The following is a 46860-nucleotide window of genomic DNA, read 5'->3' as shown; positions in this document are numbered from 1 at the left end:
AGCATTGACCACCCACCAAGGCACCCCCGCCCCAACAACTCACAGTGGAAAAGCTGGGCAGACCAGCGGCTCCCGCACGCCCACGACAGAAACCACCGGCCCACCAACACAACCACCCACGACCAAGATCACCAACAAAACCCATCGGTGGATCTGGGTTCTAACACCGATAAACACTCACGAGGGGGTTGGGGTCACCATCGCAGTGGCCAGCCACACCAACGACGCACCTGCCACGACGTGCACGGCGCTGGTCAGTGGGGTGTCCGGTAACCGCGCGGCAAGGGCGAGCAGCGGAAACGCCACCATGTAGGCCACAGTGGGGATGCGGGGGTGGATTCGAGCACGCAGCATCGTCACTCCGAAGAGAACCGTGCCGAGGGCGAACACCGCCGCGCTGCCGAGCAAGGCGATCCTGGCCGGAGCGGGCAGGACCGGTTCGTCGAGGTGGAAGAGCACCATGTTCAGGGTGAACGCGGCGCCCCCGAACAGGCCGAGCCCGATCAGGTTCAGCGTGAACGCGACCTCGCCGGTGTTGTCGCGCTGACGCAGGTGCAGCGCCACCAGCAGCGGGAGCGCGAGCGCCGGGGACAGCCCGAGGACGAAGCTGGTCGGCCCGGTCTCCCCGGCGACGGCCTCGACCAGTCCGGTCAGCACGATGCACAGCCCGGCGGCCATGCCAGACCACACAGCAAGCATGGGAACTCCTTGGCAGAGAAGCGGTTCTTGCCGTGAACGGTAGGAGCGCGGCGAGCTGCGGCAGAAGTGCCCGCGGTCATGGCCGGGACACATGACCTTTGGCCAAACGTTGCTCATCCCGTGGCCCAGCGGCCGTACGCTCGGGGAATGAGAATGCAGTGGGTGTCCGGCGCGGTCTACGGCGTCGTCCTGCTGGCTGGGCTCTACTACGTCTTCGCGGGTCTCGGCGAGTCCGATCCGCCGCGTGTCGCCGGTTTCGTCGCGAGCATCGCGGCACTGTTCGCGCTGGACGCGATCGAGCGCCGCCATCCCGGCCTCTGGCTGCTGATCACCAAGTCGGCGCTGTTCTTCGTGGTGGTGGCGCTGGACGAGTCCGGTCTGTCGCGGGTGCTGTTCGTGCTGGTGCCGTTCGCCGCCTACCTGGCGTTCGGGCGGACGGCCGGGCTCGTGCTCGGCGGACTGTGCCTCGCGTTGCTGGTCACGGGTTTCATGGTGTGGGTGCCGGGCTGGTACCAGGACGCCGACTACGTGTCCGACGTCCTGATGTTCGCGATGGGCCTGATCCTGGCGCTCGCCATGGCGGAAGTCGCGACCCGGGAACGCCGCGCGTCCGCGAGGATCGCCGAGTTGTCCGTAGCGGCGGAACGCACCAGGCTCGCCCGGGACATCCACGACAGCCTCGGCCACCACCTGACAGCGGTCTCGATCCAGCTGGAGAAGGCGTCCGCGTTCGCCGGACGGGACCCCGCGGTGGCCGAGCAAGCGCTTGCGGACGCTCGGGAGTCGGTGGCGAACGCCCTGGATGACGTCCGGACGTCGGTGCGGACCTTGCGCCCGCGAACCCTCGTGGACGCCCTGACCGGGCTCGATGTCGCGCTGTCCGTGGACGGCGAGGAGCCGGACCTCGACAGTGCGACCGTCACGACGTTGTTCCGGGCCGCGCAGGAGGCGATCACCAACGCCCGCCGTCACGGTGACGCCGACCAGGTCGCGGTGGCAGTCACGTTCGGCAAGGCCGACACGCGCCTGGTCGTCACGGACGACGGCCGTGGTTTCCGGACCGAATCAGCTCGCGGTGGTTTCGGCCTGCTGGGGTTGAAGGAACGTGCCGCGCTGGTCGGCGGAATGGTCACTGTGGACAGTGCGCCCGGGGCGGGCACGCGGGTCGCGGTGACGGTGCCGAGATGACCGTCCGGGTGCTCGTCGTCGACGACCAAAGGCTTGTGCGCGAAGGAATCGCTTCGCTGCTCGACATCCAGCCGGGCATCGCGGTCGTCGGCATGGCCGCCGACGGCAAGCAAGCCATCGACCAGGTCCTCTCGCTGTGCCCCGACGTGGTGCTGATGGACGTGCGGATGCCCGAGATGGACGGCGTCGATGCTGTTGCCGTGCTGCGGAAACGTGCGCCGGACTGCCGTGTCGTGATGCTCACGACGTTCGACGACGAGGAGTACGTGGTGCAGGCGTTGCGCGCGGGCGCGGCCGGTTACCTGCTCAAAGACCTGCCTGCGGCCAAGCTCGCGGAGGCTGTGCGGCTGGCGCACGCGGGCGTCACGCAGCTTGATGATGCGGCGGCCCACCACGTCGCCGCGGCGTTGTCCTCACATCCGGCGCCGAATCGGGTCGATGCGTTGACTGAGCGGGAAACCGATGTGCTGAGGTTGATCGCGTCCGGTGCGACCAACCGTGAGATCGCGACCCGCCTCTACCTCAGCGAGGGAACGGTCAAGAACCACATCTCCCGGATCCTCGGCCGGCTGGGGCTCCGCGACCGCACCCAGGCGGCCCTCTACGCCAAGGACCACGGCCTCCTCTGAAAACCCCCTCGTGAGTGTTTATCAGGGTTCTAACACCGATAAACACTCACGAGGGGGAGCTGGGGGTTCAGGCGGTGGCGGCGGTGGCGGGGTGCAGCCGCAGGCCGACGCCCGCCCAGAGTGCGCGCCGGACCGCCTCGTAGCAGGGGCGGCAGGCCGGCACCCGGATGGGCCTGGTCACCGACTGGCTCAAGGCCACGCTCAGCCCGGGTTCGGCAGTGGACTGGCACGTGCTGTGGTGGTGACCGGCTGGGGCGCAAACGCACAGGCAAGCGGTGCTGGGGTTCATCGCGACCTCCGTTGGTGAGCGTGACTCAACACACTAATGGCACTCAGTGCCATCGCGCAACACCCCGTGCTACTTTTTCGGTCATGACGAGCGGGGTGCCCGACCGCAGGAGACGGGTCCGCGAGGCGCTGACCGCGGCCGCGATCGACCTTTTCCTGACCAAGGGGTATGAGGAGACCACCGTCGACGAGATCGCCGCGGCGGCTGGGGTGGGCAGGCGGACGTTCTTCCGGTACTTCCCGTCGAAGGAAGACGTGATCTTCCCGGACCACGAGGCCCGGCTGCTGCGCGTCGCCGAGGTCTTCGCCACGGCCCCGCACGACGAGCCGCCGCTGTCGGTCGCCTGCCGGGCGGTGCACGGCGTGCTGGAGGCGTATCTCGACGAAGGCGTCATCGCAGTACAGCGGTACCGGTTGACGCGCGACTTCCCCCAGTTGAGGGCCCGCGAGATCGCGAGCGCGCACAGCTACCACATCGCCGTCACGCGCTATCTCGTCGACCGCGTCGGTGACGAACCCGACGGCGCCCTATGGGCCGAGGTGGCCGGATCGGCCGTCGTCGCCGCGCACAACCACGTGCTGCGGCAGTACCTGAAAGCCGGCGGGAAGGGCGACGTCCTCGGCAAAGCCGACCGCGCTTTCCGGTACATCCGGGAGACGCTGGGTGTTACGGCGGCCCGCTCGGAAGAGGTCGACGACGTCGTGGTCGCGGTGATGCGCCGGGGGATGCCGCTCGCCAACGTGATGAGCCGGATCGAGGACGCCCTGGAGCGCTGACACTCAGTGCCAAATCCGCAGGGTGAACGCCGGTTGACGCGCCGAGCCCCGGGGCAGGTGGACACGAGCGCCGTGTGTCGTCGGCTCCCACCGCAACTGGTCCTTGCTGCCGGCCAACGTCACCCGTGCGTTCGCGGCCGGGTGCATGTCGATCTCGACCACCGGCCCGGGCGTGTCGAACACGATCGCGTTGATCGACGTCTCCGAAGCCGTGTAACGGATCTGCTGGCCCATCGTGGTGATTCCCTTGGCACGTTCCCAAGGCCGTGTCCGGTAGATCGCGTCACCGTTGGTTCGTAACCACTTCCCCAAAGCCAGCAGGCGCTGCCGCTGCTCCGGCGGGATCTGCCCCGAGCCGGTGGGGCCGACGTTGATCAGCAGGTTCCCGCCGTGCGCCACGATGTCGGCGAACATCCGCACGAGCCCTGTCTCGCTGAGACAACTCGCGTCGGACTCCAACCGGTTGTAGCCGAACGACGTCCCGATGCCCCGGCACGCCTCCCACTTGCGGTCCGCCGGGCCGGTCGTCTCGGCGTACTCCAACGTGACGAAGTCCGCGGGCAGTGGGCGGCCCATGTCGAACCGGTCGTTGACGACTCCGTCCGGCACGGCGGCGTAGTACGTCTCGAACAGCGCTTCGGCGTCGAGGTTCGGCAGGAAGCCGTAGTCGTTCCACAGCACGCTCGGCCGGTAACGTGCCACCAGTTCGCGCCAGTGCGCGTCGGTGTACTTCGCGTACCGTTCGCCTCGCGGGAGCGCTTCGACCAGCTTGGTGTTGTCCGTGATCGGCAGCCCACCGAAGGTCCAGTCCATTCCCTCCGAGTAGTACGTGCCGAACCGCATGCCGCGGGCACGCACCGCGTTCGCCAGTTCGCCGACCACGTCCCGGGCCGACTGCCAGCCGCGCTTGCCCGGGTTGGTGTGCGCGCTCGGCCAGAGCAGGAACCCGTCCTCGGTCTTCGTGGTCAGCACCACATAACCGGCACCCGCCTGCTCGAACAACTCCGCCCACGGGCGCGGGTCCCACGCCGGGATCATCCTGTCGCGGAACTGCTCCACGAAGCCGTCGTAGGGCACGTCGCCGTACCGTTCGGCGTGGTAGCGGCTTGTTTCGCTGCCTGGGACGGCCATCGTGTTCTGGTACATCTCCGCGTAAGGCAGGGTGCGCCAGATCTGTTGCTGTTGCCACAGCGGCAGGTCCGGGTCACTGGGCGGAGCGAGATCGCGCAGCAGGTGCACGGGTGCGAACGCCGGGATGGCCGCCGCGTTCCAGTGGACGAAAACGCCCAGCTTGACCTCGTCGAACCAGGGCGGCAGGGGCCTTCGCCGTGGGTCCGCCGCGGCGGCGCGGCCGGCGGCGAGGGTGAACGCTCCGGCTGAGGCTGCCCCGAGCAGTGTGCGACGGCTGATCATGCCTCGATCGTCACCGGATCGGCGGTACCGCCGCATCCACCGACCGGTCGGCTGATCGGTGGATATCCGCTGATCCACGTGGAACCGGCATGATCATCCGGGCGTCCGGCGTGCCGTGCGGCCGCCCCTCCGTGGGTTTTTGCCGCGCTCATGGCAGTATCCGGCGGTGCGTTATTACGCTGATCTCCACGTGCACTCGAAGTACAGCCGGGCGTGCAGCCGGGACTGCGATGTGCGCAACCTGGCGTGGTGGGCGCGGCGCAAGGGGATCACCGTCCTGGGGACCGGGGACTTCACCCATCCGGCGTGGGCCGGGGAACTGCGCGAGACCCTGGTGCCTGCCGAGCCCGGTCTGTTCCGGCTGCGTGACGACGTGGACGCCGAGATCCTGCGCACGCTGCCGCCGAGCTGTCACGGCGAAGTGCGGTTCGTGCTTGAGGTGGAGATCTCCACGATCTACAAGCGTGACGACCGCACCCGCAAGGTGCACCACCTGTGCTACGTGCCGTCGTTCGAGGCCGCCGACAAGTTCACCGCGGCACTGGCCAGGATCGGCAACCTCGGGTCGGACGGACGACCGATCCTCGGCCTGGATTCCCGTGACCTGCTGGAGATCACGCTGGAGTCCGGCGAGGGCTCCTACCTGGTGCCCGCGCACGTGTGGACGCCGTGGTTCGCCGTGCTGGGCTCGAAATCGGGTTTCGACGCGGTCGCGGACTGTTACGCCGACCTCGCCGACCACATCTTCGCCATCGAGACCGGGCTGTCGAGCGACCCGTCGATGAACTGGCAGGTGTCCGGGCTCGACCGCTACCGCCTGGTCAGCAACTCCGACGCGCACTCGCCGCCGATCCTGGGCCGCAACGCCACCGTGCTGGACACCGAGCTCGACTACTTCGCGTTGCGCGACGCGTTGCGCGACGGCACCGGCTACGTCGGCACCGTGGACATGTTCCCCGAAGAAGGCAAGTACTTCCTCGACGGGCACCGCAAGTGCGACGTGCGGATGGAGCCGAGCGAGACCAAGAAGCTCGGCGGCGTCTGCCCTTCGTGCGGCAAGCCGCTCACAGTCGGTGTGCTGCACCGGATCGCCGAACTGGCCGACCGGGAAGCCGGTGTCCGCCCGGCGAACGCGGGCGAGTACTGGAGCATCGTCCCGCTGCCGGAGCTGATGGGCGAGATCCTCAAGGTCGGCCCGAAGAGCAAGGCCGTCGGCAACGCGGTGACCGATCTGGTGCACACGCACGGCCCGGAACTGCCGCTGCTGCTGGAGGCTCCGCTCGAGGAGATCCGCAATCCCCTTGTGCACGAGGCGATCGACCGGTTGCGGCGCGGCCAGGTCCGGTGTGATCCGGGATTCGACGGCGAGTACGGCACCATCAAGGTGTTCGCGCCGGGCGAGCTGGACGCGCCGACCGACACCTCACCGGGACTCTTCGACGTGCCGACGGTCGAGGAGATCGTGGTCTCCCGGCGTGCCTTCAAGCCCATTGTGGACATCCCGGCGGCCAAGCCGGCGCCGGTGCTGCTCACCCCGCCGACGTCCCTGCTGGACGGACTGGACCCGGACCAGCGCGCCGCCGCGTCCGTTGTGGACGGACAGGTGCTGATCGTCGCCGGGCCGGGCACGGGCAAGACGAGGACGTTGACACACCGGATCGCGCATCTTGTGCTCTCGCATGACGTCGCACCCGATTCGGTGCTGGCGATCACGTTCACCCGGCGAGCCGCGGAGGAGATGCGGGAACGGCTGGCCGCGCTGATCCCGTCGGCAGCCGAGCTGACCGTGGCCACGTTCCACCAGTTCGGCCTGATGATCCTGCGGGAACAGCACGAGTTGCTGGGGCTCGCGGCCGACTTCGGCGTGGCCGACGAGCCGACCAGGATCGCGGTGCTGCGGGAGATCGTCGGCGAGGAGCCGCGCCGGGCCCTGCAGGACGTCTCACGTGCCAAACGAGCGCTTGCCGCGGAGCTGGCCGCCGCCGCGGCCGGGGAACTGCCGATCGGCGCGGAGATCGACGGCGACCTGATCGGACTGGTCGAACGGTACGACAAAGCGTTGCACAGCAAGGACCTGGTCGACTTCGACGACCTGCTCGCGATGCCGGTGACGTTACTGTCCCGGCAGATCGAGCTGGTCGAGCAGTACCGGTCGCGGTTCAGGTACATCTGCGTCGACGAGTACCAGGACGTCGACGAGCTGCAGTACCGGCTGCTGCAGGAACTCACCCCGTCGAACGGCAACCTGTGCGCGATCGGCGACCCGGACCAGGCCATCTATTCGTTCCGGGGCGCGGACGTCGGATTCTTCCTGCGTTTCCAGCGTGATTTCCCGGCCGCGCGGACCGTGCACCTGACGCGTAACTACCGGTCGAGTCCGGTGATCGTGGCCGGTGCGCTCGCGGCCATCAAACCGGCCACGCTCGTGCCTGACCGGGAACTGCAGGCGATGCGTACGGCGGCGGGTGATCGCGCGCGAATCGGTGTCTACCCGGCGTCCTCCGACGAGGGCGAAGCGGACTTCGTGGTACAGACCATCGAGGAACTGCTGGGCGGGTCGTCGTTCCACGCGCACGACTCCGGCCGGGTCGCCGGTGACGGTGTCGAAGGTGGACTGTCCTTCAACGACATAGCGGTGCTCTACCGGACGGACGCCCAGGCCAAGCCGGTGATGGAGGCGCTGGCCCGGGAAGGGCTGCCGTTCCAGAAACGGTCGCATTCCCCGTTGTCCGGGCATCCCGGTGTCAGGGAACTGGTCGACCATCTCGTTGTGGACAGTCCTAACACGCCACTTCTGCTCAAGCGCGCGGCTCAGCGGGTACCCGAGTCGGTCGACGTGCAGGACGCGCTCGAACTGCTGAACCCGTTGGCCGCGAGGCTCGACCCGGCCGCGTTCCTCGCCGAGCTCGCCCTCGGTGCCGAAGTGGACACCTGGGACCCCCGGGCCGACCGGATCTCCCTGCTGACGTTGCACGCCGCCAAAGGGCTGGAGTTCCCGGTGGTCTTCGTCATCGGCTGCGCGGACGGGCTGCTGCCGATCCGCTGGGCCGAGCAGACCGACGAGGAACGGCGGCTGTTCTTCGTCGGCGTGAGCCGTGCGCAGAAGCACCTGTACCTCAGCCATCGTGGCGAACCTTCGCCGTTTCTGGGCAGCCTGGGACCGCAGGTGGCGGAAAAGCTGGCCGGCCGCACGGTTAGACGGAGCCGGCAGCTCCGACTCCTATAGGTTCTTCAGGCATGAGCGAACCGGCACTGCACGAGGTGGCTCCCGGCGTCCACGCGTGGGTTCAACCCGACGGCTCGTGGTGGCTGAACAACGCGGGCGTGATCCACGACGGCTCGTCGGTCATCGTCGTCGACACATGCGCGACGCGCCGCCGCACCACCTTGTTCCTGGACGCCGTCGCCGCCGCGACCAACGGTGCGTCGATCGATCTGGCCGTGAACACGCACCTGCACGGCGACCACACGTACGGCAACGCCCTGCTGCCCGCGTCGACGACGATCGTCTCGCAGACCAAGACCCGTGAGGGCCTGCTCGCCGACTTCATCCTGAAGCACACGCCCCCGGTGTGGGACCCGGCGCCGAACTGGGAGATCGCCGACATCCGCGCGGCCACCGTGACCTTCGACTCGTCACTCACGCTGTACGCGGGCGGCACCGCCGTCATGCTCGAACACCCCGGCTACAGCGCGCACACCCCAGGCGACGCGGTCGCGTGGGTGCCGTCAGCCCAGGTGCTCTTCACCGGCGACCTGATCTTCAACCAGGTGACGCCACTGATCTTCATGGGCTCGTTGACCGGAGCGCAGCGGTCCATCGAATGGCTGCGCACGTTCGAGGCGTCCCACATCGTGCCCGGCCACGGCCCGCTGCTCGCAGGCGCGGACTTCACCCAAGTCCTCGACGCCCACGCCCGGTACTACAAACTGGTGCAGGCCACCGCGGCCGCGGGCCTCGACCGTGGCTGGACGCCACTGGACGCCGCCAGGGACTGCGACCTCGGCGAGTTCGCCAGCCTGCCTGACGCCGAACGCATCGTGCTCAACCTGCACCGCGCGTACGCCGAGGCCACCAACACCGAGATGAACCTGCTGGCCGCGATGACCGACGCCATGACGTACAACGGCGGCCCACTGCACTGCGCACTCTGAGTGGGCGATCTCGCCGGTCCGCCCTGTCGAGTGTCACCCCATTGAGCGATATCGTGTCTCTCCGTGGTGAGGTGGAGTACTGCGGTTGGCGCCGAGGTGACACGGGCCGAGATCTCGGACCTCTACGGCGGATCCAAGTTCGGCGGCATCGAGCCATCGAAGAGCACACCGAACGTGTTGGTCTACTCGGATCCCATTGAGGCTGAGAAGCACGGCTATACGTTCGACGGCTGGTCAGAAGATGGGGATGTGTACCTCTACACCGGAGAAGGCGCCGGTCGCCAGGAGTTCACTGGGGGCAACAGGTCCATCCGTGACCACGTTGAGGCCGGTCGTACCTTGCGCTTGTTCCGGACAACTGGCCGCAAACTCAAGCCTGGCGGCAAGGTCCACTACTACGTCGGCGCGTTCGAGCTCGACAAAGATCGTCCTTACGTCCGCGCGGATTGCCCAGACAAGACCAAGAAGATGCGTAGTGCCATCGTGTTCCGGCTGAAGCCCTTGGGGAGGGTGGAACGCCGAGATGGCGACAAGGCGGCGACGGACGACATCTCCCCGACCGCTGAGTGCAGTGTCGTGCCTGTTGAACGGGCGAATGTCAAGAAATTTGACGTTTCGCCACGTGAACGCGGCAGTGCGCAACGGCGCGAAGCTGACTTGACCAGTCGCTATCAGGCTTGGCTAGAAGCGCAACAGCACGCCGTTGGGCGGTTGTGCCTGCGGCCTCCAGGCGATCTTCGCCCGCTGTACACGGACATCTACGACATTACTGATGGGGAGCTTTACGAAGCGAAGGGGGCGGCTGAGCGCGACGACATTCGGATGGCCGTCGGGCAACTTCTGGACTACCGCCGACACATCGATGTGAGGTTGCAGCAGATGACGATCCTGCTACCAGAGCGGCCGTCGGACGACCTTGTCGACTTCATCACTTCGTGCGGGATGGGTTGCGTCTATGCCACAGCAAGTGGCGCCTTCGACAGGGTTGACGTTGTACCCAACCTGATCCTTTGTAGACCTTTGGATCAGGTGGCAAATAAGGGAAAGTTGCCCGATTCGTCCGCATCGAGGTGATCGGAAACGCCGGCACGGGCTTGATCATCCGGATAAGGTCGGCCCGTGAGCCGAGGGTGGTTACTGGGGATCGTGCTCGCAGTGGTGCTGGCTGGGTGCTCGGCGCCGGTGCGCGATCCGGACAAGACACAGAAGTGCCAGGGGGCCAAGGACGTCATGGCGACGGGCCTGCCGGTGGAGGAGTTCAAGCCCGATCCGGTGCCGCCGTTGCCGGACGACAGCGTGCAGGACCCGAGAGGCAAGCAGACCGGGGACACCGTGGAGGTCGCCGCGGTCCTGGACGACGAGCCCGAGGTGGTCAAGCAGGGCATCGCCCGGGCGGTCAGCGCCCGTGGCTGGTCGGCGAAGGGCGACAACGGTTCGACGCTGACCTACGAGAGCCCGAGCGGGCTGCGAGGCGACGTCCGGCTGGTGCTGTGCGACGACGAGGACAGCTTCGTGGTGTTCACACAGCAAGGGAAGTGAGCAACCGGACGGCCGACTCGATGTCCAGGTCCGGTCCTCGGTGGTTCCAGGCCGCCGCGCACAGCACACGCGCGCCGGCGGCGAGCGTCGAGAGCGGGCCTGGATACAGCCGTAGCCTGCCGTTGGTCACGGTGGCCGTCCAGCCTTCGCACTCCCAGTAGCGCGCGTCGCCGTCCACGATCGGCTGGAGACGGAACAGGTCCCGCAGGTCGGTCGCCACGAACGTCGGCCGCCGGTCCGGTGACGTGCGCAGCAGCGAGCGCAGGTCGGTCGACGCGTTCAGCACCAGCACGCTGGGGATCCGGATCAGCCGCGCGGCCGCGACGAAGTCGAGCGACTGGCTGATCGCGAGCGGATACCGCGCGCCCGTGCGCCGGATCGCCTCGCGCAGCAGCACCGGGTGGGACGGCTCGTCCCCGGCAACCGCCGCGGTGCCGAGGACGAACTCGTCCCGCTGGGCGGGAACCAGGCCGGGCAGCAGTCGCGCCGCCGCTTGCGACCGCGTCACGACCTGGGCCTGGCGGGTGTCGACGCCCAGCCCGCTCAGCAACGACGCCACCGCGGCGGCGGACCGGGTGGCGCTGACGAAAGCCGTCGGAGACAGATGATCGACCGTTTCGGACGTGAAAGGGATTGCCTGTGTGTGCGGATCCAGTATCCCTTCCAGTTCGAACAGAAATCCGTCGTACATGTCGGCGAGCGTGGGCATTTGACTATTCGGCTTCTTCGCTGAACCGGGACACTGGAGGAGACGTTACTCTCAGTAGAGGAGCATACAAGGAACCGGCCGGGTGAATACCCTACTTTCGCATACTGTGTGCGGGCGTCCGAAGTGGAGGATCGCGGAGCTGCGGTCGACCGGGGTCGCGGCACGCCGGCCGGAGATCGTCGACGAGGCTTGTGAGCTGCCGCAACGCTCGGCGTGCCGGTGGTCGCACCCGGCGTCACCAGATGACGCGGCTGTGGCCGAGCCGCTCGGATCCACCCTCTATAGCTGCGCTGCATGAATTCCCGTGCGCTGGATCACCTCGGCCTCGGTGGACGTACTCGAAGTCATGCGGACGCATGCGGCATACGCCGGTTGGTCGCATACCCGTACGATCCACCGGCGCATGAAGACGGATTTATACCCATGTGTGGGGTACGTCTCGACCGGTTCACTGTTATTGTTTTCGATTCGCCGGCGAGGGACGGCGAGCTCCTTTCCCGCGAAACGGCGCGGGCCTGGACGATTCGTCGTACGGCACCCGGCCGGGGGACACTGACCCGGTGGAGATCCGTCAAGGCCTTGGCTACGCGATCGCCGCGTACGCGCTGTGGGGGCTGTTCCCGCTCTACTTCGCCGCACTCGAACCCGCGGGCGCCATCGAGGTACTGGTGCACCGCTGCGTGTGGACGGCGGTCTTCGGCGTGCTCCTGCTCGCCGCGTTGCGGCGCCTGCGCGGGCTGCGTGCCGCGTTCCAGCCGAAACTCGTCCTCGCCGCGGTCGTCATCGCGGTGAACTGGCTGGTCTACGTCTACGGCGTGCAGACCAACCAGGTGGTTGAAACCTCACTCGGTTACTTCCTGAACCCGTTGCTCACCGTAGTGCTCGGCGTGACTGTGCTGCGGGAGCGGTTACGGGGCCCGCAGTGGGCGGCGGTCGGCATCGGCGCGGCCGCGGGCGTGGTCCTCACTGTCGAGTATGGACGGTTCCCGTGGATCGCGATCACCCTGGCAGTGGCGTTCGGAACGTACGGCTTGCTCAAGAAGTCCGTCACGGTGCCGGCGACCGAGGGCGTCACCGTGGAAACTCTGCTGCTCACGCCCATCGCGTTGGTATACACGTGGTTCTTCGCCGGTCCGGACGGCAGCACGTTCACGTCCGGCTCCGTCTGGCACACCGTCCTGCTGGTGCTGGCGGGCCCGGTCACCGGAATCCCGTTGCTGTTGTACGCGGGCGCGGCGCGGCGGCTGCCGCTGACGATGATGGGCCTGCTCCAGTACATCACCCCGGTCCTGCAGTTCGCCCTCGGCATCACGGTCTTCGGCGAGGCCATGCCACCGGCCCGGTTGCTCGGCTTTGGACTGGTGTGGCTGGCGCTCGCGCTGCTGACGTTCGACGGCCTGAGACAACGCCGTGCTGCGGCGGCGCTCGCCGTCAAGGCCCGATAGGGGTTTTCCTACACCGCAGGTCAGCGATGCTTTTTCGATCAGTTGGCCCGGTCCGCTATGCCAGCCAGGCCAACTGATGGCAGTATGGATGCTGGCCGCGGGTCATCGCTGTGAGGACCCGGGTCGTATTTCAGGGAGATAGTGGTATGGCGCAAGGCACCGTTAAGTGGTTCAACGGCGAGAAGGGCTTCGGGTTCATCGAGCAGGACGGCGGGGGCGCCGACGTGTTCGTGCACTACTCGGAGATCCAGGGCTCCGGCTTCAGGTCGTTGGACGAGGGCCAGCGTGTTGAGTTCGAGATCGGCCAGGGCCAGAAGGGCCCGCAGGCCCAGAGCGTGCGTGCGATCTGATCAGCACTTAGTCGCGTGGAGGGCTCGCACCGGATCGGTGCGGGCCCTCCGCCGCTGTGTCAGGCAAGTTTGACGGCCACTTCGGCCGCTTTCGGGTGACGCAGGTAGTCCAAAATGGCCTTGGCGGCGGTCCACGACTCCGCCGCGCCGGCCAGATCCTGTTCGGCCTGTTGGACGTCACCCAGACTGTTGAGGGACAACGCTTCGTAGTACGAACTTCCCAGCTCACGGAACGCGGCGATGGCCTGCCGGTAGTGCTCGGCCGCCTGGCCGAGTGATCCGACCTGGTGGTGGATGAAGCCGAGGCTGTCTCGTACCGAGGCCTGCATGTGCTTGTCCCGCAACTGATCGGCGATCCGCAACGCCTGTTCGCACAAGCCGAGCGCGGCGCGGTGGTCGCCGAGGTGCGCGGTCGTCCACCCGAGACCGTTGAGGCTGCTGGCCTCACCCAGCCGGTGGTTGCTCCACCGGAACAACGCGAGTGCCTGGCGGTGGTGCGCCATTGCCCTCTCGTAGTCGGTCTTCTCGTGGTACGTCCACGCCAAATGGCGGTGTGCCAACGCTTCGCCGCTGCGATCACCGAGCTGCCCGTACAGGTCGATCGCCTGCTCGGCGTGGTGCACGGTTTCGGAGTACTCGCACAGGTTGTGATACGCCTGGGACAGCAGCCGATGCGCGTCCGCCTCCGCGGCCTTGGCGCCGATCCGTTGGGCGGTGCGCAAAGCGACCCGCTGCGTGTTGGCCCAGTCCTGCCAGTACCCGCGTAGCCGGAGAAAAGCCGCCAGCGCGCGGGGAAGCTGCCAGGCGTGCCTGTCCCAGCCGTCGTCCGCGGCGAGCTGCACGCACGCCATCAACACGTGGTGTTCCTCGTCGAACCACCGGAGCGTGTTGGGGTAGTCGGCCAGTTCGCGTGGCTGCGAACCTTCCGCGGGCGGGTCGGCTTCGATGCCCGTCTGGTTGCTGTACAGCTGTTTGTCGCCGCTGATCGCGGTGTGCAGGTAGTGGTCGAGCACCCGGCCGACGGCGTCCCGTGTGGACTCCTGGGCGGCCTGCTCGGCGGCGTAGGCCTTGAGCAGGTCATGGAAACCGAACCGGCCGGGACGTTGCTCGCGCAACAAGTGTGCCCGCACCAGTTCGGTGAGATCACGCCTGGCGTGGCCGATGTCCTGCCCGGCGAGGGCTGCGGCACCGTGCACGCTGATGTCCGGGCCGGGGAACACGCCCAGTAGCCGGAACATCCGGGCGGCGGAGGGGGAGAGCCGTTCGGACGACCACGAGAAAACCGTGCGCAGGTCCAGGGTGTCGCCGAGATCGAGCCCGTCGAGCCGGGCTTCGGTCAGCTCGTCGACCAGGTCGCGCAGCGGTGTCGCGAAGTCCGTGTTGACCCGGGACGCCACGATGCTCAACGCGAGCGGGAGCCCGGCGGACAACCGGGCCAGTTCGGTCGCGGCCCCGGGCTCGGAGTCGACGGCCCGCTTGCCGAGCCGCATGGCCAGCAGCTCCTGGCTTCTGCCCACATCGAACAGCTCGAGCGTGCGGCGTTGTGCGCCCTCAAGGGCGACCAACCGGTCAAGACGGTCCCGGCTCGTGATGATCACGCAACAAGTCGGGCTGCCGGGCAGCAGTGACTGCACGTGCTCGCTGTCCCTGGCGTTGTCAAGCACGACAAGAAGATGTTTGTCCGCCACCAGACTGCGGAACATCGCGGCGCGCTCGTCCTCCTCGGCCGGGATGGCCTGCGGCGCCACCCCCAGGTCCTGGAGGAAGCCGCGCAGGATCCGGCTCGCGTCCTGCGGTGGTTGCGAACCGAAACCACGCATGGCCGCGTACAGCTGACCGTCCGGGAAGCGGTGCTGGATGCGATGTGCCCAGTGCAGGGCCAATGTGGTCTTGCCCACGCCCGCTGTGCCGGAGAGCACGGCGATCGTCATCCGGTCGCCGTCCAGCATGGCGTCCAACGCCTTGATGTCCTCGGCCCGGTCGACGATCCGCGGGTCGTGCGCGGGCAGTTGCCGTGGCGAAGGCCGTTGCGTCGACCGGGGAACCGACGGCGGGATCAGCCGGGCGAGCGTCGTGCCCAGCTCGGCGTCGCAGCGTTTCGCCAGCTCGATCGACGCGGGCCGCAGCCCGTTCTCGATCTTGCTGAGATAGCCGGTGTTGTAGTGCACCCGGGCGGAAAGTTCGCGCAACGACCAGCCGGCGGCCTGCCTGGCCTCCCGCAGTCGCTTGCCGAACGCGGACACTCGCCCCTCCTGGTCGACTCTCGTTGCCTGCTGACAAGGCAACAGTCAACTACTCCCGCCGTGGATGTCCCTCAGTGATAGTTGTGAGCACAAGCGTGCCAATCGGCTGGGGCCTATGGCAACGGCAGTACTACCCACGCCGGTAGTGCTCGCCTGGCATGACGACCCCTCGCCCCGGCCTGACGGCTGCGAGGTGGCCGGCGGCATTCCGGTGTCCCCAGCACCAGCCGCCACCTGAGGGAGGGGCCTGGTCAGTTTCACCCCCAAGCTGACCATGTCCCTCCCCCCTTTCGTTCGCGGTTTCCGCCAGTGTGCCCCGGGTCGCCGGGAGCCCTCCCAGGGTAGGCGTGCCTGTGGATAGAGCACGGCCCGATCTCTACGAATCCTTTGTTGGCAGTCGGTCAACAGGTTGGCGGTGCGGACAACGCGGGCCACGGTGCCGGTTCGGTCACCGCTGTGTCCTTTGCGGGGAAAGCGGCCTCGGAGAGGTGGGGCGCCATGCCCGGCAAGTAGTTCGCTTGTCCTGCTTGGGTTCTGATAACCGTTGCCGGCGGTATGCGCTCTGGGATTAGCGGCTGGACCCTTGTGCCGCAACAAAAGACGATGTGGGCATGGGTCACGTGCTGTATCAGGAGATGGGCGTCTCGCTCATGCCGTACGCGTTGCGGTTGACCGGTTACGACCGGCATTGGGCCGAGGACGTGGTGCAGGAGACCCTGATCAGGGCGTGGCGCAACGCGAGCAGGCTCGACCCGCGGCCACAACTCCTACGCGCCTGGATGTGCACGGTCGCGCGACGCGTTGTCATCGACGACCGGCGGAGCAGACAGGCGCGGCCGTTCGAGGTCGAAGAGGCGCATGAGGACTACGTCAGCGTGCCGGACCCCGCTGACCAGACTGTTTCCGCCATGGTCGTGCACCGGGCGTTGGACAGGTTGCCGCAGGCGCAGCGAGAAGTCATCCAGGAGACGTACCTGCGCGGCCGGACGGTCAACGAGGTCGCGGACATGCTGGGAGTGCCGCCCGGGACCGTGAAGTCCCGGATGTACCACGGGGTTCGGGCGCTGCGGCGGGCGCTCAGCGACCGGACGACGTGAACAGGAAGCCGCGGACGCGATGCACCCTGGCCTCCGTCAGCGCGGCTGTCACCACGCTCGAGTTCCGGAACGCGTGCGCCACAGCGACCCACCAGGCGTACTCACTGTCCAAACCGGAGCCGTCATGTGTCGCTTCCGGATACACCGTTCCGGACACCTTGCGGGAGTGGTTGATCGCTGCTCTCAGTTGGGCCGCTTCCACCGTCGCGTCGAGGTCCGCTCCCGTCAGCCCGCGGATGCTCCCGATCCGCTCGGCCGCCGCGCGGACGTCCGGGTCGAAGCGGGGCGCGAGTGTCCAGCGCCATTCGCTCAGTTCCAGCAGTTGCCGACGCACTCTGTGGTGCGGGCAGAAGCGCTTCCCCCGTGCCACGAACACGACTTCCGGGTTGACGAACCGCAGCGAGCGGTGCAACGGCCGCAGCAGCACGAACACCTGCCAGCGTTCCCACGCCAGGTGCAGCCGTGGCTTGAGACGCTCGATGCCGGGCAACGCCGCCGCCAACGCGCCCGGGATGAAGCCGAACGCGGACGCGGCCGACGCCACGGGTGAGACCCAGTCCAGGGAATGCCAGCCGAACCAGGCCGCGGCCAACGCGACGTACTCGCCGACCAGGTGCACCATCGCGAAGCCGACCGCGATCTGCAGGCACCGCAACACCCGGCGCAGCCACGGGAACTCCGCGATCGCCGGGTCCTTGGCCGCCCGGCCGCAGCCGCGGGTGGACGCCGCCGTGGCGATCGTGGTGGGGATCAGGTAGACGAGCACGAACGCCGAAACCGTTGGCTGGTGGGCGTACTTGCTGATGAAGTCCACCTCGTGGCTGCCGGGGAACGACGAGACGGCGAACAGCACGACCATCACGGCGACGAGGCCGAAGAACATCTTGCTGAACCGCCACACCAGTTCACACGCGCGGCCCAGCGGGTAACGCCAGTACGTCACCAACGACAGCGCGCCGCAGGCGAAACCCGCTTCCATACAGGCTTCCAGCAGCGTCGAGAAGCTGTCGATGCCGACGAACTCGTCGAACCAGACGGCGAACGTCGGCGCCGACATGACCGCGGTGCCCACGGCGTAGGCGATGGTGATGGTCAACGCCCACGACCGGGCGTGCCCGCCGTGCCGGTAGAGCCGGATCGCCTTGTACGTCAGGGCGAGCCCGCCGACCAGGGCGCCGGTCAGGAAGATGACGTCAAAGGTGGACGTCATGGGCGGCCTCGTGGTCGGTGGAGAACGACGAGACGATCCGCCGCACGTGCCCGGGCATGCCCGGCTCGTCGAACGAGCGCTGGTCGGTGATCGCGTCGAGCAGTTCGTCCGCCAGTTCCTCGGCGGCCCGTTCCTCGTGGTCGTTGAAGGAAGTGCGGCCGGCCACGTACCGCGCCATGTCCGGCAGCAGGTTCGGAGCCAGCCGGCGCAGGCTTTCCGACTTGGTCAGGGTGACCGGCTGATGACCGAGCATCAGGTGCGCGAACTCGTGCAGCAGGATCTGCAGCCGGTGGTACCAGCGGGGTGAGTCCGCGCAGATCACCAGGTAGTTGCCGTTCTCCAGCAACGCGGAGACGCCGGTGAGCCGTGCGTCCGGCAGCGGCGCGAAGCGCACTTCCACGTGTTTGCCGAGGTGCCGGCCCATCAGCTCGCACACTCGCCGGGCAGCCTCCTGGTAGGTGGCGTCCGGGGCGAGTCCCAGCTCACCGATGACGCGGTTGACCAGTGCACGGCGGGTGCGTCTGTTCATCTTGACTCCTGGTCCCGCCGAATGAACCAGCCCTCGTACTTCCCGGGCTCGAGCGCGTCGGCGATCGCCTGGATCGTAGCCCGCCGCGTCTGCTGGGACAGCTCCGGAACCTTGCCCGCGAGTCGTGTCACGAACTCGACCACACCAAGCTCCCGGAGTTGCACCAGGTCAGCGCGTTCGCTGTCGACCCAGCGAGCCAGCCTGTCATCAAAGAAGTACGCGGGAGGCACGTCGAAGTGTTCAGCCAGACCCAAAATGTGTTTCAACCGGGGGTTGTCGCTGACACCGTTGAGCAGTTCCCGGATGTAGCTCGCGGAGATCGAACCGAACCGGCCGTTGGCGCTGATGGCGGCCGCGACGTCCTCCGGTGACACCGTTCCGTGCGCGGTGTCGAACAGTGTTTTCAACGCCTCGTGCCGCCAGCGCGGCGTCTCGCCTTCGGCCAGCTCCCGCCGTCCGCCGACGAAGTAGGCCGGATGCACCCCCAGTGCGCCCGCCAGGTCCTCGATCGCCTGACGGGTCGGATTGTCCTTCTGTCCCTTGCGCAGCTGCGCGATGTACGCGTGCCCGATGTCCCCGCCGCGATCGCGGATCGCCGCTGCGAGCTCGACGTTGCTCAGCCGCCTGCGCCTTGCCGGCGGATGGCGGCAGAGGTCGTCGAGGACCGCGGCGAACAGACCCTCCCCGACACGGGTCATATCCCCCTCCTCACTCAATCGCGTCGAAAATGTACCCATTCGAAACACTCAGGTAAGGGTTGAACACTGTGCGTCGCACCCCTATGCTCCGGTCGGCGTATTTCTACTCCTGTTGGGGGTGATCCACCAGATCTCCTACGCCAGTTGAAGTCGTGGTGTAAGCGCCGCCAGCCAGACCAGGGTGCAGGTTCGAGCTGATAGAGAGGTTCCGTGTATGCGCGCACGGCATAGGGCGACCGGTGGCCGGTCCCGCGCGACGAGTGAGCGCCTCGATACCCGGATCATCGTGTTGACCGCGACGGGCATCGCCACGGCGACCGTCGCCGCGACGCTGCTGAACGGTCTCGCCGGCGCGGCCGAGACAAAAAACGAGACAAATTCAGGTACCACGACGATCATGGGGCGTGACCAGGCCCCCGCCCCTGCCAGCGCCGGAACCCCGCAGTCGGCGATCAGGCCAGCGACAACCTGGTACTCGGACTGGTCCTCGTTTGGGTCAGGATCCTCGAGCGGGACGAAATGCGATCCGATGGCGCTCCGGGTGGACTGCTGAGCAAACCCCAGATCCTCGGCCGCGATGAAGGAGCGGAGTTCTGAAGATGAAGCAGCAACCAGGTGGGCGGACCAGCGCTCACGGCGGGGTGGACACCACCCCTCGCCGGTCTGGCAGGGCCGGCGCGCCGGCCCGGCCGGACGAGTTCTGGGATGCCGCCCCCATGCGTGCGGCGGCCGCGGAACGTCACTTCGGCCAGCTGCTGCGCGAGTACCGGCGGGCCGGCAACGTCGGTCAGGCGGAAGTCGCCAACTGGCTTGGGGTGAGCCAGGGGCAGATCAGCAGGATCGAGCGTGACCGAAGTCAGGTGCACGACCTGGACAAGCTTGAGCGCTGGGCGAAGGCGCTGAAGATCCCGCAGCGGCTGTTGTGGTTCCAGCTCTCCGGGTCCCGCCAGGCCGAGTTCGCGGGCGGCGAGGGCGGTTTCACCGCGCTGCGCACCGTGAGCAGGCCGGACGACCAGGTCGGGCTCGGGATGCGGCAGCTGTTCCGGTGGCTGGGCAACGAGGCGACCGAGGAAACCGAGGCGCCGACCGAGAACGTTTTCCGGGCGGCGGCGGAGTCGTACCTGCGCGGCGGCTGGTACGCCTACGACGAAGGTGAGGTCACGCTGGGCAGCCAGCGGATGCGGATCGCGCTCAACCTGAGCAGGCGGTCCGGCGAACTGGCGTTGTCCGCGGAGATCCTTGCGGCACTGAGCTTCCAGTCCCTGTTCCACGGCACGCTCGAATCAGCGGTGCCGGTGATCCGCATGGCCGAACAGGCCGCGGAGAAGACAGGGCTCACGTTGTTGCGTGTGGAGGTCGCCTCGATGGCGGCGTCCTGCTACGCGATGATGGGCGACCGCGACACGTGCCTGCAGGTGCTGCGCAAGGCGGAGAAGTCGCTGGAGAGCATGGCCTCGGCGGACCCGACCGACCGGCTCTACCTCGCGTCGGGGTGCGCGTTGTCGTTCCGGTTCCTCGGCTGGCCGCGCGAGGCCGAGGGATTCGCCCGTACGGCGGTCAAACTGAGCGAGCGCTGGCCCGGAGTACGCGTCTGCACAAGGACTTTGCTCGCCTCCGCGCTGGCCGACCAGCGCAAAATCGAGGAGGCCTGCGCGACCACCTCCCAGGTGGTGCCGCGAGTCGCGCCGATCCGCCCGGTCCGTGACCAGGTGTGCCTGACCTCGGTGGTGCGTCGGCTGTCGAAGTACGGCGACGACCTCTCGGTGCGCACGCTGTACGGCCAGCTCGCCGGTGTCGGCGTGGCCGTCCCCAGGATCTGAGCGCGGTCCCACCTGTCGATGCGACTGCCAGAAGGGCCCTCTGGCAGCACATTGGCGGCCAACGCGGGGCGCCGGGGCGTCAGCCCGCGGCGATCATCCGCGCGATCTCGGCGTCGAAGTCGAACCACTCGTCCTCGGCGCCGGGCAGCACGACCTCGTAGGTGGTGTCCAGGAAGTCGGCGATGTCCTGGGCGTGCGCCTCGAACCGGGCCTGGCCCTTCGGCGTGACGAACTCGATCACGACCAGTTCGTTGTCCTTCTTGTCCGGCCACATCCGCACGTCGCCGTCGCCGGTGCGCACGATCAGCCCGTCGGCCAGCAGGTCACGCGACAGGATCCACTGCACGGCCCGGGCGCCTTCCGGCTCGAACAGCGCGTACACCGCGAACGGGTCACGGGTGTCGTAGCGCAGTTCGACGTCGACCGGCACCGGATGGTCCGACGCCAGGTCGAACGTGACCGTCGTGGTGATCTCGGTGTGGTCCTCGCGCGTCATCGCTGCCTCCTCCAGCTTCTGGGCCTTGCGGCGATGAGACGCCTCCCCAGGGCCTGTCTGATGCCGATATCCACGATGATCACTCGAACGTGTCGGGCAGTGGCCGCCGTCACCCGGATCTCTGCCCTTTCGGGCTCGCGGCGAACGTCCGCCGGTAGTCCTTCGGGCCGACCCCGACGACCTTGTGGAAATGGTGCCTGAGCAGCGCGGCGCTGCCGAAACCGCACTGCTGGGCGATCTCCTCGACGCTCAGTGCCGTCTCCTCCAGCAGCCGCTGGGCGTGCATGACCCGCTGCGTGGACAACCAGCGCAACGGTGTCGTCCCGGTCTCCGCCACGAACCGGCGCGCGAACGTCCGCTCGGACATCTGCGCGCGTCTGGCCAGGTCAGCGACGGTGTGCTCGACCGTGAGGTGCTCCAGCATCCACGTCAGCACGGGCTCGAGGCTGTCGCCGGTCTGCGGCATCGGCAGCTCGACGTACTGCCGTTGCCCGCCGTCGCGCTGCGGCGGGACGACCATCCGGCGGGCGATCGCGGCGGCGGGGCCGGAGCCGAGTTCGCGGCGGACCAGGTGCAGGCAGGCGTCGATTCCGGCCGCCGTGCCGGCGCTGGTGATGATGTCGCCGTCGTCGACGAACAGCACGTCCGGATCGAGCTTGGCCGCCGGGAAACGGCTCGCGAACTGGTCCGCGTGCCGCCAGTGCGTCGTGCACAACCTGCCGTCCAGCAAGCCGGTGGCGCCGAGCAGGAACGCACCGCTGCAAACCGTCAGCAGGGTCGCGCCGCGCGCCGAGGCGGTACGGATGGCGTCCAGAACGGCTTCGGGGTACTCGTCGCGGATGTTGGCGGCGGGGATCGCGACGAGATCGGCGTCAGCGAGCGCGCCCAGGTCGTGGTCCGGGGTCAGTGAGACGCCGACGGTCGTCCGCAGCGGCTCGTTCGCCCGCTCGCCGCACACCCGGAACTCGAACGGCGGCACGCCGTCGTCAGTGCGGTCGATGCCGAAGACCTCGCAGATGACGCCGAACTCGAAGGGTGCGAACTCGTCCACGAGCACCGCGGCCACGGTTTTGAGCATGCCGCCATGGTAGGTGGCAGGATTTTGTCGGACAAGGTCGGTACTGCCACTGTTGGCGGAAAATTGATCAGAGCAAAATTACTGCCATGGCTGAGACACTCTTCCTCGTGATCCTGTTGGCGGCTCTGGTCTACGGACTGCAGCGCAACCACATCCGCCAGCCGGGCAAGCAGCTGGCGGGCAACACGGACTTCGACGTCCGTGACACGACCAGGACGCACCCGATCCTGTCGCCTTAACACGTACGTCACAACTGGGTAAGGGCTGCCGAAACGTCCCGTTCATAGTTTTCCTGGATGGCACTCGACCAGGCAGTACCTACCCAGCACGGCGGTGTCGCCCGCGAAACGCTGGAGGACTACACGCTCCGGTTCGCGCCGCGTTCCTACCGGCGCTGGTCTCCCGCGGTCGTCGGCGCGTCCGCGCTCGGCGGGATGGCCTACATGGCCGATTTCTCCATCGGTGCGGGCATCGGCCTGACGCACGGCACATCCAACGCGCTGCTGGCGATCCTGTTCGCCGCGGTCATCATCCTGATCACCGGCTTCCCGTTGGCGTACTACGGGGCCCGGTACAACATCGACCTCGACCTGATCACGCGCGGCTCCGGCTTCGGGTACTACGGCTCGGTGCTGACCAGTGTGATCTTCGCCAGCTTCACGTTCATCTTCTTCGCGCTCGAAGGCTCGATCATGGCGCAGGGCCTGCGTTACGGGCTGGGAATGCCGCTGTGGCTGGGCTATCTGGTCTCCACCCTGGTGATCATCCCGTTGGTGATCTACGGGATGAAGGCACTGGCCAAGCTGCAGACGTGGACCAACCCGCTGTGGCTGGTGCTGATCGTCGCGCCGATCGGCTACCTGGTGGTGGCCGATCCCGGTTCGGTGGACCGGTTCCTGTCCCACAAGTCCGGTGTGGACCTCGCGGCGGTGATGCTCGGCGCGGGCGTCTGCCTGTCGCTGATGGCACAGATCGGTGAGCAGATCGACTACCTGCGGTTCATGCCGCCCAAGACCGCGGCGAACAGGCGCTCGTGGTGGATCTCGGTGATCGCGGCCGGGCCGGGCTGGGTGTTCTTCGGCGCGGCCAAGCAGATCATCGGCGTCTTCCTCGCCGTGTACATTTTGGACGCCGTCGGCGCGGCCGCCGCGGTCGAACCGATCGAGCAGTTCACCGGCGCGTTCAAGCAGATGATGCCGGTGTGGCTGGTGGTCCCGCTGGCGCTGCTGCTGGTCGTGCTCAGCCAGGTCAAGATCAACGTCACCAACGCGTACTCCGGATCGCTGGCGTGGACCAACTCCGTCACCCGGGTGTCCCGCCGGTATCCGGGACGGCTGGTGTTCGTGCTGGTGAACCTGGCGTTCGCGTTGATCCTGATGGAAGCCGACATGTTCAGCTTCCTGAACTCGTTGCTGAGCTTCTACTCCAACTGCGCGATCGCGTGGGTGGTCACCGTGGCCACCGACATCATGGTGAACAAGTTCCTGCTCGGCCTGTCGCCGAAACAGCCGGAGTTCCGGCGCGGCATGCTGTACGCGGCCAATCCGGTTGGCCTGACCGCGTTCCTGCTGTCCTCGGGGATCTCCATCGCGATCTACTTCGGTGCCTTCGGCGCGGGAATCCAGCCGTTCTCGCCGGTCGCCGCGGTGGTGATCGCGCTCGTGCTCACGCCGTTGATGGCGGTCGTGACGCGTGGCCGCTATTACCTGCGCCGCACCGACGACGGGATCGACGAGCCGATGCTGGACTCCGACGGCAACCCGAGCGCGACGCGGTACACCTGCCAGGTCTGCGAGCAGAGCTACGAACGGCCGGACGTCCTGGCGAGCGCGCGGGGCGGCGTGATCTGCTCGCTCTGCCTGAGCACCGACCGGACCGGAGAGCACGTGTTGCCTGCGCAAGCAGGTTGACTGCCGTTCAGTCTTCCTCGCCGTCGCATGTACGGTGGTGAGGACGACTGGGGGTTGTTATGGCCACGTTGAGCGCGGACGTGCTCATCTGCGGCGCCGGGCCCGCGGGCCTGGTACTGGGGAACATGTTGCGGGCGGAGGGGATCCGCTGCCTGATCGTGGAACGGCAGAGCCGTGCCCACGTCGAACAGCGCGCCCGTGCCGGCTTCCTCGCCGCGAACAGCGTACGTATCCTGACCGAGAACGGACTCGCCGATGGCTTGCACGCCAACGGACTGACGCACGACACGTGTGCGTTCCGGGGCGACCACGGCGAGTTCGAACTCAAGTACAGCGGGTTGGGGCGGGGCGAGATGCACACCGTGTACCCGCAGCAGGACCTGGTCCGTGACCTGGTCAAGGAATTCCTCGACCGGGGCGGAGAAATCCTGTTCTCCACGGAAGTCTCGGAGATCGATGCCGAGGGCGCGTCGCTCCTGCTCGGCGATGGTTCGAGGTTGACAGGTCAGTTCGTGGCGGGGTGCGACGGCCAGCACGGTGTCTCGCGCCGCGCCGTTCCCGCTCGGGTGTACCAACGGGACCACGGTATCTCGTGGTTCGCGCTGCTGGCCGAGGCCGGACCGAGCGTGTCAGCCGTGCTGTACGCCATGCACCCCAACGGTTTCGCCGGGCACATGGCGCGTAACGCCACGATCACCCGGTATTACCTCCAGGTGCCCAAGGACTTCGACCCGCGTTCATGGCCGGACGAAAGGATCTGGGACGAGTTGCGGCTGCGGATGCGGACCGACCAGTACGGGCCGTTGCGTACCGGCCGGTTCGTGGAACGCCGGATCGTGCACATGACGTCCCATGTGATGGATCCGATCCAGCACGCGTCACTGTTCCTCGCCGGGGACGCCGCCAGTCTGATCAGCCCGTCGGCGGCCAAGGGCGCCAACCTCGCGCTGATGGCGGCGGAAACGCTCGCCAAGGCACTGGCGGGGCAGATCAACCTGGGTGACTCGGTGCCGTTGAAGAGCTATTCGGCCGAGGTGCTGCCGCGGATCTGGCGTGCGCAGGAGTTCTCCCACTGGATGATCAACCTCCTGCACAGCCCGTCCGGGAACGACGACGATGCGGTGTTCCTCCGCTCGTTGCAGCGGGCACGGCTGGAAAGCCTGCGTGACTCGCGGGCGCACCAGGACCACTTCGCCGAGAACTACGTCGGAATCTGACCGTCCCGCTGGGGAACCGATTCGCCGGTGTGACACTCAAAGCAACGGTGGGGCGCGAATGTCGTGGGGCCTTTCGCGCCCCGCCGTCGCTTCGGCGGCTCAACGGCCGGTGCGGCGCCGGTACAGCAAAGTCGCCAGGACGAACGAGAAAGCCAGCAGACCGACGGCCCACACCAGGGCGATCCAGCCGCTGTCGCCGATCGGCGTGCCGGTCAGCAGGCCACGGGTGGTCTCGATGATCGGCGTGATCGGCTGGTTCTCGCTCACCGCCCGCAGGAACGACGGCATCGTGTGGGTCGGGACAAAAGCGCTGCTGAGGTACGGCAGGAAAAGCATGAAGAAGCTCAACGCGCTGGCCGACTCGACGCTGCTCGCGACCGCGCCGAGGCCGGCGGCGAGCCACGACAGGGCGAGGACGTACAACGCCAGCAGGCCGACGGTGAGCAGCCAGTCGACGACGGAACCGTTGGGACGGAAGCCCATCGCGATCGCGGCGGCGATCACGACCGTCGTCGACAGGCCGTTGCGGACGATGCTCGCGATCACGTGCCCGGTCAGCAGGGCGAAGCCGCTGATCGGCATGGACCGCAGCCGGTCGATCATCCCGTTGTGCATGTCGTCGGCGACGGACATCGCGGTGGCCGCGGCGCCGTAGCCGACACACAACAGGATTGTGCCCGGAACGACGTAGTTGATGTACTCGACGCCGGTGTTGATCGCGCCGCCGAAGACGTACACGAACAACGCCATCATCATCAGTGGCAACAGGATCGCCATGATCAGCGTGTCCAGGTTGCGCCGGTTGAGGCGGATGCTGCGGCCGATCATCGTCGACACGTCGCTCACGGCGTTGCCGAATCCGCCGTGCCGGATCGTTATGGTCGTCATGCCGACACTCCTTCACGGGTGCGGTTCTCGGTCACGGCCATGAACACGTCGTCGAGCGTCGGCCGGTGCGCCGACACCCGGGCGACCGGGACGTGGGCGGAGGACAAGCTGCCCAGTACATAGTGGACGTGCGCGGCGGTGCCGTCGGACGGCATGGTGAGCGTCCGGCGTTCGCGATCCACGATGCCGCCCAGCAGGTCCGCGGCGCGCAGGACGCCGCCCTCGTCGTCGAAGACCAGCTCCAGGCGTTCGCCGCCGACCTGTGCCTTGAGCGTGTCCGCCGTGCCGGACATGGACACGTGCCCGTTGTCGATCAGCACGATCCAGTCGGCCAGCCGGTCGGCCTCCTCCAGGTACTGCGTGGTCAGCACGATCGTCGTGCCCGCGCGGACCAGTTCCTTGATCGCGTCCCACATGGTCGTCCGGCTGGCCGGGTCCAGGCCGGTGGTCGGCTCGTCGAGGAAGATCACCCGCGGCTCGGCGACCAGGCTCATCGCCAGGTCCAGCCGCCTGCGCATGCCGCCGGAGTAGGTCTTGACCCGGCGGTGCATCGCGTCGACGAGGTCGAACCGCTCCAGCAACTGGTCGGCGCGCCGCCGTGCGGCCGGCCGGCCCAGGTGCATCAGCTGGCCGATCATGACCAGGTTCTCCCGGCCGGTCTGCTCGTTGTCGACCGCCGCGTGCTGCCCGGTCAGGCTGATCGCGGCACGGACCTTGGCCGCTTCGCGGACCACATCGTGCCCGGCGACCAGCACTTTCCCGGCGTCCGGCCGGGTCAGCGTGGTGAGAATCCGCACGGTCGTGGTCTTGCCCGCGCCGTTGGGCCCCAGCAGCGCGTACACCGATCCCGCCGGCACGTGCAGGTCTATCCCGTCCAGCACCACGTTGTCGCCGTAGGCCTTTCTGAGGCCCGTCACCTCGACGATCATCGACCCCTCCCCAATTAACTGCGTGTGAGATACGCTAAATAGCGTAGCACGCACGCAGTGAGGCCGCGCAAGTCACGTCTCTAAACTTGGTCGCGAGGAGAGGGAGTGGATGGCCGACGACACCGAACTGCCCGAGCCGGTCGCGTTGCTGTGGGGCATGCGGGAAACGCCACGGCGCGGCCCGAAACCGACGCTGACGGTCGAGGACATCATCAGGGCCGCGGTGGCGGTCGCCGACGCCGAAGGCCTCGCCGCCGTCTCGATGGCCAAGGTCGCCGCGCACCTCGGCAACTCGACCATGGCGCTCTACCGGCACGTGAAGAGCAAGAGCGAACTGATCATGCTGATGGCCGACGCGGCACTGGAACCGCCGCCGGAGTTCCCCCCGGGCGCCGGCTGGCGCGACGGCCTGGTCCACTGGGGACACGCGATCATGGCCGCGCTCGCGAAACACCCTTGGTACACCGAGATTCCGGTGAACGCGCCACCGTTCGGGCCGCACAACCTGATGTGGTTCGACCGCGGCCTGGCGGTCCTGGCCGACACGGGCCTGTCGGAACAGGAGAAGGCGGGCATCGTGATGGGGCTGCTCACGTTCGTACGCGGGGAAACGCAGCTGCGCATCAGCCTGCGGGCCGGTTTCGAGGAGAACCCGGCAGCCTTCAGCCGTCAGTACCACACCGTGCTGACCCGGGTGCTCGATCCGCGCGAGTTCCCGGCTCTGACCAAACTCGTGGCCGCGGGCGTGTTCGACGCGGAATCACTGTGGGACGAAGGGGATCAGGACACCGAGTTCGACTTCAGCCTCCAGCTCTACCTCGACGGCGTCGAGGCGCACATCGAAAGAAGGTCCCAGTGACCTGCCGCAGCCGCGCGCACCGCCGTCCGGACGCGGTCGTGAATACTGGTCGTGAGCTGGACCGGTGAGAGGGTGGGGCCATGGCGGGACGTGTCACGCAGGCGCAGGTGGCGCGGATCGCCGGGGTGTCGCAGGCGATCGTCTCCCTGGTGCTCAACGGGTCGGACAGTGTCCGGGTGTCGCCGGAGACCCGCCGTCGCGTGGAAGAGGCGTTGCGGTCGACCGGGTACACGGTCGACATCATGGGCCGGCGACTGCGCGGCAAGACCAACCAGATCCTGGGGGTCTTCACCTACGAGTCGGTTTTCCCGTCCGGCGTCGCCGACTTCTACCGGCCGTTCCTGCTCGGCATCGAGGAGGAGGCCGAGGCGCGGGGGTTCGACCTGCTGCTGTTCACCAGCCCTGGCCGGAAGGACGGGCGCAGGCGCGTCTACGAGGGCGAGACGAACCGGCTGCGCATCGCGGACGGCTGCGTCCTGCTCGGCAGGCACAACGACCCCGCTGAGCTGGCGCGGCTGGTCGAGGAGAAGTTCCCGTTCGTCTTCATCGGCCGCCGGGAATCGCCGTCGGGGGCGGTCAGCTACGTCGGCGCCGACTACGTCGCGTCCACGAAGGACGTCTACGAGTGGATGTGGCGCCTGGGCCACCGCAAGATCGCGCTGCTCAGCGTGCCCGAAGAGCACGAGCCCACTGTGGACAGACGGGCCGGTTACCAGGCCGCCGCGCGCAGGCACAGGAAGACTCCGCTGATCGTCGTCGAGGACGATCCGGAAGTCGCCCTGCGGAAGGCCGGAGACGCGACGGCATTGCTGGTGGAGAGCACCGCGATGGCCGACGGTGTCAAGGCGTACGCCGAGACCAGGGGCATCGAGGTGCCGAAGGACCTGTCCATGGTCCTGTTGGGCGACCCCGATCCGACGCAGCGGCTGTCCGCGCATCCCGTGCCGCGGTCGGACACCGACTGGTCGATGTTCCGCATCCCTCGCCGGCAGATGGGGGCGCGGGCGGTGCGGATGCTGATCGAGCTGGTGGCGGGCGGCAGGCCCAAGTCCGTGCTGCTGCCGTGTGAAATCCACGAAGGTGCCACGGCCGCCGCCAGGAACTGACCTGTTGACACGGCCGAAGTGTGGTGTTTACCGTTCGCTAATTCGAATAATCAGCGGATGGGGTGCAGCGTGGCACAACGCGGTACGGATGTCCTGGTCGTCGGCGCGGGCCTGGGCGGTGTCGCCGCCGCGCTGGCTGCGGCCGAGGCCGGAGCCCGGGTGGTCCTCGTCGAGGACGACCGGTGGATCGGCGGCCAGCTCACGGCCCAGGCCGTGCCGCCGGACGAACACCCGTGGAGCGAGCAGTTCGGCGTCACGGCCTCGTACCGAGCGCTCAGGGACGGCATCCGCAGCTACTACCGCAGGCACTACCCGCTGACCGCGAAAGCACGGCGGCACCGCAGGCTCAACCCGGGCGGTGGGCTGGTCAGCCCGCTGTGCCACGAGCCACGGGTGGCTGTGGCCGTGCTGGAGGCCATGTTGGCGCCGCACCGGGCCTCCGGGCGGATCGAGCTGTTGCAGCCGCACCGTCCGATCGGGACGGATGTGGACCACGACCAGGTCAAAGCCGTGCATTTCACGAACGATCTGACCGTCACGGCGAAGTACGTCATCGACGCCACCGAGACCGGCGACCTGCTACCGCTCGCCCAAGTCGAGTACGTGACCGGCTTCGAGTCCCAGCGGGACACCGGGGAGCCCAGCGCGCCGGCCGAGGCCCAGCCGTTGAACATGCAGGCCGCGTCGTGGTGCTTCACGATGGAGCATGTGGACGGTCACCATGTCATCGACCGCCCGGCCGGCTACGACTACTGGCGTGCCGCACGGCCGAAGGTCTGGCCGGGCGACCTGCTGGCGTTCCGCTGGCCGGACCCGCGCACGCTGGAACCCGCGGAGGGCTGGCTGGACCCGAACCCGGACGACGACCCGCTCGCGGTGGTCGCCGACCAGAGCAAGAACCCCGGAACCCTGGACCTGTGGCGGTTCCGGCGGATCGCGGCCCGCAACGTCTTCGAGCCGGGCACGTACGCCAGCGACATCACCCTGGTGAACTGGCCGATGATCGACTACCTGGACGGCCCGGTGTTCGAAGTGGACGATGCCGCGCGGCACCGGGAGGCCATGCGGCAGCTGTCGCTGTCGGCGCTGTACTGGATGCAGACCGAGGCGCCACGGCCGGACGGCGGCACGGGATTCCCCGGGTTGCGGCTGCGCCCGGACATCCTCGGCTCACCGGACGGGCTCGCGCAGGAGCCGTACATCCGCGAGTCACGCCGGATCAAGGCAGTCGAGACGATCAAGGAAACCGACGTGTCGCTGGCCATCCGTGGTGGCCACGGCGCCACGCGGTACCACGACTCGGTCGGTGTCGGGATGTACCGGATCGACCTGCATCCGTCGACCGGCGGCGACAACTACCTGGACGTGGCCTCCACGCCGTTCCAGATCCCGCTCGGCGCGCTGCTGCCGATCAGGATGCGCAACCTGTTGCCCGCCAACAAGAACATCGGCACCACACACATCACCAACGGTGCTTACCGGCTGCACCCGGTCGAGTGGAACATCGGCGAGGCCGCCGGTGCGCTCGCCGCCCGGTGTGTCCAGACCGGGGAACCTCCGCACGCGGTCCGCGAGAAGCCCGACCTGCTCACCGACTTCCAGTCCGTGCTGACCCAGCGCGGCGTCGAGCTGGCCTGGCCGGAGATCAAAGGATACTGACCATGAGAGTCGCCTTACTGGCCTTGCTCCTCGTCGTCGCCGGATGCTCCGGCGGTGGTGGCGGCAACGGCGAAGTGAACCTCCGGATGACGGTGTGGACCAGCGAGAAAACCCAGCTGGCCCTGTTCGACGAGATCGCCGGCGAGTACCGACGGCAACACCCGGACGTCAAGTCGATCACCTTCGACGTGGTGCCGTTCGACCGCTACAACACCGCACTGACCACCCAGCTGGCCGGGAGCAACCCGCCCGATCTGGCGTGGATTCTGGAACGGGACGCGCCCGACTTCGTGCAGTCCGGCGCCTTGGTGAACCTCAGCAAGGTCCTGACCGACCCGCAGGAGCTGACGCCCGCGGCCACCAAGCTGTGGCAGAAGAACGGCGAGCTGTACGCGTATCCGTTCTCCACGTCCCCGTTCGGCATGTTCTACAACAAGGATCTGTTCGCGCAGGCCGGGATCACCGAGACACCTGAGCAGGCGCAGGCAGCAGGCCGGTGGACGTGGGAGACCGCGATGCGGATGGCCGCGCAGGTCGTCGCCCGCGTGCCGGGCAAGTCCGGCCTGGTGATCCGGGACTTCGAGTACAAGATGTGGGTCACGCTGGCCTCGGTGTGGCGCGGTTTCGGCGCGGACGCGTGGCCGCGGGACGGCAAGGCGTGCGGCTTCACCACGCCGGAGATGGTCACGGCGATGACCTTCCTGCACAAGGCGATCTTCACCGACAAGGCACTGCCGGGGCCGGGCACGACCGCGGACTTCTTCGCCGGGCAGTCCGGCATGACGGTCGCGCAGATCAGCCGGGCCGGACTGCTCAAGGAGAAGCCGTTCGAGTGGGGCATCGTGCCGCTGCCCGCGGGCCCGAAGGCCAACGCGCAGGTGATCGGCCAGGCGGGGATCGGCGTTCCGGTCAAGGGCAAGCAGAAGGAGGCGGCCGCGGACTTCCTGAAGTTCTTCACCAGCCCGGAGAACTCGGCCAAGCTGAGCCAGTTCTTCCCGCCCGCACGGGAAAGCCTGGTCAACGCGCAGAGCCTGGCCAAGGTGAGCCCGTTGTTCAGCGCGGAACAGCTGCAGAACGTCGTGGTGAACGGGATCAGGACCGGCGAGGTGCTGCCCGCGCACACCAACAGCGCGAAGATTAACAGCCTGGTTCAGTCCGCACTGGACCCGCTGTGGAAGCCTGATGCGAACGTGCCCGCCGTGCTTGACGGCGTGTGCAAGGCGATCAACCCGGTGCTGAGCCAATGACCGTGCGAGCGCCCGCACGCCCGGCGGCACCGCCAGAGCCGCCGGTCGCCAAGCCCTTCTGGACGATCCGCCGCCGGGACGCGCTGGTCGGCTGGGCGTTCATCGCGCCACAGGCGCTCGGGTTCGTGTTCTTCGTGCTGGTGCCGTTGGTCGCGGTGATCTGGTACAGCTTCCAGAGCACCAACCTGCTCGCCGGGACCACGGAGTTCGCCGGGCTGAAGAACTACGAGCACCTGCTCGACGACCCGGTGATGCCGTCCGTCGCCCGCGCGACCGCGTTGTTCTGCGTCGGGCTCGTGGTCCTCAACCTCGGCCTGGCGTTGCTGCTGGCCGTGCTGCTGAACCAGAAACTCCGTGGCACCACGGTGTTCCGGACGATCTTCTTCTCGCCGGTCGTGGTCTCGCTGGTGGCGTGGACGATCGCGTGGAACCTGATGTTGCAGGACAACGGCAGTATCAACGCGATGCTGCGGACGGTCGGCATCGACGGCCCGAACTGGTTGCGCGGCGAGAACTCCGCGATGGTCTCGGTGATCGTGGTGCAGGTCGTCAAGAACGTCGGCCTGAACATGGTGCTGTTCCTCGCCGCGCTGCAAGGCGTGCCCCGGTCGCTTCTGGAGGCTGCCGAGCTTGACGGTGCCGGACCGTGGCGGCGGTTCCGCACCATCACCCTGCCGATGATCAGCCCGACCACCTTGCTGACCGCGATCATCACGGTGAGCGGGGCGCTGCACGTGTTCGCGCAGATCCAGATCCTGACGCTGGGCGGGCCCGCGGACAGCACGAACGTGCTGGTCTTCTACTTCTACCAGCAGGCGTTCGGCAACCACGACTTCGGTTACGGAGCCGTGCTGGCGGTGGTCCTGTTCGTGATCATCGCGTTGCTGACCACGTTGCAGTGGCGGATGCGGAAGCGGTGGGTCTTCTATGAGGCGTAGCCGTCGCTGGATGTTGTACCCGCTGCTGGTCCTGCTCGCGGTGCCGTTCGTCTTCCCGACGTGGTGGATGATCACGGCATCGCTGTTGCCCGCCAACGAAGTGCTGAGCTACCCACCGAAACTGTTCCCGGCTTCGCCGCGCTGGGAGAACTACGCGACCGCGTTCGCCGACTACCCGTTGGCCCGGCAGTACTTCAACAGCCTCTACATCGCGGCGATCGTCACGGTCAGCACGATGCTCGTGGCGTCCTTGGCCGGATACGCGTTCGCCAGGATCAGGTTCCGTGGCGACAAGCTGTTCGTGATCGTCCTCATCGGACTGCTGATTCCCAGTGAGGTGACGATCATCCCGCTGTTCCGGATGGTCGACTCGCTCGGGCTGACCGACACGCACTGGCCGCTGATCGTCATCCCGATCTTCGGCGCGCCGAGCGTGCTGGCCACGTTCGTGATGCGGCAGTTCTTCATCACCGTGCCGGACGAGCTGGAAGAGGCAGGAAGGCTGGACGGCCTCGGCCGGTTCGGGCTGTACCGGCGGATCGCGCTGCCGATCGCCAGGCCGGCCCTGGCGGCCGTGGCCATCTTTACCTTCCTGAACACGTGGAACTTCTTCCTCGAACCGCTGGTGTACCTGAGCGACAAGGAGATGTTCACCTTGCCGCTCGCGCTCACCCAGTACGTCGACGTCTACGGCGGCAACATCTGGAACGTCCAGCTGGCCGCGTCGGTCACGACCGTTCTGCCGGTGCTGGCCGTCTTCGTCATCGCCCAACGGCATTTCGTGGAAGGACTCGCCCAGACCGGGCTCAAGGGATGAGCAGCGTCTTGCCCAGCACCTCCCGCGCCTCGATCGCCCGATGTGCCTCGGCCGCCTGGTCGAGCGGGAAGGTCCGGCCGATCACCGGACGGATCTTCCCGGTCGCGGCGAGTTCGAACACGCGCTCGATCCGGCGGCGGCCGTCGGCGTGGAACGTCGAGAGCTGTTCGATGCCTCGCGTGGTGATGCCGCGCCCGGGCGAAACGCTTTCGGCCGAGCCACTCGCGTTGCCGTAGTTGGAGTATCGGCCGCCGTCACGCACAGCACTGAACGCCGCCTGGCCAAGCGGTCCGCTGACGCCGTCGAACGCGACATCCACGGTGCCGACCTGGCTGAGCCAGTCCGCTGAGCTGTAGTCGACCACGACGTCGGCGCCGAGTTCCTTCACCAGCGCCAGTTTTGTGTCGCCACGCGCCACACCGACCACCCGGGCGCCAGCCGCCTTGAGCAGTTGGACGAGAACGCTGCCCAGACCGCCCGCTGCCGGTTGCACGAGGACGGATTCGCCTTCCTTGACCGGCGTTTCCTCAAGCAGGGCATAGGCTGTGCTGCCGTCGTGCAGCAGTGCCATGGCTTCTCGCGGGCCGAGGCCGTCCGGCACCGGATGGATCTTGCCGACCTCGGTGACGGCCTGGGTCGCGTACCCGTTCTGGACGCTGGCCGCCACGTTCCGGCCCACCCAGCCGGGATCGACGCCCTCGCCCACGGCCGTGACGACTCCGGCGGCCTCCATGCCGGGGATGTAGGGCGGCTTGACGGGGAAGAAGTCCGTCCAGAGACCGCGGCGCAGATACGTGTCCAACGACTGGACCCCGGCCACGGCCACGTCGATCAGGACGTGGCCCGCGTCCGGGACCAGGTCCGGCGCCTCGACGGTCCTCAGCACCTCGGGGCCGCCGTGTTCGGCTGCTTCGATCGCTCGCATACCGCCAGTCTCGAACCTCAACAGAAGTTGAGGTCAACCCCCTCGTGAGTGTTTATCGGTGTTCTAACCCTGATAAACACTCACGAGAGGGAGGGGGTGCCCGCTTGGTAAGCTCTAGGCTTTCGCGAGATGACGAGGTGTTCCCGGCAGCTGTGAGGCCGCATACCGCTATGCCAGAGCCTGTCCACAGGGAGAACCAGCCGCGCGGGCGCGCTCGTGATCGGCTGATCCTGGCACGCAAGTGGGCCTATGTGTTGCACAGCAACGTCTTTCTCACGTTCGAGCAGGGCCAGTTGGAACGTGAACTGTCCGCGGTGCTCGACGTGCTGTGCGACGTGGTGCGAGGTGAGCCGCTCGATGTGGGTCCCGCGAGTGAGGCGGGGGCGCGGCTGGTCGAGCTCGGCTGCACGAGCGACCAAGCGTTGCCGTGCACGATGGACACCCTGGGCAAAGGGCTGTTGGCGCTGCCGGAGTTCCAGCCGGTCACCCGGTACGCCGAACCGATCGTGCTCGCCCTGGGCGCGCTGTCCGGCGGTTTCAGCAAGGCCAACCGGCAGGCCACCCTGGACCAGCAGGAGACCATGAAGCTCTCGCTGCTCAAGGCGGTCAGGGACGCCAAGTGGCGGCTCAGGCAGAGCGAGGCCCGGTTCGACGAGGTCGCGATGTCGTCGGCGAGCGGCATCCTGATCACCGACCCGGACGGCAGACTGGTCCGCACGAACGGCGCCATCGCCGACATCCTCGGCTACACCTCCGAGGAACTGGCCGGCCGCACCCTCTTCGACCTCATCCACCCGGATCTCGCCACCATCCTGCGGGACGACTACCGCGATCTGCTCGCGGGCCGGAAGGACCGCGTCAGGCAAGCGCAGCGGTTGATCCGCAAGGACGGCGACGTCGCCCGGATCACCCTCACCGCCTCGGTGCTGCGCAACGAACACGGACCCAGTCATCTCGTGACCGTCATCGAAGACGGCACAGAACTGATGCTGCTGCAAGGAGAACTGAACCGGCAGGCGTTGCACGACGTGCTCACCGGCCTGCCCAACCGCCAGTACTTCAGCACGAACGTCGAGATCGCGCTGCGCCGGGCCGACCCGCGGTACGGCGTCACACTGTTTCACCTGGACCTCGACGCGTTCGCGATGATCTGCAACGGCCTCGGCCGCCGGGTCGGTGACCAGCTGCTCGTCTCGGTGTCCCAGCGGCTGCGCGCGGTCGTCGCGGCGGAGAAGGCCATGGTCGCCCGGTTCGACGGCGACGAGTTCGGCATCCTGGTCGAGAACACCGAGAACACGCCCCGCGTCGCCACCCTCGTCGAGGACATCAACAGCGAACTCGCCGAACCGATCTATGTGGACGGTCACGGCGTCGCGGTGTCCGCGAGCATCGGCGTGGTGCACAAGCCGTCACCCGCGATGGATCCGTCGGAGTTGTTGCGGGCGGCGGACTTCACCCTGCGGCGGGCGAAGGCGGCCGGCCGTGGCCAGTGGGAACTGTTCCACGCCGACCAGGACGAGCGCGACCGCCGGAAGTACACGCTCGCCGCCGCGATGCCGGGCGCGTGGGAGATCGGCGAGATCAGCGTGGTGTACCGGCCGGTGGCGGCGATCGAGGACGGCCGGATCGTGCACGTGGAAGCGCTGTTGCGCTGGGAGCGGCCGGATGTCGGCGTGCTGGGGCACGACCAGTGCGTGGAGCTGGCCGAGCACACCGGGCTGATCCTGCCGTTGGGCGAGTGGCTGCTGCGGACCGCGAGCAGGCAGGCCGGGTGGTGGCGGCAGCGAGCCACCCGGGGTTTCCACCTCGTCGTCGGCCTGACCACGAACCAAGCCGCGGACGCGGACCTGGTCTCGCGAATCCTGCGCACGGTCGGCGCGGCGGACCAGTTGGATGGTCGGGTTCCCGGTCAGCGCGATGCGTTCGCCTGAGGTCGTCGACAACCTGAACACCCTCGCCGACATGGGCATCCGGACGATGCTGGAGGGCTTCGGCACGGCACCGGACGAACTGGCCGCGCTCGAGGACGTCTCGGTCAGCTGTGTCCGCTTCGCCCGCAGGCTCGTTGAGCGCCAGGCACAGTCGGCCACGGACTCGCCACTCACCGCGGCGCTGACCACGCTCGTACCGCTGGTGCACCGCTCCGGCGCGAAGGTCATCGTCGACGGCGTGCACACCGACGAGCAGGCGGACTGGTGGGCCATGGCCGGCGCCGACTTCGCGATCGGCGACAGGTACGGCCCGGCGTGCCCGCCGGGCGACCTAGCCGCCCGTCTCACGTAATCGCCGGACCAGATAACGCCGTTCCGGTGCGGTGGACGCCAAAGCAAGCGCTTGCGCGTACGCCTCGGCGGCCTCGGTGCGGCGGCCGAGCCTGCGCAGGAAATCCGCCCGTGTCGCGTGCATCAGGTGATAGCCGTCGAGCCGATCGGCCAACGCGTCCACCAGCACGAGACCCGCGGCCGGGCCGTCGGCCATCCCGATCGCCACCGCCCGGTTCAGCTCGATCACAGGCGACGGCGTCAACCGCATGAGCGTGCCGTAGAGCCCGGCGATCCTGGGCCAGTCGGTGTCCTCGGCCCGGCGCGCCGTCGCGTGACATGCGGCGATCGCGGCCTGGACCTGATACGGCCCGGGGCGGCCGTGCTTGTCCGCGGCGTCGAGCAGCCGGAGGCCTTCGGCGATGTTCTCCCGGTGCCACAGCGATCGGTCCTGCGCGTCCAGCGTCACCAGGTCACCGTCGGCCGACACGCGGGCGTCCCGCCGCGAGTGTTGCAGCAACATCAACGCCAGCAATCCGATCGCCTCGGGCAGATCGGACCGGGCGATCACCCTCGCCAGCCGGATGGCCTCGTCGGCCAGCTTGCGCCGGCTCGCCGAATAGCCCTCGTTGAACAGCAGGTACAAGACCGTGAGCACGGCCGGCGTGCGGTCGTGCCCCGGAACGTCCTCGGCGTTCCACGCGGTGCGCCGTGCCAGGTCCAGCCGCTCGGTCATGTCCTGCTCGCCGACGAGGAAAGCCCTGGCGATCTCGGCTGCCGACAACCCGGCCAGCGTGTGCAACGTCAGCGCGACCTGCGCTTCGAGGGACAGCGCCGGGTGACAACAGGTGTACATCAGCCGGAGCTGGTCTTCCGGGGACAGCTCTACGTAGGTCACGCGTCCTCCTTCGTCTACCAATACGACGAACGAGGACGCGCGAAACCGACATGCCCCACACGTCAGGTTGCTTCCGGCCCGGCGCACCGAGGAGCCGGGTGTCACGGCTGTCAACGTGATGACAGGGATATGAAATGCCGGCTCGGCAAGATGTGTTCCGGGAGCCCGGTCACCCCAGTCACCGGGCTCCTCCTGAACTCGTCGGCTTCCGTCAATCAGTTGAGACCCATCCGGGAGTCGAACCCGGTACCAATGGTGTTGCAGACCATCACACGACCGTCGTGACATGGGCCAGGCAGCTGCCGGGCGAAGCCCGGCATCGCCAGGTCGGCGACTTCGTTCGCGTTTTCCGCGAACGTGAGTCCCCTGAACCTGTGGGTTGCCGGGGACTCGAACCCCGAACCTGCTGATTAAGAGTCAGCAGCTCTGACCGATTGAGCTAGCAACCCGACGCGACGCAGGAGCATTCTTTCCGTGGACACACCTGCGCCGAGGACGCGGAGGATGCAGGATTCGAACCTGCGCGACGTTTCCGCCGACTACCGTTTTCGAGACGGCTGCCTTTCCGGGCTCGGCCAATCCTCCTTTCCCCGCGCTCCCGGTCCAGGGTTCGAACCTGGATCAACGGATCCAAAATCCGTTGTGCTGCCAGTTGCACCAACCGGGACCACTCGTACCCCTGGCAGGATTCGAACCTGCACTGGACGCGTTCTGAGCGCGCTGCCTCTTCCGTTGGGCTACAGGGGTGTGGTGCGGTCCGGGGGAGTCGAACCCCCACTGGCCAGGATCTCGGCCTGGTGCCTCTCCCAGTTGGGCTAGGACCGCACAGGTGACGCGTACGGGAGTCGAACCCGTGTCTTCGGTGTGAGAGACCAATGTCCGTTCCGCTGGACCAACGCGCCCCGAAACAGAGAACCGCAGCCGATCCGGGAGTCGAACCCGGGTTTCCATGGTGAAAGCATGGCGGCCTGACCGTTGGCCGAATCGGCCTGGCGAGCGGCCTGGAACAAGAAAGCCGCCCTGGTCGGTATTCCGACGGGCGGCTCCCTGGTCATGACCGCTCAGGTCATAGCGGGAGCCGTTCCGGCTTCGATTCGAGCCGGGATGACGGACAGACCAGCTTGCTGATCATGACTTTCCCTCCGCCTGCTCGAATCGGTGTTTGATGGGAAAACTATCGCGCATGCCTGCCGGGAACGTCAATCTCATTTTCCGGCGATCTTGCCTCCCCGGTCTGCCACCACGTAGGGTCCCCTCGACCGCCCGTGCGGGCGCGCCGCCGGTTTTCACGCTTCACATCCGAGGAGACCGGTATGCGCAAGTTCAGGGCGGCCGTGTGCGCGGCCGCCGCCGTGGCGATGATCGGGGCCAGCCAGCCCGCCTCAGCGGCCGAATCGACGGCCGGCATCACGATCGACGGCGCGAACCCGGCCGGACCACTGCCGAAGGACTTCGTCGGCCTGTCGTTCGAGATCCGTGAGCTGGGCATCGGCAACCTGGACATCAGCAAGGGCAACGTGCTCCAGATGTTCAGGACCCTGGGCCGCGACAGCAACATCCGCCTGGCGGGCAACACGCTCGACCGCGACACGCTCTGGGTGCCACGCGGCCAGCAGCCACCGAACCCGTTGCCCGAATGGGTCGCCAACACCCTGACCCCCGAGGACATCGAACGGCTCAACCGGCTGCTCAAGGCCACCGGCTGGCAGGCCGAGGTGGGCATCAACGTCGGCCGCTGGGACCCGGCGCTCGGCCCGGACCAGGCCAAGGAGATGTTCAGGATCCTCGGTGACCGGCTCACCGCGGCCGAGTGCGGCAACGAGCCCGACCAGTGGGCCATGCGCGGGTACAAGCCGACGGGTTACGCGTACGCCGACTACCGCAAGGACTGGGCCGTTTGTGCCGCCGCCGTCGGCAACAACCGCATCGCGGGTCCCGACATCGCTGGTACGTCGTCCTCCTGGGCGGCGAACCTCGCCAAGGACGAGCGCGACAAGCTCTCGATGGTGACCGTGCACCAGTATCCGGCGGGTGCCACGACGACGATCCCGACGTTGCTCTCGCCGGAGTTGCGTACCAAGCAGCTCAAGGAACTGCAGACCAACCTCGCGGCGGCCAAGGCGCAGAACCTGCCGTTCCGTGTCGACGAGGCCAACTCCACGTACAGCGGCGGCATCGACGGCGTCAGCAACAAGTACGCCTCGGCGCTGTGGAGCATGGACTACGCGCTGCAACTGGCCCAGGGCGGCGTTGACGGCATCAACATCCACGGCGGCCTCGGCGTCTGCAACGAGCCGATCTGGAACGGCAAGTTCCAGCGGTACACGCCGTTCTGCGCGGCGACCAAAGAGGACGAGCGGGCCCAGGTCTACAAGGCCATGCCGATCTACTACGGCCTGTGGATGGCCCGCCAGATGGGGCCGGGCCGGTTCCTGCCGTTGAACCTGACCACCGACCGCAACATCACCGCGTACGCCGTGAAGGGCGACGACGGCCGCACCCGCATCGCCGTGGTGCAGAAGGAAGACACCACCGCGGCACCGGTGAAGCTGGACATCAGGGTGGGTGACCGGGTCCGCGGCGCCGAAGTGCTGACCATGACCGGCACGAACCTGGCCGAGGAGGCCACCGCGATCCAAGGCGCCACTGTGGACCGTCGCGGGCACCTCAAGGCACGCCCGGACAACGTCCGCGTCAGCAACGGCTCGCTCAGCCTGAACCTGAAAGCAGGCAGCGCCGTCGTCATCACCCTCCGCTGAAAACCCTCGTGAGTGTTTATCAGGGTTAGAACACGGATAAACACTCACGAGGGGGTGGGCGCTAGGGGAGGGCGTTGAGGAAGGGCTCGTGGTTGTTCTGGAACTCCCAGTTGTAGTAACGGTCCCAGTTGATCGACCACGTCATCAGTCCGCGGAACGCAGGCGAGGCACCGCCCCGCAGGGTGTAGCCGCCGCAGTTCTGGTTACGGGCCAGGCAGTTCACCGCAGCATGCACCTGGGCCGGTGCGGTGTAGCCGTTTCCGGCGCTGACCGCGGCGGGCAGGCCGAACGCGATCTGGTCCTCCCGCAGGCCGGGGAACGTGTGCCCGGTGTTCGCGACCTTGAACCCCGCCTTGATCATGTCGGTCATCGCGATGTGGAAGTCCGCGCCGCCCATGTTGTGGTACTGGTTGTCCAGGCCCATCACCGGACCGGAGTTGTAGTCCTGGACGTGCAGCACGGTCAACGCGTCCCGCATCGCGTGGATCACCGGCAGGTACGAGCCGGTGCGGTTGTCGCCACCGCCCGCGCCGCCGTAGAACTGGTAACCGACCTGCACGAAGAACGTCTCCGGCGCCATCGTCAGCACGAACCGCGAGCCGTACTTGTTCTTCAGCGTCCGCAGTGCCTGGATCAGGTTGACGATCACCGGCGTGGTCGGGTTGCGGAAGTCGGTGTCGCCCGCGTTCAGGTACAGCGAGTGGCCCTCGAAGTCGATGTCCAGCCCGTCCAGGCCGTACTTGTCGATGATCGCGCTGACCGAGCTGACGAACGCGTCCCGCGCGCCGGTCGTGGTCAGCTGGACCTGGCCGTTCGCGCCACCGATCGAGATCAGCACCTTCTTGCCCTTGGCCTGCTTGGCCTTGATCGCGGCGATGAAGTCGGCCTCCGGTTCGACGTTCGGGCATTCGGCGGCGGGACACTGCCGGAACCGGATGTCACCGGACGTGACCGAGGTCGGCTCGCCGAACGCGAGGTTGATGATGTCCCACGTGTCCGGCACGTCGGCCATCCGCACGTAGCCGGAGCCGTTGGCGAAGCTCGCGTGCAGGTAGCCGATCAGCGCGTGCTTCGGCAGGCCGACGGACGTGCAGCCGGTGGTGGTGCCGGAGACCTGGGAAGTCTTGGCCGATTCACCTGCGGAGTTGTACGCCGCCACCGAGTAGCTGTGCGTCGAGCACGCCGCCAACCCCGTGATCGTGGTCGACGTGCCTGTGACGGTCGCGCGGACGGTGTTGCCTTCGTACACGCGGTAGCCCGTCACTGTGCCCGCAGCGGCACCCCACGACAAGGCGATGGAGGAGTTCGTGACCGCGCCGACGCTCGGATTCCCTGGCGTACCAGGAGCTCCCGGTTGCCCGCCGCCCGGGCCGTCCAGGCTGATGTCGTCGGCGTTGTACGTTCCGGCGCCGTACCAGCCGTGCAGGTACAGCTCGGCTGACGTCTGGTTCGCGCCCGTGGTGAAGCTCAGCTTCAGCTCGGCGTAGCCGGTCGCCGCGGTCCAGGTCGACGGGCCGCCGGTGATCCCGAGGTACACGGGGTTGCCGCGGACCCACGCCGAGACGGCGTAGGTCGTGTTGGGCACGACTGAAACCGTCTGCGAGCACTTGCCGATGTCCTGCCCGGTCGCGGTCGACGCGAGCGCGTAACTGCCTGTGCGGACCGGGCTGGCGACGACGGCGCCACTTTGGCATGTCCAGCCTGACGTGGACCCGGCCTCGAAGCCCGGGTTGTTCAGCAGATTGGCCGCACCGGCCGGCGCGGCGCCGGCCACCAGGGCCGTGACGGTCAGAGCGAACGCGGTGAACAGCGCGGACAACCTCCGCGGGCTGGATCGCGACATTGCGGCCTCCATCAGGTGGCGAGGCAGGGTGCCACCGGACTCACATTGTGTGGACCGGATCGGCGAGTTGTCTAGACCAAACCGGCGCCTGGCCCGGTCTCGGGGAGGATCGGTGGATCCGGGCCGTCATGGCACTCGGCGGCTGTGGCTTGAGGGGCGGCAGGGCGAGCTAGGCCGTGTTTCAAATGCCCGATCGCGATAGCCGGGCCGGATGCGGCCCCTGACGCCACCGCGGGACCGCCCAAAGACAACCAGTATTCGCGGCGATCCCGCGGCGACGCCAGGAACCGCCTCGATCTCGACTCTCATCGACCGGGACATTCAAAACACGACCTAGTCGCCGTGTCCATATTGCGGGATATTTCTCCCAAAATGTAGGAGGCGGAGTTATCGTGGTGAATGTGCCGACCTATACCCATGGACACCATGAGGCCGTTCTCCGGTCGCACCGCAACCGGACAGTGGCGAACTCCGCGGCATACCTGGTGCCGCACCTGACTCCTGAGATGTCGCTTTTGGACGTCGGTTGCGGTCCCGGCACGATCACCGCCGGCTTCGCCGGTCTGGTGGCGCAGGTGACGGCGATCGAACCCGTGGCCGAGGCGCTGGCTCTGGCGCAGGACTTCGTGCGGCAGGACAACGTCCGGTTCGAGGTCGCGGACGTGCATGCGTTGCCGTACGACGACAGTACGTTCGATGTAGTGCACGCGCACCAAGTCCTGCAACACCTTCATGACCCGATCGGTGCGCTGCGGGAAATGCGCCGGGTGAGCAAAGGCGTTGTGGCGGCGAGGGATTCCGACTACCGGGCGTTCGCCTGGTATCCCGAGGTACCCGCGCTGGACGACTGGATGGCCCTGTACCGGAAAGTCGCGCGGCGCAACGGCGGTGAGCCCGACGCGGGCCGCCGGTTGTTCTCCTGGGCCCGGCAGGCCGGATTCACCGAAGTGACCGCCAGTGCGTCGGTGTGGTGTTATGCCTCGCCGGAAGAACGCTCGTGGTGGGGCGGAATGTGGGCGGACCGCATCCTGAAGACCGCGATCGCCGACCAAGCCGTGGGCCACGGCTACGCCACGCGCGCCGATCTCGAGCGGATCTCCGAAGGCTGGCGGGAATGGGCGGCCGCCCCTGACGGCTGGTTCAGCCTTCTGCACGGTGAGATTCTCTGCCGGGGTTGATGCGGGCCGGGAACACGGTCCGTCCCGGTCGAGTCACCCACGGTGGCACATCGGGCCGGCGCCGACATCCACATCCACATCCGGCCACGGCCCGAGCCTGCCCCGGACTAGGGTCTGGCTTCGTGACCGAACCCGCGTACCTCGCTGAAATCCGGAATTCGTACGACATCGCCGCCGCCAACTACGCCACGCTGGTGGGCGAGGTGTTCGAGCGGCTGCCCTTCGACCGGGCGATGCTGGCCGCGTTCTCGGAACGTGTGCACGGCAAGATCGCCGACATCGGCTGCGGCACCGGCATCGTGACCGGGCACCTCGCCGGACTGGGACTGGACGTGTTCGGCATCGACCTCTCGCCCGGGATGCTCGAGCAGGCCCGGCGCTCGCATCCCGGGCTCCGGTTCGAGACGGGGTCGATGACCGCGCTGGACGTGCCGGACGGCTCGCTCGGCGGCGTGGTCGCCTGGTACTCGATCATCCACCTGCCGCCCGAGCAGCTGCCGGGCGTGTTCGCCGAGTTCTTCCGGGTGCTGGAGCCCGGCGGGCAGTTGCTGCTGGCGTTCAAGGTGGGTGACGAGCGCAGGCATTTGTCCCACGGGTACGGTCACGACATTTCCCTGGACGTGTACTGGATGCCGCTGGAACGGGTGGCGTCTCTTGCCGAGGAAGCCGGTTTTGTCGAAGTCGCGCGGCTGCACCGGGCGGCGGACACCAACGAAAAGCAACCGCAGGGCTTTTACATGGCCCGCAAACCGTAGGGCTGTCCTCACCGGTGATCGTCCGGCTGGCCTGATGGCCAGGAACAGGCCGGAAGGCCAGCCTGGGCGCATGCGAAAACCGGCGGTTCTCATCGCCGTCGCGGCGCTGTTCACGACGGCGGCCGCGATGGCGGACACGGCACTCGACTGCCGCAACAGGTGAAGGATCGCTACGACATCATCGGATTCGACCCGCGAGGCACCGGCCGCAGCGCTCCGGCCAGCTGCTGGGGAATCGCGCGAGGATGACCACGGTCGGAACCGGCGGGCACGGCGTGTACCTGCAACTGGGCAACGTGTGCGGGGACCAGTTGGGACCACGTTCCTTGTCACAGGTCAGCGACCACCACATGACGTCCACTGCCCCCACTGATCACCAGCCCCCCTCGTGAGTGTTTATCCGTGTTCTAACCCTGATAAACACTCACGAGGGGCTTACTGATCGGGGAGTGGAGATGAAGGCGTCGCTTGGCCCGGTGGCGATGGGCAACTGGGGGCGGGTTCGCCGGTTCGCGGTGCCTGTCTCGATGATCCGGCAGGCGACTGAGCGGCGGGTTGCGGGAGACTGGCGGGGTGCGTGCGCGGCCGCCAACGTCGGCGTCACGTTCGACCTGGACGAGGTGACGGTCAAGTACGGTGCCGAGGTGGCGGGCCAGGTGCTGGAGGACCTGCTTGTGCTGGCGCCTGATCTGGCTCGCTGGCATATGCCGAGGTACGCGTCCGGCCCGGACACCATTGTGGCCGAACGCAATATCGTGCTCGCGAGTTATCCGGACGGGCCGGAGCTGTACCTTCAGACGCCTTCGTCGGCGCGGGCGCCGCAGCGGTTGCGGCTCGCGGTCGGTTCTGTGGAGAACGTCGCGCACCTGCAGAGCTGGGTCACCAGCCGGTACCTCTGGGACGCGACTCAGGCGCACGAGCTGCGGATGCGGTGCGGCGGTGGAACAGACCGGGCGCCGTTCTTCACCGCGGACGGCGAGCTCGCCGAATTGCCGACGGCCGATCCGGGTACAGGTGATCCCGCGGCGCGTACGGAATGGCTGACGGTCCTGCAGGAACGCGGCGACCTTGAGGAGGCGTTCGCGGAGGCGGGTTTCGAGGTGCGTACGCGGCCGACGTTCTCGGACGGCAGGCCGAACTGGACCTATGACGTTCTCAGGACGTGGCCCTTCGTGTGGTCCAGGTTCGCCGATGAAACACGCGGGCTCGCGGAGCGAACCGGGCACAGCCAGTTCAGGCACCCCATGACCTACTACTCCAGCATGTCGGTGGACCTCCGTGCGGACGTGCCCGTCTTCGCGGTGAACGTTCATGCGGCATCCGCTTGGCAGCCGCTGCTGCCGCACGTGATCGCTCACCTGCTGCCTGACCTGGACCTGCTGCGGACCGGCCGGATGACGCCCGGCGAGCTGCATCCGTTGGTCCGCACCTCCTTGTTCCCGGCGATGCCGGAGCCGGAGCCTGTGCCTCGGTACACGGTGCCGCTGGTCAGAGTGCGGTGCCAGGGTGTGTGGCATCTGATCGCGCCACGTGACGGCGTTCTCAGCGGTCCGCACACCGAGCAGGAGCACCGGCGTGAGCAGGCGCTGCAAGCGCTGGGCGGGACCGCGTCCGGGTGTTTCCGTGCCCGCACGGCGTGGGCGGAGGGCAAGCAACTGCCGAAGCACCTACACATGCTGCGCAAGGAGATTTTCGGCCGTGCCCGGCATGGTGACACCGCGGGCGTGATCGAGTTGCTGGACGCGGGAATCGACCCACGAGTCCGCGACAGTGGGAAACGCACACTGCTGCACTACGTCCACCTGCTTGACCACGAGCTGTTGCTGTCGCGCCTGCTCGACGTTGGTCTTGACCTGGATGCCTACGACCACGAGCACCGCACGCCGTTGTTCGTGGCCATCTACGAGTACGGATCAGCCGACGTGGTCAGGGCTCTCGTCGACGCCGGCGCCCGGATCGACGTGGTGAACCGCGCCAACCTCGGTCTCCGGCGCCTGATCACCCTCATGTGCCGATACGACCTGGACTTCCTCATGACGGAGTTGGTCTCGCGGTATCCGCGGGTCGGTAGGGAACGATGAACCGATGAGCACCACTGGGTTTGACGCCGCCGACGAGCTGACCGGGATGCTCCGGGCGACACGGACCGAAGCCGGTGTCAGCGGCCAGCTCCAGGCCCTGGCGTTGGCCGTCTCGGCGAACCTGCCCGTGTTGCTGTGGGGTGAGCCGGGCATCGGCAAGTCCGCGGGCATGCGGCAGCTCGCGGACGGCCTCGGTGTGTCGCTGGAAACGGTGATCGCCAGTGTGC

General features: G+C 67.5%; 41 protein-coding genes, 8 tRNA genes and 1 pseudogene (1 of these 50 running past the window's edge). 27 read left to right on the top strand and 23 right to left on the bottom strand.

Annotated elements, in window-relative coordinates; translation table 11 throughout:
• Positions 1 to 177: 177 nt before the first annotated feature.
• Positions 178 to 699, bottom strand: coding sequence for a hypothetical protein (locus tag GC106_RS32170; RefSeq protein WP_173138402.1), 522 nt, complete (start codon positions 697 to 699; stop codon positions 178 to 180).
• Positions 700 to 846: 147 nt separating this feature from the next.
• On the opposite strand from GC106_RS32170, the gene GC106_RS32165 reads away from it, so the two are divergent.
• A complete protein-coding gene (locus GC106_RS32165) occupies positions 847 to 1887 on the top strand; it encodes a sensor histidine kinase (protein ID WP_173138401.1) in 1041 nt (346 codons plus the stop codon).
• Positions 1884 to 2516 carry a response regulator gene (locus GC106_RS32160; RefSeq protein WP_173138400.1) on the top strand — a complete coding sequence of 211 codons (633 nt, stop codon included), beginning with the start codon at positions 1884 to 1886 and terminating at the stop codon, positions 2514 to 2516. The genes GC106_RS32165 and GC106_RS32160 overlap by 4 nt, the downstream gene beginning before the upstream one ends.
• Before the next feature lie 67 nt (positions 2517 to 2583).
• Here GC106_RS32160 and GC106_RS32155 read toward each other — a convergent pair whose 3' ends face one another.
• Positions 2584 to 2805, bottom strand: coding sequence for a DUF6372 family protein (locus GC106_RS32155; protein WP_173138399.1), 222 nt, complete (start codon positions 2803 to 2805; stop codon positions 2584 to 2586).
• 83 nt (positions 2806 to 2888) lie between these two features.
• On the opposite strand from GC106_RS32155, the gene GC106_RS32150 reads away from it, so the two are divergent.
• Positions 2889 to 3581: a TetR family transcriptional regulator gene (locus GC106_RS32150; protein WP_173138398.1), complete on the top strand. Its 693-nt coding sequence runs from the start codon at positions 2889 to 2891 to the stop codon at positions 3579 to 3581.
• 3 nt (positions 3582 to 3584) lie between these two features.
• On the opposite strand, the gene GC106_RS32145 is transcribed toward GC106_RS32150, so the two are convergent.
• Entirely contained in the window at positions 3585 to 4994 is a 1410-nt protein-coding gene (locus tag GC106_RS32145) for an alpha-L-fucosidase (RefSeq protein ID WP_173138396.1), read from the bottom strand.
• Between the two features lie 166 nt (positions 4995 to 5160).
• Here GC106_RS32145 and GC106_RS32140 point away from each other — a divergent pair, with 166 nt between their 5' ends.
• The 4 genes from GC106_RS32140 to GC106_RS32125 all read left to right on the top strand — a co-directional run bounded on the left by GC106_RS32140 (position 5161) and on the right by GC106_RS32125 (position 10688).
• Positions 5161 to 8220 (top strand): UvrD-helicase domain-containing protein, encoded by a 3060-nt coding sequence (locus GC106_RS32140; RefSeq protein ID WP_173138394.1) that lies wholly within the window; start codon positions 5161 to 5163, stop codon positions 8218 to 8220.
• A gap of 11 nt (positions 8221 to 8231) precedes the next feature.
• Positions 8232 to 9149, top strand: coding sequence for an MBL fold metallo-hydrolase (locus GC106_RS32135; RefSeq protein ID WP_173138392.1), 918 nt, complete (start codon positions 8232 to 8234; stop codon positions 9147 to 9149).
• 96 nt (positions 9150 to 9245) lie between these two features.
• Positions 9246 to 10223 carry an SRA domain-containing endonuclease gene (locus tag GC106_RS32130; RefSeq protein ID WP_173138390.1) on the top strand — a complete coding sequence of 326 codons (978 nt, stop codon included), beginning with the start codon at positions 9246 to 9248 and terminating at the stop codon, positions 10221 to 10223.
• Positions 10224 to 10268: 45 nt separating this feature from the next.
• Positions 10269 to 10688 (top strand): hypothetical protein, encoded by a 420-nt coding sequence (locus GC106_RS32125; RefSeq protein WP_173138388.1) that lies wholly within the window; start codon positions 10269 to 10271, stop codon positions 10686 to 10688.
• Here GC106_RS32125 and GC106_RS32120 read toward each other — a convergent pair.
• Positions 10669 to 11379, bottom strand: a complete 711-nt coding sequence (locus tag GC106_RS32120; protein WP_173138386.1) for an HAD family hydrolase — start codon at positions 11377 to 11379, stop codon at positions 10669 to 10671. The two genes, GC106_RS32125 and GC106_RS32120, sit on opposite strands and share 20 nt — an antisense overlap.
• 578 nt (positions 11380 to 11957) lie before the next feature.
• Here GC106_RS32120 and rarD point away from each other — a divergent pair.
• Together rarD and GC106_RS32110 are read left to right on the top strand one after the other, a co-directional pair.
• Entirely contained in the window at positions 11958 to 12842 is an 885-nt protein-coding gene (rarD, locus tag GC106_RS32115) for an EamA family transporter RarD (protein WP_173138384.1), read from the top strand.
• Between the two features lie 146 nt (positions 12843 to 12988).
• Positions 12989 to 13192 (top strand): cold-shock protein, encoded by a 204-nt coding sequence (locus GC106_RS32110; protein WP_033381005.1) that lies wholly within the window; start codon positions 12989 to 12991, stop codon positions 13190 to 13192.
• A gap of 59 nt (positions 13193 to 13251) precedes the next feature.
• Here GC106_RS32110 and GC106_RS32105 read toward each other — a convergent pair whose 3' ends face one another.
• The gene (locus GC106_RS32105) at positions 13252 to 15435 is read right to left on the bottom strand and encodes an ATP-binding protein (protein WP_173138382.1); all 2184 of its coding nucleotides are present in this window, start codon (positions 15433 to 15435) and stop codon (positions 13252 to 13254) included.
• A gap of 611 nt (positions 15436 to 16046) precedes the next feature.
• On the opposite strand from GC106_RS32105, the gene GC106_RS32100 reads away from it, so the two are divergent.
• Positions 16047 to 16532 (top strand): sigma-70 family RNA polymerase sigma factor, encoded by a 486-nt coding sequence (locus tag GC106_RS32100; RefSeq protein WP_173138381.1) that lies wholly within the window; start codon positions 16047 to 16049, stop codon positions 16530 to 16532.
• On the opposite strand, the gene GC106_RS32095 is transcribed toward GC106_RS32100, so the two are convergent.
• From GC106_RS32095 to GC106_RS32085, 3 genes are read right to left on the bottom strand one after another with little or no spacing between them, the layout of a single operon-like run.
• The gene (locus GC106_RS32095; RefSeq protein WP_173138379.1) at positions 16513 to 17742 is read right to left on the bottom strand and encodes an MAB_1171c family putative transporter; all 1230 of its coding nucleotides are present in this window, start codon (positions 17740 to 17742) and stop codon (positions 16513 to 16515) included. The two genes, GC106_RS32100 and GC106_RS32095, sit on opposite strands and share 20 nt — an antisense overlap.
• Complete coding sequence (locus GC106_RS32090; protein ID WP_173138376.1) at positions 17726 to 18271, bottom strand: ImmA/IrrE family metallo-endopeptidase; 546 nt, start codon at positions 18269 to 18271, stop codon at positions 17726 to 17728. The genes GC106_RS32095 and GC106_RS32090 overlap by 17 nt, the downstream gene beginning before the upstream one ends.
• Positions 18268 to 18969: a hypothetical protein gene (locus GC106_RS32085; RefSeq protein ID WP_173138372.1), complete on the bottom strand. Its 702-nt coding sequence runs from the start codon at positions 18967 to 18969 to the stop codon at positions 18268 to 18270. Before GC106_RS32085 ends, GC106_RS32090 begins: the two co-directional genes overlap by 4 nt.
• A gap of 599 nt (positions 18970 to 19568) precedes the next feature.
• Between GC106_RS32085 and GC106_RS32080 the strand changes: the two genes are divergently transcribed.
• Positions 19569 to 20789 carry a helix-turn-helix domain-containing protein gene (locus GC106_RS32080; RefSeq protein WP_173138371.1) on the top strand — a complete coding sequence of 407 codons (1221 nt, stop codon included), beginning with the start codon at positions 19569 to 19571 and terminating at the stop codon, positions 20787 to 20789.
• Between the two features lie 79 nt (positions 20790 to 20868).
• Here GC106_RS32080 and GC106_RS32075 read toward each other — a convergent pair whose 3' ends face one another.
• Together GC106_RS32075 and GC106_RS32070 are read right to left on the bottom strand one after the other, a co-directional pair.
• On the bottom strand, positions 20869 to 21285 hold the full coding sequence (locus GC106_RS32075) for an SsgA family sporulation/cell division regulator (RefSeq protein WP_173138370.1): 417 nt from the start codon (positions 21283 to 21285) through the stop codon (positions 20869 to 20871).
• Between the two features lie 109 nt (positions 21286 to 21394).
• Positions 21395 to 22363, bottom strand: a complete 969-nt coding sequence (locus GC106_RS32070; protein ID WP_173138369.1) for a GlxA family transcriptional regulator — start codon at positions 22361 to 22363, stop codon at positions 21395 to 21397.
• 86 nt (positions 22364 to 22449) lie between these two features.
• Here GC106_RS32070 and GC106_RS32065 point away from each other — a divergent pair, with 86 nt between their 5' ends.
• The 3 genes from GC106_RS32065 to GC106_RS32055 are packed head-to-tail and all read left to right on the top strand — an operon-like array spanning position 22450 to position 25490.
• Positions 22450 to 22602, top strand: a complete 153-nt coding sequence (locus GC106_RS32065; RefSeq protein ID WP_173138367.1) for a hypothetical protein — start codon at positions 22450 to 22452, stop codon at positions 22600 to 22602.
• A 57-nt stretch (positions 22603 to 22659) separates the two neighbouring features.
• Positions 22660 to 24273: a purine-cytosine permease family protein gene (locus GC106_RS32060; protein ID WP_173138365.1), complete on the top strand. Its 1614-nt coding sequence runs from the start codon at positions 22660 to 22662 to the stop codon at positions 24271 to 24273.
• 59 nt (positions 24274 to 24332) lie between these two features.
• Complete coding sequence (locus tag GC106_RS32055; protein WP_173138363.1) at positions 24333 to 25490, top strand: 4-hydroxybenzoate 3-monooxygenase; 1158 nt, start codon at positions 24333 to 24335, stop codon at positions 25488 to 25490.
• A 99-nt stretch (positions 25491 to 25589) separates the two neighbouring features.
• On the opposite strand, the gene GC106_RS32050 is transcribed toward GC106_RS32055, so the two are convergent.
• Both GC106_RS32050 and GC106_RS32045 read right to left on the bottom strand, forming a co-directional pair.
• Positions 25590 to 26378 (bottom strand): ABC transporter permease, encoded by a 789-nt coding sequence (locus GC106_RS32050; protein ID WP_173138361.1) that lies wholly within the window; start codon positions 26376 to 26378, stop codon positions 25590 to 25592.
• Positions 26375 to 27307, bottom strand: a complete 933-nt coding sequence (locus GC106_RS32045) for an ATP-binding cassette domain-containing protein (RefSeq protein ID WP_173138359.1) — start codon at positions 27305 to 27307, stop codon at positions 26375 to 26377. The genes GC106_RS32050 and GC106_RS32045 overlap by 4 nt, the downstream gene beginning before the upstream one ends.
• Positions 27308 to 27416: 109 nt before the next feature.
• Between GC106_RS32045 and GC106_RS32040 the strand changes: the two genes are divergently transcribed.
• The 6 genes from GC106_RS32040 (at position 27417) to GC106_RS32015 (ending at position 33933) form a co-directional block, all read left to right on the top strand.
• Entirely contained in the window at positions 27417 to 28166 is a 750-nt protein-coding gene (locus GC106_RS32040; RefSeq protein ID WP_173138357.1) for a TetR/AcrR family transcriptional regulator, read from the top strand.
• Between the two features lie 80 nt (positions 28167 to 28246).
• Complete coding sequence (locus GC106_RS32035; RefSeq protein ID WP_173138355.1) at positions 28247 to 29272, top strand: LacI family DNA-binding transcriptional regulator; 1026 nt, start codon at positions 28247 to 28249, stop codon at positions 29270 to 29272.
• Positions 29273 to 29329: 57 nt separating this feature from the next.
• Entirely contained in the window at positions 29330 to 30931 is a 1602-nt protein-coding gene (locus GC106_RS32030; protein ID WP_173138353.1) for an FAD-dependent oxidoreductase, read from the top strand.
• 2 nt (positions 30932 to 30933) lie between these two features.
• The gene (locus tag GC106_RS32025; RefSeq protein ID WP_173138351.1) at positions 30934 to 32178 is read left to right on the top strand and encodes an ABC transporter substrate-binding protein; all 1245 of its coding nucleotides are present in this window, start codon (positions 30934 to 30936) and stop codon (positions 32176 to 32178) included.
• Entirely contained in the window at positions 32175 to 33116 is a 942-nt protein-coding gene (locus GC106_RS32020) for a carbohydrate ABC transporter permease (RefSeq protein WP_173138349.1), read from the top strand. The genes GC106_RS32025 and GC106_RS32020 overlap by 4 nt, the downstream gene beginning before the upstream one ends.
• A gap of 10 nt (positions 33117 to 33126) precedes the next feature.
• On the top strand, positions 33127 to 33933 hold the full coding sequence (locus GC106_RS32015; RefSeq protein ID WP_173138347.1) for a carbohydrate ABC transporter permease: 807 nt from the start codon (positions 33127 to 33129) through the stop codon (positions 33931 to 33933).
• On the opposite strand, the gene GC106_RS32010 is transcribed toward GC106_RS32015, so the two are convergent.
• On the bottom strand, positions 33923 to 34858 hold the full coding sequence (locus GC106_RS32010) for a zinc-binding dehydrogenase (RefSeq protein WP_173138345.1): 936 nt from the start codon (positions 34856 to 34858) through the stop codon (positions 33923 to 33925). The two genes, GC106_RS32015 and GC106_RS32010, sit on opposite strands and share 11 nt — an antisense overlap.
• Before the next feature lie 170 nt (positions 34859 to 35028).
• On the opposite strand from GC106_RS32010, the gene GC106_RS48985 reads away from it, so the two are divergent.
• Both GC106_RS48985 and GC106_RS48980 read left to right on the top strand, forming a co-directional pair.
• A complete protein-coding gene (locus GC106_RS48985) occupies positions 35029 to 36789 on the top strand; it encodes a putative bifunctional diguanylate cyclase/phosphodiesterase (RefSeq protein ID WP_281368674.1) in 1761 nt (586 codons plus the stop codon).
• A complete protein-coding gene (locus tag GC106_RS48980) occupies positions 36776 to 37141 on the top strand; it encodes an EAL domain-containing protein (RefSeq protein WP_281368673.1) in 366 nt (121 codons plus the stop codon). Before GC106_RS48985 ends, GC106_RS48980 begins: the two co-directional genes overlap by 14 nt.
• Here the strand turns inward: GC106_RS48980 and GC106_RS32000 are convergent.
• From GC106_RS32000 to GC106_RS31960, 9 genes and pseudogenes are all read right to left on the bottom strand, one after another.
• Positions 37121 to 37993, bottom strand: a pseudogene (locus tag GC106_RS32000) (RNA polymerase sigma factor); the annotation flags it as partial. The gene GC106_RS48980 and the pseudogene GC106_RS32000 sit on opposite strands and share 21 nt — an antisense overlap.
• Before the next feature lie 246 nt (positions 37994 to 38239).
• Positions 38240 to 38310: transfer RNA gene (locus GC106_RS31995), tRNA-Cys, on the bottom strand.
• Positions 38311 to 38392: 82 nt separating this feature from the next.
• A tRNA-Lys gene (locus GC106_RS31990) sits at positions 38393 to 38466 on the bottom strand.
• 49 nt (positions 38467 to 38515) lie between these two features.
• Positions 38516 to 38602, bottom strand: a tRNA-Ser gene (locus GC106_RS31985).
• 10 nt (positions 38603 to 38612) lie between these two features.
• A tRNA-Gln gene (locus GC106_RS31980) sits at positions 38613 to 38684 on the bottom strand.
• A gap of 7 nt (positions 38685 to 38691) precedes the next feature.
• Positions 38692 to 38764 (bottom strand) — tRNA-Leu (locus tag GC106_RS31975).
• 1 nt (position 38765) lies between these two features.
• Positions 38766 to 38842: transfer RNA gene (locus GC106_RS31970), tRNA-Leu, on the bottom strand.
• A 5-nt stretch (positions 38843 to 38847) separates the two neighbouring features.
• Positions 38848 to 38919: transfer RNA gene (locus GC106_RS31965), tRNA-Glu, on the bottom strand.
• 16 nt (positions 38920 to 38935) lie between these two features.
• A tRNA-Glu gene (locus tag GC106_RS31960) sits at positions 38936 to 39007 on the bottom strand.
• Positions 39008 to 39330: 323 nt separating this feature from the next.
• On the opposite strand from GC106_RS31960, the gene GC106_RS31955 reads away from it, so the two are divergent.
• Positions 39331 to 40776 carry a hypothetical protein gene (locus tag GC106_RS31955; RefSeq protein ID WP_173138343.1) on the top strand — a complete coding sequence of 482 codons (1446 nt, stop codon included), beginning with the start codon at positions 39331 to 39333 and terminating at the stop codon, positions 40774 to 40776.
• Positions 40777 to 40837: 61 nt separating this feature from the next.
• Here the strand turns inward: GC106_RS31955 and GC106_RS31950 are convergent, their stop codons facing one another.
• The gene (locus tag GC106_RS31950; RefSeq protein WP_173138342.1) at positions 40838 to 42619 is read right to left on the bottom strand and encodes a chitinase; all 1782 of its coding nucleotides are present in this window, start codon (positions 42617 to 42619) and stop codon (positions 40838 to 40840) included.
• A 401-nt stretch (positions 42620 to 43020) separates the two neighbouring features.
• On the opposite strand from GC106_RS31950, the gene GC106_RS31945 reads away from it, so the two are divergent.
• From GC106_RS31945 to GC106_RS31930, 4 genes are all read left to right on the top strand, one after another.
• Positions 43021 to 43797: a class I SAM-dependent methyltransferase gene (locus GC106_RS31945; RefSeq protein ID WP_173138341.1), complete on the top strand. Its 777-nt coding sequence runs from the start codon at positions 43021 to 43023 to the stop codon at positions 43795 to 43797.
• 122 nt (positions 43798 to 43919) lie between these two features.
• Positions 43920 to 44552, top strand: coding sequence for a class I SAM-dependent DNA methyltransferase (locus tag GC106_RS31940; RefSeq protein WP_173138340.1), 633 nt, complete (start codon positions 43920 to 43922; stop codon positions 44550 to 44552).
• A 455-nt stretch (positions 44553 to 45007) separates the two neighbouring features.
• On the top strand, positions 45008 to 46633 hold the full coding sequence (locus GC106_RS31935; RefSeq protein WP_173138339.1) for an ankyrin repeat domain-containing protein: 1626 nt from the start codon (positions 45008 to 45010) through the stop codon (positions 46631 to 46633).
• A gap of 4 nt (positions 46634 to 46637) precedes the next feature.
• On the top strand, positions 46638 to 46860 hold the beginning of the coding sequence (locus GC106_RS31930; RefSeq protein WP_173138337.1) for an AAA family ATPase. 947 nt of this gene lie beyond the right edge of the window; only the first 223 of its 1170 coding nucleotides appear in the window; its start codon is at positions 46638 to 46640; its stop codon lies off the right edge, out of view.

The sequence above is a fragment of the Kibdelosporangium persicum genome, assembly GCF_013280595.1.
GTDB classification, from domain to species: Bacteria; Actinomycetota; Actinomycetes; order Mycobacteriales; family Pseudonocardiaceae; genus Kibdelosporangium; species Kibdelosporangium persicum.
Note: the sequence above shows the minus strand (reverse complement) of the source record. Positions and strands in the feature narration are given on the sequence as shown.

Bases quoted from the DNA above. Each gene is read 5' to 3' on its own strand.
- GC106_RS32025 (WP_173138351.1), top strand. From the start codon at position 30,934: ATGAGAGTCGCCTTACTGGCCTTGCTCCTCGTCGTCGCCGGATGCTCC.
- GC106_RS32055 (WP_173138363.1), top strand. From the start codon at position 24,333: ATGGCCACGTTGAGCGCGGACGTGCTCATCTGCGGCGCCGGGCCCGCG.
- GC106_RS32060 (WP_173138365.1), top strand. From the start codon at position 22,660: ATGGCACTCGACCAGGCAGTACCTACCCAGCACGGCGGTGTCGCCCGC.
- GC106_RS32070 (WP_173138369.1), bottom strand. From the start codon at position 22,363: ATGCTCAAAACCGTGGCCGCGGTGCTCGTGGACGAGTTCGCACCCTTC.
- GC106_RS32095 (WP_173138379.1), bottom strand. From the start codon at position 17,742: ATGACGTCCACCTTTGACGTCATCTTCCTGACCGGCGCCCTGGTCGGC.
- GC106_RS31955 (WP_173138343.1), top strand. From the start codon at position 39,331: ATGCGCAAGTTCAGGGCGGCCGTGTGCGCGGCCGCCGCCGTGGCGATG.
- GC106_RS32160 (WP_173138400.1), top strand. From the start codon at position 1,884: ATGACCGTCCGGGTGCTCGTCGTCGACGACCAAAGGCTTGTGCGCGAA.
- GC106_RS32170 (WP_173138402.1), bottom strand. From the start codon at position 699: ATGCTTGCTGTGTGGTCTGGCATGGCCGCCGGGCTGTGCATCGTGCTG.
- GC106_RS31950 (WP_173138342.1), bottom strand. From the start codon at position 42,619: ATGTCGCGATCCAGCCCGCGGAGGTTGTCCGCGCTGTTCACCGCGTTC.
- GC106_RS32110 (WP_033381005.1), top strand. From the start codon at position 12,989: ATGGCGCAAGGCACCGTTAAGTGGTTCAACGGCGAGAAGGGCTTCGGG.
- GC106_RS32165 (WP_173138401.1), top strand. From the start codon at position 847: ATGAGAATGCAGTGGGTGTCCGGCGCGGTCTACGGCGTCGTCCTGCTG.
- GC106_RS32045 (WP_173138359.1), bottom strand. From the start codon at position 27,307: ATGATCGTCGAGGTGACGGGCCTCAGAAAGGCCTACGGCGACAACGTG.
- GC106_RS48985 (WP_281368674.1), top strand. From the start codon at position 35,029: ATGCCAGAGCCTGTCCACAGGGAGAACCAGCCGCGCGGGCGCGCTCGT.
- GC106_RS48980 (WP_281368673.1), top strand. From the start codon at position 36,776: ATGCGTTCGCCTGAGGTCGTCGACAACCTGAACACCCTCGCCGACATG.
- GC106_RS32120 (WP_173138386.1), bottom strand. From the start codon at position 11,379: ATGTACGACGGATTTCTGTTCGAACTGGAAGGGATACTGGATCCGCAC.
- GC106_RS32085 (WP_173138372.1), bottom strand. From the start codon at position 18,969: ATGACCCGTGTCGGGGAGGGTCTGTTCGCCGCGGTCCTCGACGACCTC.
- GC106_RS32020 (WP_173138349.1), top strand. From the start codon at position 32,175: ATGACCGTGCGAGCGCCCGCACGCCCGGCGGCACCGCCAGAGCCGCCG.
- GC106_RS32040 (WP_173138357.1), top strand. From the start codon at position 27,417: ATGGCCGACGACACCGAACTGCCCGAGCCGGTCGCGTTGCTGTGGGGC.
- GC106_RS32010 (WP_173138345.1), bottom strand. From the start codon at position 34,858: ATGCGAGCGATCGAAGCAGCCGAACACGGCGGCCCCGAGGTGCTGAGG.
- GC106_RS31935 (WP_173138339.1), top strand. From the start codon at position 45,008: ATGAAGGCGTCGCTTGGCCCGGTGGCGATGGGCAACTGGGGGCGGGTT.
- GC106_RS32030 (WP_173138353.1), top strand. From the start codon at position 29,330: ATGGGGTGCAGCGTGGCACAACGCGGTACGGATGTCCTGGTCGTCGGC.
- GC106_RS32080 (WP_173138371.1), top strand. From the start codon at position 19,569: ATGAAGCAGCAACCAGGTGGGCGGACCAGCGCTCACGGCGGGGTGGAC.
- GC106_RS32150 (WP_173138398.1), top strand. From the start codon at position 2,889: ATGACGAGCGGGGTGCCCGACCGCAGGAGACGGGTCCGCGAGGCGCTG.
- GC106_RS32075 (WP_173138370.1), bottom strand. From the start codon at position 21,285: ATGACGCGCGAGGACCACACCGAGATCACCACGACGGTCACGTTCGAC.
- GC106_RS32135 (WP_173138392.1), top strand. From the start codon at position 8,232: ATGAGCGAACCGGCACTGCACGAGGTGGCTCCCGGCGTCCACGCGTGG.
- GC106_RS32015 (WP_173138347.1), top strand. From the start codon at position 33,127: ATGTTGTACCCGCTGCTGGTCCTGCTCGCGGTGCCGTTCGTCTTCCCG.
- GC106_RS32100 (WP_173138381.1), top strand. From the start codon at position 16,047: ATGGGTCACGTGCTGTATCAGGAGATGGGCGTCTCGCTCATGCCGTAC.
- GC106_RS32090 (WP_173138376.1), bottom strand. From the start codon at position 18,271: ATGAACAGACGCACCCGCCGTGCACTGGTCAACCGCGTCATCGGTGAG.
- GC106_RS32035 (WP_173138355.1), top strand. From the start codon at position 28,247: ATGGCGGGACGTGTCACGCAGGCGCAGGTGGCGCGGATCGCCGGGGTG.
- GC106_RS32050 (WP_173138361.1), bottom strand. From the start codon at position 26,378: ATGACGACCATAACGATCCGGCACGGCGGATTCGGCAACGCCGTGAGC.
- GC106_RS32065 (WP_173138367.1), top strand. From the start codon at position 22,450: ATGGCTGAGACACTCTTCCTCGTGATCCTGTTGGCGGCTCTGGTCTAC.
- GC106_RS32155 (WP_173138399.1), bottom strand. From the start codon at position 2,805: ATGAACCCCAGCACCGCTTGCCTGTGCGTTTGCGCCCCAGCCGGTCAC.
- GC106_RS32145 (WP_173138396.1), bottom strand. From the start codon at position 4,994: ATGATCAGCCGTCGCACACTGCTCGGGGCAGCCTCAGCCGGAGCGTTC.